The sequence below is a fragment of the Cohnella sp. 56 genome (assembly GCF_037963805.1).
In the GTDB taxonomy this organism is placed as follows: Bacteria; Bacillota; Bacilli; order Paenibacillales; family Paenibacillaceae; genus Cohnella.
This window is the reverse complement of record NZ_JAZDQE010000030.1, coordinates 1-46,347: the sequence shown is the minus strand read 5'-3', so window position 1 is coordinate 46,347 and position 46,347 is coordinate 1. Positions and strand designations below refer to the sequence as shown.

At 59.9% G+C, this 46,347-nt stretch carries 47 protein-coding genes and 1 riboswitch; of the genes, 3 read left to right on the top strand and 44 right to left on the bottom strand.

The features are described 5' to 3' along the window. The 17 genes from VQ071_RS28985 to pth form a co-directional block, all read right to left on the bottom strand. On the bottom strand, positions 1–2,722 hold a 2,722-nt coding region (locus tag VQ071_RS28985; protein ID WP_340518446.1), incomplete at its 3' end, for an Ig-like domain-containing protein. Between the two features lie 280 nt (positions 2,723–3,002). Further along, positions 3,003–3,866: an urease accessory protein UreD gene (locus VQ071_RS28980; protein WP_340518440.1), complete on the bottom strand. Its 864-nt coding sequence runs from the start codon at positions 3,864–3,866 to the stop codon at positions 3,003–3,005. After that, positions 3,841–4,527, bottom strand: coding sequence for an urease accessory protein UreG (ureG, locus tag VQ071_RS28975; RefSeq protein WP_340518438.1), 687 nt, complete (start codon positions 4,525–4,527; stop codon positions 3,841–3,843). The genes VQ071_RS28980 and ureG overlap by 26 nt, the downstream gene beginning before the upstream one ends. A gap of 33 nt (positions 4,528–4,560) precedes the next feature. After that, complete coding sequence (locus tag VQ071_RS28970; RefSeq protein ID WP_340518436.1) at positions 4,561–5,244, bottom strand: urease accessory protein UreF; 684 nt, start codon at positions 5,242–5,244, stop codon at positions 4,561–4,563. Positions 5,245–5,266: 22 nt separating this feature from the next. After that, a complete protein-coding gene (ureC, locus tag VQ071_RS28965) occupies positions 5,267–6,979 on the bottom strand; it encodes an urease subunit alpha (RefSeq protein ID WP_340518434.1) in 1,713 nt (570 codons plus the stop codon). Continuing rightward, complete coding sequence (locus VQ071_RS28960) at positions 6,972–7,340, bottom strand: urease subunit beta (protein ID WP_340518444.1); 369 nt, start codon at positions 7,338–7,340, stop codon at positions 6,972–6,974. The genes ureC and VQ071_RS28960 overlap by 8 nt, the downstream gene beginning before the upstream one ends. 46 nt (positions 7,341–7,386) lie before the next feature. Then, positions 7,387–7,689, bottom strand: coding sequence for an urease subunit gamma (locus tag VQ071_RS28955; RefSeq protein WP_340518432.1), 303 nt, complete (start codon positions 7,687–7,689; stop codon positions 7,387–7,389). Beyond that, positions 7,670–8,653 (bottom strand): HoxN/HupN/NixA family nickel/cobalt transporter, encoded by a 984-nt coding sequence (locus tag VQ071_RS28950; RefSeq protein WP_340518430.1) that lies wholly within the window; start codon positions 8,651–8,653, stop codon positions 7,670–7,672. The genes VQ071_RS28955 and VQ071_RS28950 overlap by 20 nt, the downstream gene beginning before the upstream one ends. A 20-nt stretch (positions 8,654–8,673) precedes the next feature. Further along, entirely contained in the window at positions 8,674–9,381 is a 708-nt protein-coding gene (gene urtE, locus VQ071_RS28945) for an urea ABC transporter ATP-binding subunit UrtE (RefSeq protein WP_340518428.1), read from the bottom strand. Further along, positions 9,368–10,144, bottom strand: coding sequence for an urea ABC transporter ATP-binding protein UrtD (urtD, locus tag VQ071_RS28940; RefSeq protein ID WP_340518425.1), 777 nt, complete (start codon positions 10,142–10,144; stop codon positions 9,368–9,370). The genes urtE and urtD overlap by 14 nt, the downstream gene beginning before the upstream one ends. Further along, complete coding sequence (gene urtC / locus VQ071_RS28935; RefSeq protein ID WP_340518423.1) at positions 10,095–11,216, bottom strand: urea ABC transporter permease subunit UrtC; 1,122 nt, start codon at positions 11,214–11,216, stop codon at positions 10,095–10,097. The genes urtD and urtC overlap by 50 nt, the downstream gene beginning before the upstream one ends. 51 nt (positions 11,217–11,267) lie before the next feature. Next, positions 11,268–12,173, bottom strand: a complete 906-nt coding sequence (urtB, locus tag VQ071_RS28930; protein ID WP_340518421.1) for an urea ABC transporter permease subunit UrtB — start codon at positions 12,171–12,173, stop codon at positions 11,268–11,270. Positions 12,174–12,285: 112 nt separating this feature from the next. Continuing rightward, positions 12,286–13,557, bottom strand: coding sequence for an urea ABC transporter substrate-binding protein (gene urtA, locus VQ071_RS28925; RefSeq protein WP_340518419.1), 1,272 nt, complete (start codon positions 13,555–13,557; stop codon positions 12,286–12,288). A gap of 372 nt (positions 13,558–13,929) precedes the next feature. After that, positions 13,930–15,066, bottom strand: a complete 1,137-nt coding sequence (locus VQ071_RS28920; protein WP_340518417.1) for a peptidylprolyl isomerase — start codon at positions 15,064–15,066, stop codon at positions 13,930–13,932. Then, on the bottom strand, positions 15,053–18,577 hold the full coding sequence (gene mfd, locus VQ071_RS28915; protein ID WP_340518415.1) for a transcription-repair coupling factor: 3,525 nt from the start codon (positions 18,575–18,577) through the stop codon (positions 15,053–15,055). Before mfd ends, VQ071_RS28920 begins: the two co-directional genes overlap by 14 nt. A gap of 108 nt (positions 18,578–18,685) precedes the next feature. Continuing rightward, positions 18,686–18,916 (bottom strand): anti-sigma-F factor Fin family protein, encoded by a 231-nt coding sequence (locus VQ071_RS28910; protein ID WP_340518413.1) that lies wholly within the window; start codon positions 18,914–18,916, stop codon positions 18,686–18,688. A 391-nt stretch (positions 18,917–19,307) separates the two neighbouring features. Beyond that, positions 19,308–19,871, bottom strand: coding sequence for an aminoacyl-tRNA hydrolase (gene pth / locus VQ071_RS28905; RefSeq protein ID WP_340518411.1), 564 nt, complete (start codon positions 19,869–19,871; stop codon positions 19,308–19,310). Between the two features lie 106 nt (positions 19,872–19,977). Here pth and VQ071_RS28900 point away from each other — a divergent pair, with 106 nt between their 5' ends. Further along, on the top strand, positions 19,978–20,181 hold the full coding sequence (locus VQ071_RS28900) for a hypothetical protein (protein ID WP_340518409.1): 204 nt from the start codon (positions 19,978–19,980) through the stop codon (positions 20,179–20,181). Positions 20,182–20,334: 153 nt separating this feature from the next. On the opposite strand, the gene VQ071_RS28895 is transcribed toward VQ071_RS28900, so the two are convergent. The 16 genes from VQ071_RS28895 to VQ071_RS28820 form a co-directional block, all read right to left on the bottom strand. Continuing rightward, positions 20,335–20,982: a 50S ribosomal protein L25 gene (locus tag VQ071_RS28895; RefSeq protein WP_340518407.1), complete on the bottom strand. Its 648-nt coding sequence runs from the start codon at positions 20,980–20,982 to the stop codon at positions 20,335–20,337. Positions 20,983–21,173: 191 nt separating this feature from the next. Continuing rightward, positions 21,174–22,130, bottom strand: a complete 957-nt coding sequence (locus VQ071_RS28890) for a ribose-phosphate diphosphokinase (protein ID WP_340518405.1) — start codon at positions 22,128–22,130, stop codon at positions 21,174–21,176. A gap of 104 nt (positions 22,131–22,234) precedes the next feature. Beyond that, on the bottom strand, positions 22,235–23,659 hold the full coding sequence (gene glmU, locus VQ071_RS28885; RefSeq protein ID WP_340518403.1) for a bifunctional UDP-N-acetylglucosamine diphosphorylase/glucosamine-1-phosphate N-acetyltransferase GlmU: 1,425 nt from the start codon (positions 23,657–23,659) through the stop codon (positions 22,235–22,237). A gap of 157 nt (positions 23,660–23,816) precedes the next feature. Then, on the bottom strand, positions 23,817–24,104 hold the full coding sequence (spoVG, locus tag VQ071_RS28880; protein ID WP_067781204.1) for a septation regulator SpoVG: 288 nt from the start codon (positions 24,102–24,104) through the stop codon (positions 23,817–23,819). Between the two features lie 227 nt (positions 24,105–24,331). Then, on the bottom strand, positions 24,332–24,505 hold the full coding sequence (locus VQ071_RS28875; RefSeq protein WP_340518401.1) for a hypothetical protein: 174 nt from the start codon (positions 24,503–24,505) through the stop codon (positions 24,332–24,334). 67 nt (positions 24,506–24,572) lie between these two features. Further along, positions 24,573–25,484, bottom strand: a complete 912-nt coding sequence (locus tag VQ071_RS28870; protein ID WP_340518399.1) for a helix-turn-helix transcriptional regulator — start codon at positions 25,482–25,484, stop codon at positions 24,573–24,575. Between the two features lie 201 nt (positions 25,485–25,685). After that, positions 25,686–26,513, bottom strand: a complete 828-nt coding sequence (purR, locus tag VQ071_RS28865) for a pur operon repressor (protein WP_340518396.1) — start codon at positions 26,511–26,513, stop codon at positions 25,686–25,688. A gap of 126 nt (positions 26,514–26,639) precedes the next feature. Continuing rightward, the gene (gene ispE / locus VQ071_RS28860) at positions 26,640–27,497 is read right to left on the bottom strand and encodes a 4-(cytidine 5'-diphospho)-2-C-methyl-D-erythritol kinase (protein ID WP_340518394.1); all 858 of its coding nucleotides are present in this window, start codon (positions 27,495–27,497) and stop codon (positions 26,640–26,642) included. 157 nt (positions 27,498–27,654) lie between these two features. Next, the gene (locus VQ071_RS28855) at positions 27,655–27,837 is read right to left on the bottom strand and encodes a small, acid-soluble spore protein, alpha/beta type (protein WP_340518392.1); all 183 of its coding nucleotides are present in this window, start codon (positions 27,835–27,837) and stop codon (positions 27,655–27,657) included. 143 nt (positions 27,838–27,980) lie between these two features. Beyond that, the gene (veg, locus tag VQ071_RS28850) at positions 27,981–28,256 is read right to left on the bottom strand and encodes a biofilm formation stimulator Veg (protein WP_271753864.1); all 276 of its coding nucleotides are present in this window, start codon (positions 28,254–28,256) and stop codon (positions 27,981–27,983) included. Between the two features lie 152 nt (positions 28,257–28,408). Continuing rightward, entirely contained in the window at positions 28,409–29,302 is an 894-nt protein-coding gene (gene yabG, locus VQ071_RS28845; protein WP_340518387.1) for a sporulation peptidase YabG, read from the bottom strand. 98 nt (positions 29,303–29,400) lie between these two features. Then, positions 29,401–30,288, bottom strand: a complete 888-nt coding sequence (rsmA, locus tag VQ071_RS28840) for a 16S rRNA (adenine(1518)-N(6)/adenine(1519)-N(6))-dimethyltransferase RsmA (RefSeq protein WP_340518442.1) — start codon at positions 30,286–30,288, stop codon at positions 29,401–29,403. A 95-nt stretch (positions 30,289–30,383) separates the two neighbouring features. Further along, positions 30,384–31,058 carry a toprim domain-containing protein gene (locus VQ071_RS28835; RefSeq protein WP_340518386.1) on the bottom strand — a complete coding sequence of 225 codons (675 nt, stop codon included), beginning with the start codon at positions 31,056–31,058 and terminating at the stop codon, positions 30,384–30,386. A 330-nt stretch (positions 31,059–31,388) separates the two neighbouring features. Continuing rightward, entirely contained in the window at positions 31,389–32,429 is a 1,041-nt protein-coding gene (locus VQ071_RS28830) for a ubiquitin-like domain-containing protein (protein WP_340518383.1), read from the bottom strand. Positions 32,430–32,849: 420 nt separating this feature from the next. Continuing rightward, positions 32,850–33,032, bottom strand: a riboswitch (cyclic di-AMP (ydaO/yuaA leader). Between the two features lie 154 nt (positions 33,033–33,186). Continuing rightward, positions 33,187–33,984, bottom strand: coding sequence for a TatD family hydrolase (locus VQ071_RS28825; protein ID WP_340518381.1), 798 nt, complete (start codon positions 33,982–33,984; stop codon positions 33,187–33,189). A gap of 22 nt (positions 33,985–34,006) precedes the next feature. Further along, a complete protein-coding gene (locus VQ071_RS28820; RefSeq protein WP_340518379.1) occupies positions 34,007–35,302 on the bottom strand; it encodes an HD domain-containing protein in 1,296 nt (431 codons plus the stop codon). Positions 35,303–35,630: 328 nt separating this feature from the next. Here VQ071_RS28820 and VQ071_RS28815 point away from each other — a divergent pair, with 328 nt between their 5' ends. Further along, positions 35,631–35,879, top strand: coding sequence for an AbrB/MazE/SpoVT family DNA-binding domain-containing protein (locus tag VQ071_RS28815; RefSeq protein ID WP_067781230.1), 249 nt, complete (start codon positions 35,631–35,633; stop codon positions 35,877–35,879). A gap of 90 nt (positions 35,880–35,969) precedes the next feature. Here VQ071_RS28815 and rsmI read toward each other — a convergent pair whose 3' ends face one another. The 11 genes from rsmI to VQ071_RS28760 all read right to left on the bottom strand — a co-directional run bounded on the left by rsmI (position 35,970) and on the right by VQ071_RS28760 (position 45,090). Continuing rightward, complete coding sequence (gene rsmI, locus VQ071_RS28810) at positions 35,970–36,875, bottom strand: 16S rRNA (cytidine(1402)-2'-O)-methyltransferase (protein ID WP_340518376.1); 906 nt, start codon at positions 36,873–36,875, stop codon at positions 35,970–35,972. Further along, a complete protein-coding gene (locus VQ071_RS28805) occupies positions 36,872–37,696 on the bottom strand; it encodes a tRNA1(Val) (adenine(37)-N6)-methyltransferase (protein ID WP_340518373.1) in 825 nt (274 codons plus the stop codon). The genes rsmI and VQ071_RS28805 overlap by 4 nt, the downstream gene beginning before the upstream one ends. Positions 37,697–37,886: 190 nt before the next feature. Then, complete coding sequence (locus tag VQ071_RS28800) at positions 37,887–38,270, bottom strand: initiation-control protein YabA (RefSeq protein ID WP_445293354.1); 384 nt, start codon at positions 38,268–38,270, stop codon at positions 37,887–37,889. A 22-nt stretch (positions 38,271–38,292) separates the two neighbouring features. Next, on the bottom strand, positions 38,293–39,093 hold the full coding sequence (locus VQ071_RS28795; protein ID WP_340518369.1) for a PSP1 domain-containing protein: 801 nt from the start codon (positions 39,091–39,093) through the stop codon (positions 38,293–38,295). A gap of 44 nt (positions 39,094–39,137) precedes the next feature. Further along, the gene (gene holB, locus VQ071_RS28790) at positions 39,138–40,121 is read right to left on the bottom strand and encodes a DNA polymerase III subunit delta' (RefSeq protein ID WP_340518367.1); all 984 of its coding nucleotides are present in this window, start codon (positions 40,119–40,121) and stop codon (positions 39,138–39,140) included. 23 nt (positions 40,122–40,144) lie between these two features. Beyond that, positions 40,145–40,588 (bottom strand): YaaR family protein, encoded by a 444-nt coding sequence (locus VQ071_RS28785; RefSeq protein WP_340518365.1) that lies wholly within the window; start codon positions 40,586–40,588, stop codon positions 40,145–40,147. Positions 40,589–40,611: 23 nt separating this feature from the next. Next, entirely contained in the window at positions 40,612–40,941 is a 330-nt protein-coding gene (locus VQ071_RS28780) for a cyclic-di-AMP receptor (protein WP_067781248.1), read from the bottom strand. 95 nt (positions 40,942–41,036) lie between these two features. After that, positions 41,037–41,690 (bottom strand): dTMP kinase, encoded by a 654-nt coding sequence (gene tmk / locus VQ071_RS28775; RefSeq protein WP_340518362.1) that lies wholly within the window; start codon positions 41,688–41,690, stop codon positions 41,037–41,039. Between the two features lie 45 nt (positions 41,691–41,735). Further along, positions 41,736–43,292, bottom strand: coding sequence for a glycan biosynthesis hexose transferase WsfD (gene wsfD, locus VQ071_RS28770; protein ID WP_340518359.1), 1,557 nt, complete (start codon positions 43,290–43,292; stop codon positions 41,736–41,738). Beyond that, positions 43,293–44,771, bottom strand: a complete 1,479-nt coding sequence (locus tag VQ071_RS28765) for an aminotransferase class I/II-fold pyridoxal phosphate-dependent enzyme (protein ID WP_340518357.1) — start codon at positions 44,769–44,771, stop codon at positions 43,293–43,295. Positions 44,772–44,904: 133 nt separating this feature from the next. Next, complete coding sequence (locus tag VQ071_RS28760) at positions 44,905–45,090, bottom strand: sigma factor G inhibitor Gin (RefSeq protein WP_340518355.1); 186 nt, start codon at positions 45,088–45,090, stop codon at positions 44,905–44,907. Between the two features lie 159 nt (positions 45,091–45,249). Here VQ071_RS28760 and VQ071_RS28755 point away from each other — a divergent pair, with 159 nt between their 5' ends. Next, complete coding sequence (locus VQ071_RS28755) at positions 45,250–45,783, top strand: transposase (protein ID WP_340518353.1); 534 nt, start codon at positions 45,250–45,252, stop codon at positions 45,781–45,783. Positions 45,784–46,347 lie beyond the last annotated feature (564 nt).

The window sequence follows — 46,347 nt, the reverse complement described above, 5'->3', positions numbered from 1 at the left end:
CCGTGCCGTTCGCCGGATCGGTGACTTTGCTGTACGTCAGCGTGTCCCCGTTCGCATCGCTGGCGCTCAACGTTCCGCTAACTGCGGTATTCATGTTCGTCTGCTTCGTATCACCCGTCGCTACCGGTGCGACGTTCGCTGCTGCGATCGGACCGGCTGCTGCGCTCACGACCGGCGAGCCAATCAGTACGCCCGTCTTCGCCTTCGGCGTCACTTCAAAGAAGATGTACTTGCCTTGGTCTTCGGCCGTTAGCGTATAGCTTGCCGACGTCGCGCCCCCGATCGCGGTCTTCCCCGTGCCGTTCGCGTTATCTCCGCGATACCACTTGTACGCCGGTGTGTCCTCCAGATCGTTGTCTGCGTCGCCATACGTGTAGCTGCCTGTCAGCGTTTCGCCGACCGTCGGCGTACCGCTAACTTGTACATTCGTCGCCACTGGCGGTGCGTTGACTTCAACCGTCACCGTCGCCGTGTTCGAGTAGGCTTTGCCGTCGTACGCTTTGAACGTGAAGCTGTCCGGGCCGGTATAGCCCGCATTCGGTGTGTACGTGTACGTGCCGTTCGCATTCACCGTCACCGTGCCGTTCGCCGGATCGGTGACTTTGCTGTACGTCAACGTGTCCCCGTTCGCATCGCTGGCGCTCAACGTTCCGCTAACTGCGGTATTCATGTTCGTCTGCTTCGTATCACCCGTCGCTACCGGCGCAACGTTCGCTGCCGCGATCGGACCGGCTGCCGCGCTCACGGCCGGCGAGCCAACCAGTACGCCCGTCTTCGCCTTCGGCATCACTTCAAAGAAGATGTACTTGCCTTGGTCTTCGGCCGTCAGCGTATAGCTTGCCGACGTCGCGCCCCCGATCGCGGTCTTCCCCGTGCCGTTTGCGCTGTCTCCGCGATACCACTTGTACGCCGGTGTGTCCTCCAGATCGTTGTCTGCGTCGCCATACGTGTAGCTGCCTGTCAGCGTTTCGCCGACCGTCGGCGTACCGCTAACTTGTACATTCGTCGCCACTGGCGGTGCGTTGACTTCAATCGTGACCGTCGCCATGTTCGAATAGGCTTTGCCGTCGTACGCTTTGAACGTGAAGCTGTCCGGGCCGGTATAGCCCGCATTCGGCGTGTACGTGTACGTGCCGTTACTGTTCACCGTCACTGTGCCGTGCGCCGGATCGGTGACTTTGCTGTACGTCAGCGTGTCCCCGTTCGCATCGCTCGCGCTCAACGTTCCGCTAACTGCGGTATTCATGTTTGTCTGCTTCGTATCACCCGTCGCTACCGGTGCGACGTTCGCTGCCGCGATCGGACCGACTGCTGCGCTCACGACCGGCGAGCCAACCAGTACGCCCGTCTTCGCCTTCGGCGTCACTTCGAAGAAAATGTACTTGCCTTGGTCTTCGGCCGTCAGCGTATAGCTTGCCGACGTCGCGCCTCCGATCTCGGTCTTCCCCGTGCCGTTCGCGTTGTCTCCGCGATACCACTTGTACGCCGGTGTGTCCTCCAGATCGTTGTCTGTGTCACCATACGTGTAGCTGCCCGTCAGCACTTCGCCGACCGTCGACGTCCCGCTGACTTGCACATTCGTCGCCACCGGCGGTGCGTTTGTGATCTCGGACGTATCCGTAGCCGGAGCCGACGGATTGCCGTTTGCATTGACGACACTCGCCGTCACCGTGATGGCGCCAGTCGCCAGCGAGGACAGATCGACAGTTTTTGTGTAGCTGCCTCCACTTTGGATATTCGTCGTAAAAGTAAGAACTTTTCCCGATGTATCCTCGATTGTGAGCGTGACCACATCATTTACGGCAGCCTTCGTTGTCGTGCCCGAGATAACGACTGCAGACTTTTCAGCAGCGGACAGCTTCCCGTCCCCTCCGTCATTGACTGTCACATTAATTGTAGGAGAATCTGCATTGTTAATAATTTGCGGATCTCCAAAAACGCCGCCAGGAGCGCCAAAATTAAGCGAGAATTGCCTGCCCAAGCCATTGCCATTGTTCAGTGTGCCGGTGTTGCCGATGACGACGGTGATTTTCTGAACCGGCGCCTCATAGTGAGCGATGAACGACGCCGAATTGTCGAAGTTCACATCCGGGAGCGAAGAGAGAATACCTTTAAATCTCGTTCTCCCGTCGCTCGGACGATCGCTGGTCGGCGTAGTGTTGGCATCATAGATGGTCAGTTTGGATCTGTAGTTCGAATTGCTTGAATTTTTATTGCCGATCTCATAGCTTGAGAATCCGCCGACTTCGGCATACTCCTGATACGAGTTGTTGCCGTCCAGGTCGATGGCGGTCAAGTAGAATCCTTTCAAATATACTGGATCGCTCGTTCCGCTTTTAACGAAGCTGATCTGGAACAAGATGCCGCCCGCGCCGCCGCTGGTCGATACAGTAGGATTGAATCTGCGGAGGATATCGGCTGACTTGCCGGCCGGATCGTCGTCCAGTAGATTAAGTGTCGCCGTAGAATCCTTGCTTACGATCTTGACCAGCGCATCGACTGTGTTGCCATTTTTGGATAACACACTTTTATATCGATACACGTTGCCGACTGCATAACCTGAAGAACTGCCCGACTCCAGCGCAGGGTTGTTCGTGGCAGTGTTGGTCGTAAAGTCCAAATAGTCGGTGCTGCTGAGCTGCACCAGCAACGGCTCGGGAGGAGCGGCGCTCGCAGCCGGAATAATGCCTGAATAAGAGAATTGCGACACGAGCATTGCCATTGCCAAGAACGGAATGGCCAACCATTTTTTTAACTTTGAATTGCCATAGGGACTAATCGTCATGATGTACAATTCCTCTCTACAAGTATTTATATGGATTCGATCTTGCGCCGTCTTGATCGCTTGTCTATTCGTTCTCTGCAGCTCGGCTACAGACCCATTTATTATGACGAATAGAACTAAACAATTACTGAACAACCGCAATTCCGACAAAAACAGAAAAAACCGCTTCACGAAGAAGCGGAATGTACGAGCGGACTGTTCGCGGTGCTATATGACTCTATTCTGTGCCGCCCAACCGGCTTGGTCCGATGCCCAGCAGAGAGGCCCGAATGGCGATGCGTATATCGGAAAATGCCCGCTGCAGCACCCAGGCCGAGTCGGCAGCCGCCAGCACGATCAGCCCGTGCCGCCAGGTCATCGCTGCGCCGGCGTATAGTTGTTCCTGCGGGATCCCGGACGTCTCCAGCTTCGTCCGTACAGCCTCCAGCAACGCGGTTGTGACACGGTCCGAGAATACGGCGAAGGTGCCGACATGACTGAACGCGCGCCAGGCGCCAGGCTGACCGATCCGATGCTCGCCGGGCCGGATGAGCTGCCGCTGATGGTGGATCAGCTCGCCCTCGTAGCGGACGGAGAGCCGGTTGTCCCATGCTTCGTATTGAAAAGCTTCACCCCGCAGCGTTCGGCCAGGGCAAAGGATATCGGCCTGCATCCATATGGCGCCGCGAGCCAGATCCACGCTGACGCCGCTCTCGTAGGAAGCGCCGCGGTACAGCATCGTCGGCTTCATCATCGTCTCGATGCAGGCATCCGTACCTGCACGGTAGCTAGCGATAGATGACGCCCCTTGTCCGGGCTTGCTCGGATGCACCTTGGTGAAGCCCTGGTTCGTCAGCGACAGGTGCGCGCCGGCCTGCGCCTCCCAGTCCAGCTCGTAGCGATCGCCCGCCAGCATGCCGGGGGAGGCATCCATCAGCATGACGCACAGCTCACTTCCCTGCTGAAACGTCTTGGCGATCTTGATCGGGGAAGTGCTGTAGCGATGAACCAGCGCTGTAGCGTCCTCGCGGCGCGCCGCGACAGCCTCCAGCACGGCGGTGCGGCGGCGCCCTGCGTCAGCCGTGGCTGTGCGCGATGCCATGTGCATGCTCGAACTCATGCGCTAGCCAGGCGACGATCTCGTCCACGCCCTCGCCGCCGCGCAGATTGGAAAAGACGTAGGGCCGATCGCCCCGCATGCGCTTCGTATCGGCCTCCATCACCTGCAAGCTTGCGCCGACATGCGGCGCCAGATCGGTCTTGTTGATGATGAGCAGGTCGGACCGCATGATGCCGGGGCCGCCTTTGCGCGGGATCTTCTCCCCCTGGGCGACGTCGATAATATAGATGAAGCGATCGGCCAGCTCCGGGCTGAACGCGGCGGCCAGATTGTCCCCGCCGCTCTCGATCAGGACGAGCTGCAGATCGGGAAACCGATGCTCCAGTTCATGCACGGCCTCGAAGTTCATCGAGGCGTCCTCGCGCACGGCGGTATGCGGACAGCCGCCCGTCTCCACACCGATGACGCGTTCCTCCGGCAGGACGCCCGTCGCGAGCAGGATGCGGGCGTCCTCCTTCGTGTAGATGTCGTTCGTGATGATGCCGAGGCTGAAGCGCGACTTCAGCTCACGCGCGATATTTTCCAATAGCGCCGTCTTGCCGGAGCCGACGGGCCCGCCGATGCCGATTCGCATCGGCCTCGAACCGTCGAATTCGGGCTTGGACCATTCGGGGTGGTGATGATGTCCTTTGCCTTGGCACATCGCGCATTCCTCCAATATAAGATAAGGTTGGTCTCAAGACATGAACAACCGCGAATACAGCGTCTCGTGCCGAATCGCGCCAATCTCGGACAGCGGCGCATTCGTGTACGCCTCCTCCGGAACCAGCTCCCTGGCGATGCGCCAGCCCTCGTCAATCGCCGTGCCCAGCCGGGCGATGAGCGCCTGGCATTCGGTCTGTCCGACGGGCAGCAGCCGGAGTGCGCTGCTCGTCGCAGTGACGACGCAGGCGTACAGGTAACCCTGCACCGCCTCCTCCAGACTGAGGCCCATCCGCCAGCAGACGAAGCCGTGCACGAGAGGATGCGTGGCCAGACAATCGCCCGCTTCGCATGCCGCGAGCAGCGGCGACCAGTCCAGCTGCGGATGGATCGATACGACCAGCTGGAGCAGCCGCCGGCCCATCTTCTCGACGCCCGCACGGGACTCCGCGCCCGCCCGCTGCAGATGAACGAGCCGCTCCACGCGCCACAGCCGCGGCCAATCTCCGCTGCCGGCCGTCTCGTACACCGCCTTGACGGCCATCGCATCGGCCGTCGACCAGCTCTGCGCGATCATCGTGCGCATATACTGCTCGAGCTCGCGCATATCGGCGACCATGCCGTCCTGTACGGCGGCCTCGAGGCCGAACGAATGCGCGAACCCGCCGATCGGCAGCGCGGAGTCGAGCAGCTGCTGCGCCGCGAGCCATCGGATCATAGGCGCCAGTCTCCTCCCGCCGCTAGAATAAAAAGTACCGCTGCGCCATCGGCAGCGACTCGGCCGGCTCACAGACGGCGGGCTCGCCGTCCACTGTCACCGCGTACGTCTCCGGGTCCACCCGGATGTCGGGCGTCGCATCGTTCAGCACCATGTCCGCCTTGGAGATGCCGCGGCAATGGCGCACCGGTTCGATTCGCTTGCGCAGGCCGAGCCGCTCGGCGATGCCGCTCTCGTATGCGGCCTGCGACACGAACGTGATCGCGCTCTGCTCCACCGCCTTGCCGCAGGCGGCGAACATCGGCCGCCCCATCACCGGCTGAGGCGTCGGGATCGATGCGCCCGGATCGCCCATCTGCGCATATGCGATGCTCCCGCCCTTCAGCACGAGATCCGGCTTGACGCCGAAGAACGCCGGCGACCAGATCGCCAGATCCGCGAGCTTGCCCGGCTCGATCGAGCCGACGAGATGCGAGATGCCGTGCGTAATCGCGGGATTGATCGTGTACTTGGCGATATAGCGCCTGATCCGGAAGTTGTCGCTGTCCGCATCCGGCCCGAGCGGGCCGCGCTGCCGCTTCATCTTGTCCGCGGTCTGCCATGTGCGCAGGATGACCTCACCGACGCGGCCCATCGCCTGCGAGTCCGAGCTGATCATGCTGAACACGCCCTGATCGTGCAGGATATCCTCGGCGGCGATCGTCTCGGGGCGGATGCGCGAGTCGGCGAAGGCGACGTCCTCGGGAATGCGGCTGTCGAGATGATGGCAGACCATCAGCATATCCAGATGCTCCTCGATCGTGTTGACGGTAAAAGGCCGGGTCGGATTGGTCGAGGAGGGCAGCACATTCGAGAACGATGCCGCACGGATAATATCCGGCGCATGGCCGCCGCCTGCGCCCTCCGTATGGTACGTATGGATCGTCCGGCCGCCGATGGCGTCAAGCGTGTCCTCGAGAAAGCCCGCCTCGTTCAAAGTATCGGTATGGATGGCGACCTGCACGTCGTATTCGTCGGCCACGCGCAGGCAGGTGTCGATCGCTCTGGGCGTCGTCCCCCAATCCTCATGGAGCTTGAGCCCGATCGCGCCCGCTTCGATCTGTTCGATGAGCGGCGCGGAGAACGACGCATTTCCTTTGCCCGTGAAGCCCAGATTCATCGGAAAAGCCTCCGCCGCCTCCAGCATCCGCCGCATATGCCAGGCACCGGGCGTACAGGTCGTGGCATTGGTGCCCGTGGCGGGCCCCGTGCCGCCGCCGATCATCGTCGTGACGCCGGACGCCAGCGCCGTCTCGATCTGCTGCGGACAGATGAAGTGGATATGCGCATCGATGCCGCCCGCCGTCACGATCCGGCCTTCGCCCGCGATTACCTCGGTGCTCGCGCCGACGACCATAGCGGCATCCACCCCGTCCATAACATCCGGATTGCCGCCTTTGCCGATGCCGACGATCATCCCGTCCTTGATGCCGATATCCGCCTTGACGATGCCCCAGTGATCGATGACGACGGCATTCGTGATGATCGTATCGAGCACGCCCTCGTCCCGCACGGCATGGGCAGACTGTCCCATCCCGTCGCGGATGACCTTGCCGCCGCCGAACTTGCATTCGTCGCCATAGACGGTGTAATCCCGCTCGATCTGCGCCCACAGCTCCGTATCCGCCAGCCGGACCGCATCGCCCGTCGTCGGGCCGAACATACCGGCATAATCTTCGCGACTCATCCTAGCCATGGTCCGCCTCCCAACCTGCGAGCCGCCCGGCCGCCGCTTCCGGCAGCGGCCCGGCCGGCGCCGGGCCCTCGGTCAGCCCGTTCAACCCGTACGCCAGCCTCGCGCCGCCCAGCGCAGTCAGCTGCACCGGCTTCTCCTCGCCGGGCTCGAAGCGCACGGCCGTTCCGGCCGGAATGTCGAGCCGCATGCCGAACGCCTGCTCGCGGGAGAATCGCAACTGCTTGTTGACTTCAAAAAAATGAAAATGCGAGCCGACCTGAACGGGGCGATCTCCCAGGTTGGCCACCAGCACCTCGGCCTTCCTGCGGCCCTCGTTCAGCTCGATCTCTCCGGCCCGCACGCGATATTCGCCCGGTATCATCCTGTTCACCCCGTTTTTCCGACAATCTGTTGGTCAATGCCTTGTATCAGCCGATGGGCTGGTGTACGGTCACGAGCTTCGTCCCGTCCGGGAACGTCGCCTCGACCTGCACCTCGTGAATCATCTGCGGGATTCCCTCCATCACTTGATCGGCGGACAGAATCTGCCGCCCGTAGGCCATGAGCTCGGCCACACTTCGCCCGTCCCGCGCGCCCTCCATGATCTCCGACGTAATCAGGGCGACGCTCTCCGGATAGTTGAGCTTCACGCCCCGCTTCATCCGGTCTCTCGCGAGATTGGCCGCCACCGTAATCAGCAGCTTTTCTTTCTCACGCTCCGTCCACTGCATGGCTGTGCCTCACTCCTCTCCTGATCGTCGCGAATCCGATCCAGGTCAATGCGAACAATCCGACCAGGCCGCAGCCGAGATAGACGAAGTCGATACGATCCGTCCAGGCCAGCCATGCATGCGGCAGCCGGTCCTCGAGCAAATGCGACAGCTGGAGGAGACCGACGAACAAGGCGGAGACGACGGAGACGCCCGTCACCGTGAGGTTGTAGGCGAGCTTCTTGCCCGGAGAGACGGACGACCAGCGGTAGGCGCGGCTCATGAGCATGCCGTCGAGCGTGTCCAGCAGCGTCATGCCCGAAGCGAACAGCAGCGGCAGCGACAAGATGCCGATGAGGGAGGCCGACTGGCTGGCGGCCCCCGCCGACAATGCCAGCAGGCCGATCTCGGTGGCGGTGTCGAAGCCGAGGCCGAACAAGAAGCCGAGCGGGTACATATGCCAGCTGCGGCTGACGAGGCGCAGCACCGGACGCAGCAGTGCGGCGAGCGGTCCCGCCGGACGGGCCGCATGGTCGGCATCGCGCCAGCCGGACCGGCGGGCGCCGGACAGCGCACGGAGCAGGACGACGAGATTGACGCAGCCGATGACAACCAGGAACAGGCCGGAGACCGACGTCCCGATCAGGGCGCCCGCCTCGCGCAGCGCGGCATTGTCGAAAATGTAAGTATCCGCCGTGAGGCCGATGGCCAGCACCATCAGCAGCACGACAGAGGAATGTCCGAGGGAAAAGTAAAGACCGACGCCTCTCGAATCGGAGCGTCCCGATACAAGCTTGCGGACGGCGTTGTCGATGGCGGCGATATGATCCGCGTCGAAGGCGTGCCGCAGTCCGAATGAATAAGCCAGCAGGCCGAGTCCCCAGAAGGCGGGCTCGCCCAGCGCCGCATACACGAAGCCGGTCAATCCCAGCACATGCAGCAGGCCCACGATCCACCAATGTGATTGTCTGCGTTGTCGTTCCATGGGATCAGCTTCCTCTCTCTCTAAATCGTCAGATAACGCATGACGGCAGGATCGTCCAGCTCCGCCTTGCCGCCGGTCCATACGATCGCGCCTTTTTCCATAATGTAGAACACGTCTCCGACGCTGCGCACGAAGTCGAGGCTCTGCTCGATGAGCAGGATCGACGTCCTGCCTTCGTCCGCTATACCGCGGATGACGTCCTGGATCGCCTGCACGATAGATGGCTGGATGCCCTCCGCCGGCTCGTCGAGCACGAGCAGCTCCGGCTCCGCGACGAGCGCGCGGGCGAAGGCAAGCTGCTGCTGCTGCCCGCCGCTGAGATCGCCGCCCCGGCGACCGTACATCGACGGCAGCACGGGGAACTTGGCGATCGCCTCATCGGGAATCTCGCTCGATCTGCGCCGCTTCGGATCGCGGCTCGCCTCCAGCCCGATGCGCAGATTGTCCAGCACGCTGAGCTGTCCGAAAATCTCGCGGCCCTGCGGCACGTAACCGATGCCCGCTCTGGCCCGTTCGCCCGACGCCGCACGCGTGATGTTCCTGCCTTTGAACGAGATGCTGCCCTGCCTCGCCTTCAGCACGCCCATGACGCTCTTGGCGAGCGTCGACTTGCCCACCCCGTTGCGGCCCATCAGACAGACCACCTGGCCGGGCTCCACCCGGAGGCTGACATCGCGCAGGATGACACTCTCTCCGTAGCCCGCTTCAAGCGCCTCAACCGACAGCATGCGCATCCCGCCTTTTGCCCAGATATACTTCCGCCACCCGGTCGTCGCTCTGAATCTCGTCCATCGTGCCGTCCTTGAGCAGCTTGCCCTCGTGCATCACCGTCACCTTGCTGGCGAAGTTGCGCACGAACTCCATATCGTGCTCGACGACGACGACCGTGCGCCGCTTGACGATCTCCTGCAGCAGCTCGCCCGTCTTGTCGGTCTCCCGGTCCGTCATGCCGGCCACCGGCTCGTCGAGCAGCAGAATCTCGGGCTCCTGCAGGAGCATCATGCCGATCTCGAGCCACTGCTTCTGCCCGTGCGACAGCAAGCCGGCCCGCGCATGGCGGTGATCGCCCAGACCGATGAGCGCCAGCTCCTCGTCGATGCGCTCGGACTCCCGGCGGGTCAAGGAGGCGCGCAGTGTCGCCCAGACGCCGCGGTTCTGCGACATCGCGATCTCCAGATTCTCCATGACGGTCAAGCCTGCGAAGATCGACGGCGTCTGGAACTTGCGGCCGATGCCGAGCTCCGCGATTTTGTGCTCTTTGCGCTTCGTAATATCGACGACGCCGGCCCGGCTGCGGAACGATACGGAGCCCGACACGGGCTTCACCTTGCCGCAGATGACATCCAGCATCGTTGTCTTGCCTGCGCCGTTGGGCCCGATCAGGAAGCGCAGCTCGCCCGGCTCCAGCGACAGGCTCATGCCCTGAACAGCCTTGAACCCGTCAAACGCTACGGTTACTTCCTCGCAGGACAGGATGGACGCCTGACTCATGTTCGTTCCTCCTCCCGGTCTTGTTACGCAAGCTCTCGGCTCCCTTGCGGATCAGGCCGGCGATGCCGCCGGGCAGAAATACCGTGACGACGATAAACAGCAGGCCCAGGAAGATCGTCCAGATCTCCGGATACGCCTCCGACAAGCCGCTCTTGGCATAATTGAGCGCCAATGCGCCGATCAGCGCGCCGACGAGCGTGCCCCGGCCTCCGATCGCGACCCACAGTATCATCTCGATCGACGGCACGATGCCCATCATCGAAGGCGAGATGATGCCGACATGAAGTACGAACAGCATGCCTGCGAGGCCCGCCAGCGCGCCGGATACGGCGAATGTGGCCATCTGGTACGTCGCGGGGTTGTAGCCGAGGAAGCGCACGCGGTTCTCTCCGTCCCGGATCGCGCGCAGCACCTTGCCCATCCGGCTCTTGGTCAGGTAGCGACAGAGCGCATAGGCCGCGATGAGCGCGATGACCGTGGCGAGATAGAGCGCGGTCTTCATGCTATCCGAGCGCAGCGGGCTGCCCAGCAGCTTCGTGAAGCCGGTCAGGCCGTTCGTCCCGCCGGTATAGGCCTGCTGGCCGACGAACAGCGTCGTGACGATGATGACCAGCGCCTGCGTCAGAATCGTGAAGTAGACGCCTTTGATCCGGTTGCGGAATGTGAAAAATCCGAGGAACAGCGCGAGCAGCGACGGGATGAGAATGCCGAGCAGCACCGCCACGGGGAAGTACTTGAACGGCTGCCAGAACCAGGGCAGCTTCGCGAGTCCGCTCCAATCCATAAAGTCGGGAAGCCTGCCGCCGCTTGCCGTGAGCTTCAAGTGCATGCCCATGGCATAGGCGCCGAGACCGAAAAATACGCCGTGGCCGAGACTCAGTACGCCGGTATAGCCCCACAGCAGGTCCAGGCCGAGCGCCACGATCGCGAATGCCAGAAACTTGGCAAGCAGGTTCAGACGAAAATCGCTTAAATAGAGCGGTGCGGCGAACAGCGCCGCAGCGGCGGCGGCATACCCGAGCAGCAGCCACACACGCCTGCGGTCCGACCATAACCCCGTCCAACCTGTCATAACAGCCTCACCTTCTTTTCGAGGAAAGTGGTTGTCGAAGCTCTCTCGATGTCAGTCAAGCTGTCGCGTGCGAACGGCGAACAGCCCCTTGGGCTTCCACTGGAGAAAGGCGACGATGCAAATAAATACGAACACTTTGCCGAGCGATGCGGTCGACCACCATTCGAACATCGTGTTGAAGACGCCGATGCCGAGCGCGCCGAGCACCGTCCCAACGAGCTTGCCTACGCCGCCCAGCACGACGACCATGAAGGCGTCGACGATGTAGTACGTGCCGATGTTCGGACCGATCGGACCGATCAGCGTCAGGGCGCAGCCGGCGATGCCGGCGATGCCCGAGCCGATCGCGAACGTCATCCCGTCGACGCGCCGCGTCGAGATGCCGAGGCATGCGGCCATCTCCCGGTTCTGCATGACCGCCCGCATCCGTCTGCCGGAGTGGCTCCGGTTGATATACACGTACATGGCGGCCAGACAGATCGCGACGAGCGCGATGATGAACAGCCGCTTGTAGGGCAGATCGATGCCGTCCATCACATGGAGGCCTCCGTTCAGCCAGGAAGGACTGTTCACCGCGACGTTGGGCGCGCCGAAGATGGAGCGGGCGATCTGCTGCAGGACGAGTCCGACGCCCCATGTCGCGAGCAGACTGTCCAGCGGCCGCCCGTACAGATGGCGAATGAGCAGTATCTCAAGCAAATAGCCGATCGCGAACGCGACGAGGAAGCTCGCCAGCAGCGCGACGAGAAAATAAGAATCGAACGCGCTCTTGGGCAGCAGCTCCTTGAACAAGTTCTGTGTCAGATAGGCCGCATAGCTGCCGATCATGATGAACTCGCCGTGCGCCATATTGATGACGCCCATCAGTCCGAAGGTAATCGAGAGTCCGAGCGCGATCAGCAAGAGAATGGAGCTCACGCTTAACCCGTTGAACAGCTGGGTGATCCACATCTCCAAGGAAAATCGCCTCCTCGTTGTACTGAAGGCAACGCGGGGCGCTCACCCGGAGACTTGGGGTATCTCCGGGCGGCGCTCCCGCCGCTGCATGCTCCCTTGATTCAAGCAGCCGTCATGAACCGGCGCTCAAGCTTTTGGCCCAATCGTAGCCTTTGAGATACGGGTCCGGCTTCACCGGACTGCCGGAGTTCCACAGCTCCTTGATCATGCCGTCCGGCTGGATCTCGCCGATGCGCACCGTCTTGTAGATGTGCTGATTGTCGCCGTCGATGGTGACCTTGCCTTCCGGCGCGTTCCATTCGATGCCCTTGGCGGCTTCCTTGACCTTGTCGACGTCGAAGGAACCTGCCTTTTCAACAGCTGCCGCCCACAGGTAGACGGCCGTATAGCCCGCCTCCATCGGATCGCTCGTCACGCTGCCCGCGCCGTACTTCGCCTTGAAGTTCTCGACGAACGTCTTGTTCTCCGGCGTGTCCGTCGTCTGATAGTAGTTCCAGGCGACGAGGTGGCCGGCCAGGAAGTCCGGACCGATGCCCTTGACCTCTTCCTCCGCAATGCTGACGGACAGCGTGGTCAGATCCTTGGCGGAGATATTCGCGTCCTTCAGCTGCTTGAAGAAAGCGACGTTGCTGTCTCCGTTCAGCGTGTTGTATACGACGTCCGGCTTCGCCTCCTTGATCTTGGCGATGATCGTCGTGTAGTCGGTGTGGCCGAGCGGCGTGTATTCTTCGGCGACGGTCTCTCCGCCCTTGGCAGCCAGCTGCGCCTTGATGATCTTGTTGGCCGTGCGGGGGAATACGTAATCCGAACCGAGGAGGAAAAATTTCTTCTTGCCCTGCTCCAGCAAGTAATCGACCGAAGGCACGATCTGCTGGTTCGTCGTGGCGCCGGTGTAGAAGATGTTGGGGGACGACTCAAGCCCTTCGTACTGAACCGGATACCACAGCAGTCCGTTCAATTCCTCGAAAACCGGCAGCATCGCCTTGCGGCTCGCGGAGGTCCAGCCGCCGAATACCGTCGCGACTTTGTCCTCGGACAGCAGCTTGCGCGCTTTCTCCGCGAACGTCGGCCAGTCCGAGGCGCCGTCTTCGATGACGGGCACGATTTTTTTCCCTAATACGCCCCCTTTTGCGTTGATCTCTTCGATCGCCATCGACTCCGAGTTTTTAACCGTTACTTCGCTGATGGACATCGTACCGCTGAGGGAGTGCAAAATGCCGACCTTGACGGTGTCTCCGCCGCTCGATGCGGCAGAAGAAGCAGGGGCCGAAGATGACGAGCCCGACGACGCGGCGCCGTTCTCGTTTTTGCCGCCGCAGCTCGCCAGGATCAGACTCAACGATACGGCCAGCCCTGCGCTTTTGAACCAATTGCTCTTCCTCATGGCTCCACTCCCTATTCATATCTCTTTAGATTCCGAACGTTTGACCCGGTTTTTGGATTGTGCGTTCGTGAATCATATTATAAAGTCGGTCGAATTTATATGTCAACATACATAACATAAAAATTAAATTTATTATTTTTTTACGAACATCAGATTGATTTATGGAATATAACATGCATAAAATGAAGAGGGACTGGATCTTTTTTGTATCCTTTCTTGAGACGTATTTGGATTCATGTAATGTTTATTCACAAACCCTTAATATAAGTCCGTGGATCGGCGCCGAGGCGCCAATGCACGCAAAAACCCCCGGCTGCAAGAGCCGGGGGCTGCGATTAAAACTTATTTATGTGCGAGTCTCAGCTTCTTCTATTACTTGCTCGATGCCGATGAGCTGGCAGGCGCGCTGGACGAAGCCGATGGCGCTGCCGAACCCGATGCGGAAGGAGACGGCGAAGGCTCTGCGGGCAGCGTCACCTTGATGCCGAGCTTGTCCGTTTCTTCCTGCATGAATGTCTCCATCTTCGGCGACACGAGCGCGGAGACGATCGCATCCTTGTCGGTCTGGGACAGCTTGTCGTAGCTCGCTTCCTCGCGGGCTTCGACCTTGATGACGTGGTAGCCGTAATCGGTCTTCACCGGATCGCCGATGACGCCGATCGCCTGCGTGTTGGCGGCTTTCTTGAATTCTTCGACCCAGGTCTTGGCCTGCGTCTTTTCGTACAGACCGCCGTTTTCCTTGGAGCCGGTGTCGTCGGAATATTCCTTCGCCAGCGCAGTCCAATCGCCGCCGTCATCGAGCTTCTTCTTCACATCCTGCGCGCGCTTCAGGGCGTCCGCGTCGGCACGCTCCTTGTTCGTCGCGGGATCGGTGAAGGCGACGAGGATATGACGCACCGTATCGACGTTGTAGTCGGCAGGCTCCTTGTCGAACTCGGCCTTGATGTCGGCGTCCTTGATCGTCGCCTTGATCTCGGTCTCCTTGGCGGTGGTGATCTCGCCGCCGGTGGCCAGGGTGACCACGAGCGCGACCATCTCGTCCTCGGTAATGTTGTTGGTTTTCATCGATTCCTTGATTTGCGGACCGTTGGTTGCATCCTTGAGCGCGTCGTCGAGCTGCTTCTTGAACGCGTCTGCCTGGTCCTTGCCGGCTTTCTTCTGCGCATCCGTCGCACGAGCCGCGAATGCCTTTTGCAGCAGATATTGCTTGACGATCTCTTCCTTGTATTGCGGGATCGACAGATACATCGCGTACTGCGGATTGGTAACGTTCATGAACGCTTCGTACTTGGCGAACTCGGCTTGCTTCAGCTCTCCGCCGTCGTAGGTGGCGAGGACGGTATCCGGATCTATGCTAGCGGTCGCGCTGGCCGAAGCCGAGGCAGTGGGCGAACCGCTTGACTCCTCATTTTTTTTCTTGCCGCAAGCCGTAGCCGTGGCGGCGAGCAGAACGACAGCCAGCAGCAGGAAAGCGAACCGGCGATACGCTCCGCGTTTATTGTACAGCATTTTGCAATTCCTCCTTGGATTTTGTCGCTTCTTTGTATTGTAACAGAAACTCTTCGATGAGCGCCAACATTGCGTCGTCGTCCAGACCTTTGACGCGAATCCGCACGAGCAGATGCGGCGTCTGCTGCACGAGCTGTACGCGGCCCTGATAGCGGGCCTCGAGCGCCTTGAACTTCTTGGCGTCGAGGTCGGCGCTGCGGCGCTCCTCGAACTTCATCGCGATGTCGTCGTTGCGGTTGACGATCGACTCGATGCCGTAGGTCCGCGCGAGCGCCTTGATCCGCGCGACGCTGAGCAGGCTCAACACCGGCTTCGGCGGATCGCCGAAGCGGTCGACCAGCTCCTCGAGCAGGTCGCTGACATCCTCGCCCGAAGCCGCGGCGGCCACCTTCTTGTAGATCTCGATCTTCTGAATGCTGTCGTAAATGTATTCCGGCGGCACGTAGGCGTCCACGCCCAGGTCCAGCTGCGTATTGACCGGCGGCGGAGGCGGCGCCTGCTCGCCATGCCACTCGGCCTTGCGGGCGTTGACCTCCTCGGCCAGCATCTGCGAGTACAGGTCGAAGCCGACCGAGGCGATGAACCCGTGCTGCTCCGCCCCGAGCAGATTGCCCGCGCCGCGGATCGACAGGTCGCGCATCGCGATCTTGAAGCCCGAGCCGAGCTCGGTGAACTCCTTGATCGACTGCAGCCGCTTTTCCGCCACCTCGTTCAGCACCTTGTCCCGCTGATAGCCGAAGTAGGCGTAGGCGATCCGGTTGGAGCGCCCGACGCGGCCGCGGAGCTGGTAGAGCTGGGACAGGCCCATCTTGTCCGCATCGTGCACGATAAGCGTGTTGACGTTGGGGATGTCCACGCCCGTCTCGATGATGCTCGTGCTGACGAGCACGTCGTATTCGCCGTCGAGGAAGTCGAGGATCGTGCGTTCAAGCTCCTGCTCGGACATCTGGCCATGCGCGACGGCGATCTTGGCGTCCGGCACGAGCGCCGAGATCTGCTCGGCCATCTGGTAGATGCCCTGCACGCGATTGAACAGGAAGTACACCTGCCCGTCCCGCGCCAGCTCCCGCTCGATCGCCTCCCGGACGAGCGTCGGGCTGTACTCGACCACATACGTCTGCACGGGGAACCGGTTCTCCGGCGGCGTCTCGATGACCGACAGGTCGCGCACGCCGAGCATCGACATATGCAGCGTCCGCGGGATCGGCGTCGCGGTCAGCGTCAGCACGTCGACGCTCGTCTTGAGCCGCTTGAGCTTCTCCTTGTGCGAGACGCCGAACCGCTGCTCCTCGTCGACGATGAGGAGGCCGAGATCCTTGAACACGACGTCCTGCGACAGCAGCCGGTGCGTGCCGATCAATACGTCGACGGTGCCGGCCTTGACGCCCTTGATCGTCTCGGTCTGCTCCTTGCGCGTGCGGAAGCGGCTCAGCACCTTGATATTGAACGGATAGCCGGAGAATCGCTCGCGGAACGTCTCGTAGTGCTGCTGCGCGAGGATCGTCGTCGGCACGAGCACCGCCACCTGCTTGCCCTCGATGGCCGCCTTGAACGCCGCCCGGATCGCCACCTCCGTCTTGCCGTAGCCGACGTCGCCGCAGAGCAGCCGGTCCATCGGCCGGGGCTTGCGCATGTCGGTCTTGATCTCCTCGATCGCGCGCAGCTGGTCCGTCGTCTCGTCGTAGGGGAACATCGCCTCGAACTCTTGCTGATACGGCGTATCCTCGCCGAAGCCGTAGCCCGGCGTCGCCTGGCGGTCCGCGTACAGCTTGATCAGATCGTCGGCGATGTCCTTGACCGAGGAGCGGACCTTCGACTTGACCCGGTTCCACTCCGCGCCCCCGAGCTTGCTGACCTTCGGTTCCTTTTCGTCCGAACCGACGTACTTCTGGATCAGGTCGAACTGCTCGACGGGGATGGACAGCTTGTCGCCGCCCGCGTAGATGACATGCAAATAATCCTTGTGGATGCCGTTAATCTCCAGCGTCCCGATACCCATGTACTTGCCGATGCCGTGATTCTGGTGGACGACATAATCGCCGACCTTCAGCTCCGTATAGCTCTTGATCCGCTCGGCATTGTCCATGCGACGGTCGACGCGGCGCGCCTTGCGCTGCTTCTGTGTGAACATCTCGCCCTCGGTGATGACGACGAGCTTGACGGACGGCAGCTCGAAGCCGCTCTGCAGGTTGCCGGTGACGATGTCGGGCGTCTCGATCTGATAGTCGTCGAGCACCCGGCGCATCCGCTCGGCACGCTCTGCGCTGCCTGCGAGCATGACGATGTGCGCGCCGCCCTTGCGCCAGCGCTCCATCTCCGCCTTGAGCACATTCATCTGCCCGTGGAAGCTCTGCATCGAGCGGCAGACGAAGTTGACGATGTTCTGCGGCTGCGTATGCGGGATCTGACGGACGAACAGGGACAGGTACACGGTCTGGAAAGTCCGCGGATACAGCGCCTGCTCCGCCGGCACCGTCAGCGTGAATCCGGGGAGCGACTTGCCCTGCTGCAGCAGGTGGGTGGACCATTCGGTCTCGTCGCGCTCCAGCTGCCTGGCCGTCTCCGCGAGACGATTGGGCTCGTCCATGATGAGCAGCGTGTCCTTGGGCATGTAGTCGAACAGCGTTTGCCGTTCGGGATAGAGGAGAGAGATATATTTATAGATTTCGGCAAAATACATGCTCTGGCGCAGATCGTCGATTTCCCTGGAAATCTCGGACTTGAGACGCTCCTTGGCCTGACGGTCCGCCATCTTCTCCAGCTGGCGTTCGAGCAGCTCGAAGGCATGCTGCGCCGCATTCGCGAAGCGCCGCTCGTCGGCGATAATCTCGCGGCAGGGGCGCACGGTATAGCTGTCCAGCTTGTCTATCGAACGCTGATCCGCCGGATCGAACGTGCGGATCGAGTCGATCTCGTCGTCGAACCACTCGACGCGGACCGCGCTCGCGCTCGTCAGCGGGAAGAAGTCCGCGATGCCGCCCCGCACGCTCAGATGCCCCTTCTGCTCCACGCGGTCTACGCGCTCGTAGCCGAGGCCGATCATGCGCTTCAGGAATTCGTCCATCGGCAGCGTGTCGCCGGCCTTGAGCGTGACGAAGGCGCCGGCCATCGTATCCATGCTCGGCTGGAAGCGGCGGACGCCGGAAAAGGGCACGACAATAACCCCGCGGAAGCCCTCCGCGAGTTGCAGCAACACATCCATGCGTCTGGCCGACGTCTCGGGACTCGAGATTGCCGTCTCCGCCGCGATCAGCTCGTTGGCGGGATAGAGCAGCACTTCCTCGGCGGACAGGCACTCCTGCAGGTCCTCCGCCATCTTCTGGGCGGCGAACATATTGTGCGTCACGACGAGCACGGGCCTCTCCAGCTCCCGCACGGTCGCGGCGATCATCACTTGCCTGGCCGAGCCGGACAGCCCCGCCACCAGTTGCTCGCGCATGCTGCCTCGAAGGCCCGCGAGCACGGACTGGAAGTCGGGATCGGTAGCCAGCGTATTCATTAGCGGCTTCATCGCTTTTCCCCTTATAGGTCGAATCTGAATTCGGCACTCATTCAAAAAGAAGCCTGGGCGTAAAGCCGAGGCCTCTTCTATCGGTCGATATTGCAGCGGACGGCGGCGCTATTGGAGCGGATTGCTCAGCAGCGCCAGCTCGGGGTTGTTGTCCAGCGCCTGGCTGCAGTAGTCGCAGACCACTGACACCGTGACGTCCCCATTTGAATTATAGGCTATTATACGCCTTCGCTCATCGGGGGTCAAGGAATGGAGACCGAGTCTGTATTCGGATACGTCGGCGCCCTCGAACCGCCCGAGCGGCGTACGGCAATGTCGGCAAACGTAGTTCACAGCCATAAGTATGCCTCCTGAAGGCAGATTATGCGGCCTAATGCCGCGCTGCTCTCAGTATGCCCTGCGGGAGGCGTTTTTAAGCGCGATTGGATGGGACTGGTACCGCTGCATGCTGCCTTCCGCTGCTTTTCGGGGCTCATCCCCTTCGCTCAGCAAATTTGTGGATTACCTTCCCGCTGCTCCTTTTCGGGGCTCATCCCCTTCGCTCAGCAGCGGGTCAGCGGTATTGAACGAAAGGGATAAGCCCCGAAAAGGCGCAAAAGGCCCTATACAGCGGCATCGGGCCCCCCCTATGGTCGCCCTCCACCAAGCCGCACCAGCCCAGTCTGTCGCGCCCATCCTATCAGATCCAAGCCAGATCCAAGCCAGAATCAAACCAAGCATATTTGCCTGCTTATTTGCCGTTGAACTTCGCCATCGTCTCCTCAAACGGATGCGAGAGCGCATATTCGATCGCATCGCACGCATCCGCGATCATCGTCCGCAGCGCCTCCTGCTCGCTTTTCGGAAAGTTGCCGAGGACGTAATCCACGACCTTCATGCCGCCCACAGGACGCGAGATGCCCATGCGTACGCGATTGAACACCTGTGTGCCCGTATGCTGAATGATGGACTTGATGCCGTTATGCCCGCCCGCGCTGCCCTGATAGCGCAGCCGGATCTTCCCCGTCTCCGTGTCCAGGTCGTCGTAGACGATGATGCCGTCCTCCAACGGCGCCTTGTAGTAGTCCATCAGCGCCCGCACGGATTCACCGGACAGATTCATATATGTCATCGGCTTCAGCAGCGCCACCTTCTCGCCTCCGACACGCGCCTCGCCGTACAGGCCCTTTAGTTTTTTCTGATCAACTTGGGTATTCCATCGCCTGGCCAGCTCGTCAATGACCATGAACCCGGCATTGTGCCGCGTCGCGGCGTATTCCGGTCCCGGATTGCCGAGCCCTACGATCCATCTCATGCGGAATTCAACTCCGTTTAATAAAATTTTACTGGCACGATGCAACGAATCTGTCCACTGCCGTGTCATCTAGATTACAAAGCTCAAACTTTAGGGGGTCGGGATCATGATGTACATTAATGGCCAGACATTGTCTCACGACAGACACTTCGCTGATCATATCGTAGCAGAGGTGCCCGTCCAGATCTACAAAGACCGACAGCACAGCGATATCGGGTTCATCGAATATTATGGCAAAGAATTCGTGAAGGTCAACAACCATGTCTATTGCCGCAAGGAGTTCACCTTCGTATCAAGGCCTGGCTATTAACCAATATAGTTATCCACAACAAATCCACAATCGTGCATAAATTTTATGTAGATCAACAGCTCAACAACCCTTTAAACACAAGAAGCGCCGAGGCTATCCACAGCCCGGCGCTTCTTGTTCACATATGTGGATAAAACAATGCGACGCGTACCGTTAGACGTCCGTTTCTACAGCATTGGCTGCATCCGATTGCTTCGCGTTCTCCTCGGAAGCGTCGGCCGAAGCATCCGCTTCGTCGGCGGAGATATCCTTCTGCGGCGCGAGCACGGCGATGACGACAGTCTCTTCGTCCTGGACGGGCTTGACGCCGGCCGGGAACGACAGCTGGCCGATCGTCAGGTTCTCGCCGAATGCGAGCGAGCTGATATCCGCCGTGACGGATTCCGGCAGGTCGCGGGCGACGCACTCCACTTCGATCTCGTGGAGGACGACGGTCAGCAGGCCGCCTTCCTTCTCGCCGGGGCTCGTGCCCGTCACTTCGACGCGAATCGGCGCCTTGATTTTCTCATTCAGGTTGATCTGGTGGAAATCGACATGAAGCACCTGGCCGCTCAGCTTGTCCCGCTGAACGTCCGTCAGCAACACCGACTGGCTCCCGCTACCCGGTACTTCGAGCTGGAGAACCGCATGCGCATGTCCGCGCATCAGGCTGGAGAGCTCCTTGCCGTCAAGCGCGATAGGGCTTGGAGCCTGCAGGCCTTTGCCGTACACAACGCCGGGCACCCGCCCTTGTATCCGAAGCTGCCTAAGCGCGCCCTTCGTGGACCGCTGGCGTGTTTCCGCACGCAATGTCGTCGTCATACCGATTCCTCCCGATTGCAGCAAGATTTAAAGACATACATGTATTTTACCCGACGGGTAGACGGGCTAAACAAATCAGGAAAATGGAGGCGTCCGGAGCATCGATCGCAGCGATGGAGGACGAGGGAGATGGTTCGAAAACGGATGATTAAAGGCCGCCCCTCTCAGGAGAGAAGGGCGGCCTCGCGTTGTCAGGCATGCGGTTCAAAAAGCTTGCTGATGGATTGCTGCTCGTGGATGCGCACGATCGCTTCGCCTAGCAGCGGCGCTACGGACAGCACGCGCATCTTGGTCGAAGCGCCGGGCGTCCGCAGCGGAATCGTATCCGTCACCGTGACCTCGGTAATCGGAGAAGACTCCAGCCGCTCCATGGCTTGTCCGGACAATACGGCATGCGTACAGCAGGCGTAAATCTCACGCGCGCCCGCTTCCTTGAGCGCCTGGGCGGCCAGGGAGATCGTCCCGGCCGTATCGATGATGTCGTCGATCAGGATGGCTGTACGGCCGGAGACGTCGCCGATAATATTCATGACCTCGACGACATTGGGCTCCGGACGGCGCTTGTCGATGATGGCGAGCGGCGCCTGGAGCTCGTCCGCCAGCCGGCGCGCTCTGACGACGCCGCCATGGTCCGGAGAGACGACGACTGGCGCGATCAGGCCCTTGCCCTGGAAGTAGTCGCCGAGAATCGGGACGCCGAGCAGGTGATCGACCGGGATGTCGAAGAAGCCCTGGATCTGCATGGCATGCAGGTCCATCGCGATCACCCGGTGCGCGCCGGCCGTCTCGATCAGGTTGGCGACCAGCTTCGCCGTGATCGGATCGCGGGACCGCGCCTTGCGGTCTTGACGACCATAGCCGTAGTAAGGGATGACGACGTTAATCGTCTTGGCGGATGCGCGCTTGAGCGCGTCGACCATGACGAGCAGCTCCATCAGATGCTCGTTGACCGGCCAGGAGGTCGACTGGACAACGTATACGTCCGCGCCGCGCACGCTCTCGTTCAGACGGATATGGATCTCGCCGTCGCTGAACCGGGTGACCTTCACATCGCCGAGCGGCACGCTGATATGTCTGGCGATGGCTTCGGCCAGACGCGGATTGGAGCTGCAGGAGAATAGCTTCAAGGTATTGTCAGGGTAACTCATAAGCGCCTCGCTTTCTATGAATGACGCGGGTCTGGCGGACCGCATCGTCCGCTCGGAGCAGTCGATGCAGTCCGTCCGCTGCCGCGCCGGATGGATTCCTGTTGCTATTCGCGGGCGCCGCCCTTTGTCTTGTCCTTGGCTGCGGCTTCCTTTTTGGTCCGGGCTCTGCCGCGAAGCTTATCCGCGTAGCCTTCCTTGGTTACCTGGCGTGCGCGGGCAATCGCGACGGCGCCGTCCGCGACGTCGTGCGTCACGGTCGAGCCGGCTACGACATAGGCGCCGTGGCCGATGGTCACCGGCGCGATCAGATTCGAATTGCTGCCGATGAAGGCATCGTCGCCGATGACAGTCTTCGATTTATTATACCCGTCGTAGTTGGCAGTAATCGTGCCGCAGCCGATATTGGTCCCGGTGCCCACGATCGCGTCGCCCACATAGCTCAGATGCGGGACCTTGCTCCCTGCGCCGATCTCGGCATTCTTGATCTCGACGAAGTCTCCGATCTTGACGTGGTCGGCGAGCCTGGTACCGGGTCTGAGATATGCGAACGGGCCTACCGCACAGTCGCTGCCCAGCTGCGCCGATTCGGCGACCGACTGGCGAATGGCGGTGCCGCTGCCGACGGTCGTGTCGGTCAGGTCCGCCGCAGGCCCGATCACGCAGTCTTCTCCGATGACTGTGGCGCCGCGCAGCATCGTGCCGGGATAGAGCACGGTATCCGGGCCGATCTGAACATCGGCTTCAATATAAGTGCTGGCGGGATCGATGATCGTCACGCCGTCGGTCTGGTGGCGGCGCGCGATGCGCAGGCGCATGAGCCGCTCGGCCTCGGACAGCGCGATGCGGTCGTTGACGCCGATCGACTCGGCCGGGTCCGACGCGACCGAAGCCGAGATGCGCTCGCCACGGCCCTGGAGGATGCCGATCACGTCGGTCAGGTAGTACTCGCCCTGCGCGTTCTGGTTGGTGACCGCGCCGAGCGCCTCGAACAGCTTGCGGTTGTCGAAGCAGTAGGTGCCGGTATTGATCTCGCGGATGGCCGCCTGCTCCGGCGTGCAGTCCTTCTGCTCGACGATGCGATGCACGCTGCCGTCTTCGCCGCGGACGATACGGCCGTATCCCGCGGGCTGCTCCAGTTCGGCGGTCAGGATCGTCGCAGCCGCGCCCTCGGCCTCATGCAGGGCGATGAGCGCCTCCAGCGTCTCCGAGCTGACGAGCGGCGTGTCGCCGCAGACGACGATCGTCACGCCCTCTGCGCCCCCGATCACAGGCGCCGCCTGCAGCACCGCGTGACCGGTGCCCAGCTGCTGCTCCTGCAGCGCATAGACGGCTGCATCTCCCAGCGTCTGCTGCACGGCTTCGGCGCCGTGGCCGACGATGACGACAGGCCGCTCGCAGCCGATCCCCTTCACGGCCTCCAGCACGTGGCCCACCATCGGCTTGCCGCATACGGGGTGCAGCACTTTATATAATTTGGACTTCATGCGCTTGCCTTGGCCGGCAGCCAGAATCACAGCCATTCTCGTCATCTTGCGCATATGCCTCCTTCTTCCCGACGCACACGGTCTTTTGTCACTTGTGATCATAGCTTATTACATGAAAAATGAAAAGAGAGCCGTCCCCGGCTCCCCGTGAAGCTGCCTCATATTCTTGGATGCGCATAGCGTCTAAGCGCGAACACAAGCACTACGCACCTTCGACCAGCACCTCTTCTTCTTCAACGGCAGCGCGCTCATACTCTGCGAGTACGGCGGACTGAATCTTCTCCCGCGTTCCCGAAGAGATGGGATGCGCGATATCTCGGAACTCTCCGTCGGGCGTACGCTTGCTCGGCATTGCGACGAACATGCCGTTGTTGCCGTCAATCACGCGAATGTCATGAACGACGAACTCGTTGTCGATCGTGATAGACGCGATGGCTTTCATTCGCCCCTCGGAATTAACGCGGCGGAGTCTGACATCTGTAATTTGCACTTGTGTTCACCACCTTTGCCCCATCAGAAGACTTGGTGTAATATTCCACAAAATCGTGCGGATTCCTTCTTGAAACTGGTAAAACTAGTCCATTATTTTAAATATTTTTTTAATACCGGATATTATCGACAGCGGGCGCCGCAATCGGCTTTTATTCGACAAAATTCTATCGCCATGGCCTCTGCAATCGTCGGCCGGCGATCCGCGCGGCGGCCCGTATCAAGGCGTCAGCGCCATCTTCCGAGCAAGCCGAGCATCAGCGTCAATCCGCTCAAGACCGTCCGCGGCTTGTTCGTGTGCATCGTCCTCAGCTTCCACGCTTCGCGATTGAGCGCTTCAAGCTCGCGCGTATGCTGGCGGACCTGCTCCTCAAGCATATGATGGTGAAGTATCATCGTCATGGTCATCTCCCTTTCCCAACAGGAACATATGTACTTATTATAAAAAAAGAAGTATGACAGCTGTCTGTCATACTTCCTCATATCGCGCGAGTAAATTTGCAATTCTGTTCCGGACTTCCTCTCTCAGCCATGCCGGCTCCTCGATATAGGCGCTCCCTCCGTAGCCGAGCACCTTGGAGATCAGCCACTCGGCATCCGTCGGATTCACGACCCGCACCGTCAGCCCGCCGTCCCTGCCGAATTCCTTGTGCTCCGCGTAAAAAAGGTCCAACGCCGTCGCGACGGCGCTCGCATCGAATATGATCACGACGTCTTGAATGTCTCGCCGGCTCCAACGGCCCGCGCCGACATTCAGCCCATCCGGGCTGTGCTCGCGAACCGCCGGCTCCTCCGTCACCGTCGCCTCCATCATCCGGGACAGCTTAAACACGCGGTAGTCGCTGCGCGATCTGCAATAGCCGTGCAAATACCAATCGTAATACTTAAATTGAAGGGTGACCGGCTCTACCGCGCGCTCCATGCGGTCATTGTTGCCGTTGATATAGACGAATCTCACGACCCGCTTCTCCTTGATCGCGGAGCGAAGCGCATGCAGCAGCCCGTTGTTCATCCGCCAGCTGCCCAGATCCAGCGTCAGACTCGGTATCCGTTCGCCGGATTGAACGGTGCGCAGCCGATGCAGCGTCCGCTCGGCCAGCTCATCCTTGAACACGGTAGCCGTGCTGCTCAGCAATGTGATGAGACTGCCCAGGTCATCCTCTCCCAGCAGGCTGCGATCCATCTTGTACTCCTCGATAATGCCGAATCCGCCGCTCGCTCCCTGGTAGGATACGACGGGAATGCCGGCCGCGCAGATCGCTTCGATGTCCCTGTAGATCGTCCGCGGAGATACTTGGTACCGCTCGGCGAGCTCGGTTGCGGAGACGACATCCTGGTTCAGAAGGGCGTATGTAATCGAGATTAACCGTTCGAGCTTCATCGGAGCTTCACCGCCAGGGGAACATTTGATCCCTTTTATTATAAAGAGGGATATGTCCCCGGTCGAGAGTGTCGACGATAATTGATCGGATGGTCCCGGCTTGCCCCGCATCCGATCGAGCGGCTGCACGGACAAAAGACCGCCGGCCGGTTGCCTGCGGTCTCTTCATACGCGATAGATGCCCCGTTCACGATCAACGGATCAAGACTGAAAAAAATTGCCCGGCTGTACTGCAATATGGCGCGTCTTCATGTCGACCTCGGTCAGACGGGCCAATGAAGTGTAATCGTGCAGCAGCCGCTCCTCGTTGTCCACCTCGCCGGATTCGACCAAGACGCCGACGCCCGCGACGATCGCCCGGAATTCGCTCAGCAGGTCGACCATGCCCTGGATCGTGCCGCCGGCCTTCATGAAGTCGTCGATGATGAGGACGCGGGATTGCTCCTTGAGCGCGCGGCGGGCGAGCGACATCGTCTGAATCCGCTTGGTGGAACCGGAGACGTAGTTGATGCTCACGACGGAGCCCTCCGTGACCTTGTGATCGCGCCGCACGATGACGACGGGCACATTCAGGTATTGGGAGGCGGCATGCGCCAGCGGGATTCCCTTCGTCTCTACGGTCATGATGACATCGATATCCCGATCCGCGAAGGCGGTCGCGAACATGCGGCCGAGCTCCTGCAGCAGCCGGGGCTGTCCCAGCAGGTCGGTCATATATAGATAGCCGCCCGGCAGCAGCCGGTCCGGCTGCTCGAGCATGCTGCATACTTCTTCGATCTTGTGAAGCGCTTGCTCTTTGCGGCACTTCGGGATGAAGCGCACGCCGCCGGCCGCACCCGCCAGCGTATGCAGCTCGCCGATGCCCTCGTCCTCGAACACTTCCTTGATGATGGCGAGATCTTCGCTGATCGAAGACTTCGCGGACTGGTATCGTTCGGCGAATGCTGTCAATGATATTAACGTGTGAGGTCGATCCAGCAAATATTGGGTCATTTCCACGAGCCGCGCGCTGCGCTTTAATTTCTTCACGAGACCAACTCCGTCCAAAACCGAATATTATAAGGCTATGATAACATCTTCATCCGGTTTTGGGCAAGAAGCCGAAAATTCGATGGCAACCTATCTCACACCTTATGGTATAACCGGGTCAATTGCTTACGTTAGCATGCGTACGACGTACACTTCCTTGCAAAATCCGCGCAATCCGTTGTAAATCCGCGGGAGCTTGGATGCCTTGGATACGAGACCGAACACGGTCGGACCGCTCCCTGACATGAGAACGCCGTCCGCTCCGAGGCGCGTCATCACATCCTTGATCTGCCGAACCTCCGGATAGTGCGCCAGCGTGACCTTCTCCAGCACATTGCCCAGCGAATCGCACATCCGCTCGAACGAGCCTTCCCGCAGCGCGGCCAGCATGTCCGGTACGGACGGATGATGCTCGACCTCGCTCGCGCGGAACCGTCCGTACACGTCCGCGGTGGAGACGTTGATCGGCGGCTTGGCCAGCACGACCCAGCATTGCGGCGGACTCGCGACGCTCTCCAGCCGCTCTCCCCGCCCCGTGGCCAGCGCCGTGCCGCCCCGTACGCAGAACGGCACGTCGGAGCCGAGTTCGGCTCCGAGCGCCTCCAGCTCCGGCACGCCAAGATTCAGCCCCCACAGCCGATTCAGTCCCCGAAGCGCCGCAGCCGCATCGCTGCTGCCGCCGGCGAGGCCGGCCGCGACGGGAATCTGCTTGTCGAGATAAATATATACGCCCTTCTTGACGCCGTATCGCTGCTTGAGCAGCCGTGCCGCCTGAAAGGCCAGATTCTTCTCGTCGAGCGGGATAAATCCGGCTTGGCTGGCCAATACGATCTGGTCGCGCTGCAGCTCCTCCAGTTCGAGCCGATCGGCGAGATCCACCATCGTCATGACCATTTCCACTTCGTGATAGCCGTCTTCCCGCTTGCGCAGCACATCCAGCACCAGATTGATTTTCGCCGGCGCCTTCTCATATATTTTCGTCATTATGTCCCACCTGCCAGACCTTCTGCTTGCCTGCATCCTGACTGTTCCAAAGCTTAACATATTATAACAAACGGGCGGCCTAATTGCGATTTTGGCAGCACACATCCTCTATATGGAAAAGCCGGGGATATCCCCGGCCGCATCTTGCCACTGTGCGTCAGTCCTGCTGGCGCGCCAGCGATTGCTCGGCGAGCTGGATCGCGCGCTTCACCATATTGCCAGCGTCCTTGGTGCTGATGGCGCCCCATCCCTCGCGCTCGACCTTCCCGTAGAATCCCAGGTCCTTGGCGAGCTCCGTCTTGAGCGACTCGGTCATCGTACCTCTGCGTCTACGGCTCATCTGGCTCCCTCCCCGCGAATGACGACGCCGCAGCCGGCTGGCGCGTGCGTCTGCCTATAGCCTCTCCCGGAGAGGTCCCGCGAATGCAAAACAGGCAGCCGAGCCGATGACGGCGCGACTGCCTATGGCGATTCCCGAAAGCGTTAGTGCTGCAAATAGTCGATGCGGACCTGCCCCTGTTCATTGCACAGCATGACTTCGACGGACTCGGTGAGAATGTCGGCATAGCTGTATGAAACACGCTTGAACGCATTCTGCTCCTGGTCCAGCTTGACGATGAACACCGACGGGTAAATTTCTTCGAGAACTCCCGTGCGTTCGATGGTTTTACGGCGGCCACCGTTGGCGCGGAGCATGATCTTGGATCCGATGTGCGGCTCCAAGCTTCGTTTGATATCCAGAAGCGTGTTCTTGGACATGTCCACTACCACCTCTTTCCCTGTAAATTATACCTAAAAACAGGGGAGGTGTCAAACGGTTAAATATTATAGCAGCGGACAAGAAATATTGTCAATAATGTTTTGGAGATATCGCTTTATTTTTAAATAAATTGAGTCTTGAGAAATAAAAATCAGCCAAAATCTGCAGCAGCGAGCGTCGGGACGATCAGGGTCGGCTTGATGTTCGGGAGTCCGATCCGGTACTTGCCGAGCGACTCCACGCCGCCGACGCCGCGCATGCCGCTGATCGTGTTGGAGATGACGTCCGGCAGGTCGATCGTCTCCCTGAACGGGGTGAAGGCGGCGCGCACGGCCACGTACACCGGATCGAGCGCGTGGATCATGATGCGGGCCGGAGAGCTGGCGAAGTTCGCGCCGGCGGACATGAGCGCTTCAAAGTGCGACTGGCAGGCGCCGGCAACGACGATCAGGGAATCCCGGCTCTTGTCGTAGCGTCTGGCATTGCGGACAGCCTGGATGAAGTTGCTCGAATTTTTGTAGCTCGTGAGCAGCTCGTAGTTGCTCCTGTTCTTGAAGACGCCGTCATGGCCGGTGATGACGACGATATCGGGGCGTACCTTGGGCAGCAGGTCGGCGACCGCGTCCGCCATCTGCGACTCATGGCAGTGGATGCCTTCAGCCGGCATGCGGAGCTGACCGTACACCGCCATGCTCTTGCGCAAATAGTTGGCATCCCCGTCCAAGTGCAGCACCTTGCCCGGCAGCTCGAAGTATGGCTTGCCTGTACCGCCAGTAGCCGCCGCGCCGGGATCGCCCTTGTCCTCCCTCGCGTGCATCCGCTCCTCCTGCATCCGCTTCATCGATTCGCTGGCCTGCACACGCGCCGTTCGGGGGCCGCGCAGCTCGTCCGGATTCTCCACCTGCGCGAGGTCCTTGACGGGCGCGTCCGCGAGCAGCCGATAATCCGTGCCCCGCAGCACCGCCGTATTTTGCAGCAGCGCTGCGATTCGGAACAATACATCGCCGCCGTATGATTTTCGGACGACCAAGTCCCCTAGCTTCATGGGCGAATCACCTCTTCGTCTATCGTATGGAGAGGCGGGCCCGATGGTGCAAAATAAGACGCGCCGAGGGCTCCTTCATAGTCGAAGGAGCCCTCGTTCTATTCGATGAGTCCCGCGTCCGCGAGCCCGTCGGCGAGCGTCGCGAACTCCTGCAGCGACAGCGTCTCGCCGCGCCGCTCGGGCTTCACGCCGCAGGCCTCGAGCACGCCGGCCAGCTCGCCCTTGCGCTCCTTGCCGATGAGCGCGGCGAGGTTGTTGTGCAGCGTCTTGCGCCGCTGCACGAAGGCGGCATGCACGACGCGGAAGAAGCGGTCCTCGTCGGACACGTCGACCGGCGGCGCCTCGCGCCTCGTCAGGCGGATGACGGCGGAGTCGACGTTCGGCGCCGGGATGAAGGCGCCGGAAGGCACGATACAGACGATGTCCGGCACGCAATAGTACTGGACGGCAATGCTGAGCGTGCCGTAGTCCTTGCCGCCGGGCTTCGCCGCCATGCGCTCGGCCACTTCCTTCTGCACCATGACGACGATCCGGTCGAGCGGCAGCCGCTGCTCGAGCAGCGTCATGACGATCGGCGTCGTCACGTAGTAGGGCAGGTTGGCCACGACGCTGACACCGCTGCAGTCTGCGAACCGCTCCGCCCACAGCTTCGCCAGGTCCGTCTTGAGCACGTCGCCGTGCACGACCGACACATGCGGGTAGGGGGAGAGGACGTCGCTGAGGATCGGGATGAGACGGTTGTCGATCTCCACCGCGGCGACCGTGCCAGCTTCCTGCGCGAGCCGCTCCGTCAGCGCACCGATGCCCGGTCCGATCTCGAGCGCGCCTTTGTCCTTGGAGAGCGCGGCGGCGTCGACGATCTTGTCCAATATATTTTTATCGATCAGGAAGTTCTGACCGAGACTCTTTTTGAAGGTAAAGCCGTGCTTGCGGATGATATCCTTCGTCCGCGTCGGCGTCGCGATATCCATAGCGCTTCCGGCCATGCTGCCGGCGCTTCGGGCGCTCCCGGCCGGACGGCCGGTGCTGCCGCTCTGCCGCCGCCCTGCGCTTCCCGCCCGGTTGTCCGCTCCCTGCTTCGTCATTCGCCTACTCCCTCTCTCGTCAATTGCCTGAGCGCTTCGGCGAATTCGGTCCGCGTGATCCTGAACATCCCCAGGCGCTTGTAGAACTGCTTGCCGTTGGCATAGCCGATGCCAAGCAGCTCGCCCATCCGCTCCCTGCGGCTCGCCGCCGCAGGATGAACGATCAGGCCGGCGTCGATCAGATCCGGCCACGAGATCTCCGGCTCCGCGTGCGCAGCCCCGCCCGCGACGGCCTCCGCCCGGACCGTCGCTGCTGCCTCGTCGGCCCCCGCATCCGCCGCCGCCCTGCCCGCCTGCACCTGCGCCGCACTCGCCGCGCGCGCCTCCATCGCGGCCGCGCCACTCGACGCCCGCACCCGGGCGAGCGCGCCGCGGATCGCGTCCGGGCTCGCGTGCTCGACGCCGATGCCGTCCTTGCCCCGGGCGTCGGCCTTCGCGAGGAACGCGTGCTTGCAACCCGGCACGCGCGCCTCGATGATCTTGCGGATCTTCTCCCCGGGCACGTCGGGATCCGTGAATACGATGACGCCTCGCCGCTCGCGCGCCAGCTCGATGCGCCGGAGCACGGCTTCGTCGATCGCCGAGCCGCCGGTCTCGATCGTATCCGCGTCGACCGCCCTGCGCACCGCCACCGTATCCTCCTTGCCCTCGACCACGATGATCTCCGCCACTTTTATTTTTTCATCGCCTGACTTACCGATGATCCTTCACTCCGTTCGCCTGCATTCCAATCGCTTGTATGCACTCGCCTGCATTCCGCATCGCCTGCATTCCGCATCGCCTGCATTCCGCATCGCCTGCATCCCATTCGCCTGCATCCCGTTCGCTTGCTTGCCTATGCCTTATTATAGCCCACATTCCGCCAATGACAAAGGGAAGGAGCATATGCCCCTTCCCTGAACGCGGCAGCCCGACCAGGCCGCCGCCAAAAAAATTTCAGCCGCTCCGCCATAATAAAGACACAAATGCCATATTTGCGGGTAAAAAATAACTAAGAAAACTTAATCGGCGGATGGTTTGACCGGGCCGATCACATACACGGTATGACCGCGCTTGGTGCCGAACTTGTTCGCATACTTCTCACTGTCGTAGTATACGTCGATCTTTTTGCCTTTGATCGCGCTGCCGGTATCCTCGGCGCGGCGCAATCCGATGCCTTCGATATACACCCACCAGCCCAGCGGCACGAGCTTCGGATCGACCGCAACCGTGCGGCCCTCCACGACTTGGGTGCCGGATGCGGTGATGCCGTATCCCGGATCGCCTACATCCTTGCCGGTCGATGCCGGACCCGCCGAATAGGCGGTCAGCGTCACACCCGACATGACGCGTTTGACGTTGACGGTTTTGCCGTTCAACTGGAGCGTCTTGGCGCCTGCTTCTTCGCTGTAAGCGAGCGTTGCGACGGCGGCTTTTTTCTTGGCGCCGACCGCCACGACCTGCTGCACCGCCGGCTGTGCCAGCGACTTGTAGACCAATTGCTCGTCGACGAGCTTGCCGTCCTCGTAGACGCGCTCGAACTTTTTCACCAGCAAGCCTCTTTGTCCGGTCTGTACGACCTTCTGCTTGCCCTCAAGCATCGTCTTATCTTGTGTCTTGACGACCTTGTATTCAAGCGGATGCTCTGTCGTGACGACCTCGCGCTTGACGCGGACGATCTTGATCTGTGTGCCCTCGTCAATGCGGGCCGACACGGCCGGCGTTACTTTGTCTTCGGGGGAGAGCGCGATGCCCTCCGCCTTAAGCAGATCCCCTACCGTATCGACTGTTGTATATTTGGTCTCTATCTTCCCGTCCGCGACAAGCTGAATGCCTATTGCGCGATCGATGACGACGCGCGTGCCGTCCTCTACGGAAGACGTCAGCGCTGCCGACAGCTGATCGTTTGGACCGACCGTGATGCTCTGCTCCTTCAGCAGGGCCGAGACATCGGTAGTGCGGGTTTGGATGACGGTAGATTTCCCGCCGTCCACGACGGTCACGCTCTTGGCGGACGCGCCGTGCAGCAGCATGATGAGACAGATGGTAAGAGCAAAGGACAAGATTGCGCTCAAGAGAATCAAACGCAGATGCTCATGCAACCATCGCGCTGCGGTAAGCTTGCCGGTCGGTCGTGGATCATGGGTCCCTTGGATGGGGATTGCACCCATTTCTCTCGTTCCTCCTTCATAGCCTCGCCGTCGACTGTTCTACATGATTTCGTCTGACGCGACTATCCATTTGTGATAACGGCGCTGGAGGCACGGTGTGGAGCGGCTTGCACACCGGCTTAATGCGCCGCCTTGCCCAGCTGTCGAGGTCTGTTCATGCGCCTCCGTAGTCCCGGGATTGCTTCAGCGAGAGCGGTCCGCGCCGGCCTTGAGCACCGAATACGTGAATTCGGGCACAAAAAAAGCCTGCGACAGAGGACCTGGTCGTGGCTTCCGCTCAACTGGACGAGGGACGATAGGGCAGCACGAGGTTACCTCTCTCTACTACGCTTGCGAGGTTAGCTGTCGGGTTCGGACGTGGAGAGTCGCCCTTCGCATCCGATCGATGCGATTCACCCCTAGATTGCTCAGCCGCATGGATGACGCACCAAGCCGGTCATCGTCCGCGTCGGGTCCCCCGCTCCCCTGTTCAGGGAGATTAAGCGTACTGGAAAAGGAATGTCATATTCGGACTTCTGGATAAGATAATAACCCGCCTGCCCTAAACGTGTAAAGAACGTGCAAAGAGCGAATTTCAGCGTTTTTAGGCAAATTTAAGCCGAATTTTTTCAATTTGATGTTCAAATACTAGTTTTATCTTAGAAAATATTTATTTTTCATCGATTGTTAGCGGTTTTTCTTCGAGTCGGAAACAGGCGTAAGCATTTCGGCTCGTAATTTCTTCTATTTTTTTCCTAGAAAGGCCTGTGATTTCCGCAGCTGCGTCGGCGACAAATCGGACGTAGGACGACTCGTTGCGCTTCCCGCGGAAGGGGTGCGGAGTGAGATATGGGGCATCCGTTTCGATGAGCAGACGGTCCAGCGGTATACGCGATAATACCTCTTTTGGCACCCTCGCATTTTTAAAAGTGACCGGTCCTCCGAAGGATATATAGAAGTTCATATCGAGGCATTGCTTGGCCGTCTCCCAGCTGCCCGAGAAGCAGTGCATGATGCCGCCAACCTCTGCGGCGCCCTCCTCGCGCAAAATGCGGACAATATCCTCGTGCGCATCCCGGTTATGGATGACGATCGGCTTGTTCACACGCTTGGCCAGCCGAATCTGCTCGCGGAATACCGTATGCTGGACGTCCTTGGGCGAAGTATCCCAATAGTAGTCGAGCCCGATCTCGCCGATCGCCACCACCTTCGGGTGCGCGCACAGCGACGCGATCCAGGCCAGATCCTCTTCGAGCCGCATGTCGACGGCATCGGTGGGGTGCCAGCCGACAGCCGCGTAGATGAAGTCGTATCGCTCGGCGAGCGCGATCGTCGTCGGGATCGTCTCCCGGTTGAAGCCGATGTTCACGAGCGCACCCACGCCCGCTTCCTTGGCGCGTGTTATCATTTCTTCCCTATCGTTGTCGAACTTGGGCGAGTCCAGATGAGCGTGCGTATCGAACAGCATGTCGGGACAGGTCTCCTTTTGGTTATAGATTCAGCAGTTCCCGGATCTCGGGCTTCAGCCGTTCCTTGTGCGGGAGGATGAGATCCTCGGGATAATAGATATAATACTTGCCCGTCTGGAGGCCCGCGATCGATCGGATGATGTCGCTCTTCAAGGAAATCTCCGTCAGGCGATCCTTGTCGTCCAATACGAGGATGGGCGTCTTTTCCTTCGGGTCCTGGTCCGGCGAGATGCCGGGCTTGTATACGTCGTAGGACAGATTCGAGGGCGTGTCCATCTGCAGATGATAATCCGGATGAAGCCCGATCAGCTCCCATTGCGCGCGCAGCTCGGACGCCAATGTTTCGTGCGGACTGTCGAGGGGTACATACTTGTACAATCTGCGGTTTAAGAAGCGGCTACATAGGTCTGCCAATATCTCGTCGTCCTCGTCTGCCCATTGGCCGAATGCAGTCTGCACCATGGCTTCATCCAGCGCCAGATAATCCTCGAGCCCGATCGATCCGTTCAGCAACTGCGTTAGCGGCGGCAGCAGGAACTTGAACGCATGTCCGTGTCGGTACAGCTCGCGGGCCCTCATGAAGATCTGCCTCAATACGATATCCGAGCTCCGTGTCACCGGGTGGAAGTATATTTGCCAATACATCTGATAGCGTGACATCAGATAGTCTTCCACGGCGTGCATCCCGCTCTCCTTCACGACAATTCTGCCCTTGTAAGGACGAAGTACGCGCAAAATGCGGTCCAGGTCGAACGTTCCGTAGTTCACGCCCGTGAAGTATGCGTCGCGCAGCAGATAATCCATCCGATCCGCATCCATCTGGCTGGAGACCAGGCTGATGACAATCGGCTTGTCGTAGGATTTGCAGATGACATTGGCGACCTTCTGCGGGAAGTCCTCGCTCACCTCGCGCAGCACCCGGTTGATCTCCGTCTGTCCCAGAATAATCGCGCACGACCATTCCTCGTGATCGGTCTCGAATACCTGCTCGATCGCGTGAGAAAAAGGGCCGTGTCCGACATCATGCAACAAAGAAGCGCATAAACAGACCATCTTCTCCTCTTGCGGCCAATCCTGATATCCGTTACGCTCAAATTGACTGATAATTCTGCGCGTTATATCGTACACGCCCAGGGAATGAGAGAACCGGCTATGCTCTGCCCCATGGAACGTCAGATACGACGTGCCCAACTGACGGATGCGCCTCAGTCTCTGGAACTCGCACGTATTGATGAGCTTCCAGATCGACGCTTCCTGTACATAGATGGACTGATGAACAGGATCCTTGAATACTTTTTCCTCTAGCAGACGATACATGTTCGAATCACCTCGTAAGTTCGTCTTCGTATTCTATCTTCATTCGACAAGCATATTAGAAATTTGTCGAATTGTGTCCTCACCTTAAGTTTGTTAAAATACCGATGATTACCTTATATATGTCTTAATTAGGGCAAAACTATAGCTTTTTTTATATTTTCAGTTAAAATTAAGCTAAAGTGACCCTAAAATCTGGTTGACTTATTTGGGAATCGTTGGTACGATAGTGTACGGAAAACAAAGAATTTTGTCGAATGATGACGAATGCGCAAATCATTTCCCGGCATTCGTTTAATCTTATTTTACGCGAATGAGGGAGGATTTCCAAATGTTGAAGTCAACGGGTATTGTACGTAAAGTGGATGAACTGGGTCGTGTGGTTATTCCGATCGAGCTGCGCAGGACGCTCGGCATCGGGGAGAAGGATGCGCTGGAAATCTATGTGGACGGCGAGCGCATCATGCTGAAGAAGTACGAGCCGGCATGCATCTTCTGCGGCAATGCGGACAATGTCATTTATTTCAAGGGCAAGATTGTCTGCAGAGAATGCTTGAAGGATTTACCTGCAACTGTGTGACAAATTAGAGAACTTCGTTTATAATGGAAGAAGCACTTACCAACAACGTTATTTCTAACCTTTTTATATCTCCTTGCAACCCCTCCCGGATTAATCCGCGGAGGGGTCTTTTTGTTCAGCTAGCAGCATCTGGTAGATATCTCTGCGCGATATGCCTCGGTCGCGGGCGGCCAATCTCATCGCTTCTTTGCGGTCGCCGCCGTTGTCCTGCTCGTATCGGGCGACTTGATCGGCGACGGGCAGCCCCGTCCACCATGCCGCTCCGTCTTCATTGGGTACGGCCGTCCGCTCGCCGGCTCCCTCGATGACGAGACAGCATTCACCGAGCGGCGGATGCGCTTCGATATGATGAAGGCATGCCTCCGCGGTGCCGCGCACGATCTCCTCGTGCCGCTTGGTCAGCTCGCGCACGATCGCGAGGCGGCGGCCGCTCCAGCGCTCGGCGATCGCCTGCACGGTTTTCTTGAGCCGGTGCGGGGATTCGTACAGCAGGAGCGTGGCCGTCTCCCGATCCAGGCGGGTGAGGAAGCCATCCATGCCCTTGCGATCCCTGGGCGGGAAGCCCGTGAACAGGAAGCTGTCCGTCGGCAGGCCCGAGACGATGAGCGCCGAGAGCGCGGCATTCGCGCCGGGAATCGGGACGACCGGGATGCCTTGGGCCGCGGCCTCGGCTGCGAGGTCTGCGCCGGGGTCCGAGATGGCGGGCATGCCAGCATCGCTCACGAGCTCGGGACCGCTCGCCCGCTTGTTGTGCTCATGGTAGCTGACCAGCCGTGTCGATATCTCGAAGTGTGTCAGCAGCTTGCGCGTCTGGCGCGTATCCTCGGCCGCGATCATGTCCGCTTCCTTCAGCGTACGGATCGCCCGGAAGGTCATATCCTCCAGATTGCCGATCGGCGTCGCGACGAGATAGAGCGTACCCGGTCCCTTGCCTTCACGAACAGCGAAGCTCTTCTGCACTTGCGCCTGCGGCTTGTCCTCGCGTTGCTCCGTCATGCTCCATCGCCCCCTTGCCGCCGCCCCGCATCTTCGGAACCGAGCAGCTCTTTTTTCCGACCGTAGAATACATCCAGCAGCTCAGCCGTGTATGTGCGCCCCTGCCCCTCGTACACCACGAGAGGCGGCAGCAGCCGCAGCTCCGGCCGGCCGCCCAGGCTGGCCTCGATCAGCACCATGTTCGCTTCGGCATCCGCGCGCGAATGTACGAACCGCATCCGCTTGGGCTCCAGCCTGTGCCTGCGCATCGCGTCGATGATCTCCACGAGCCGCGCCGGACGGTGCACCATGGACACGCGCCCGCCTTCGCGGACGCTCCTCGCCGCAGCCGAGACGACATCCTCGAGCGTGCATCCAATCTCGTGCCGGGCCAGCGCCTGGTGGATGTTGCCCTTGTGCTCGCCCGAGCCGACCGGCTTGTACGGCGGATTCACCGTCACCGCATCATAAGCGTCCGCCCCCTGCAGCGCCGGGAGCGTCTTGAGGTCCGCCTCCCGCACGGAGATCCGCGCCTGCAGACCGTTGCAGTCGACGCTTCGGCGCGCCATATCCGCCAGCCTCGGCTGCAGCTCGACCCCTTCGATATGCGCCTCGGTCCGCGTCGCCAGCAGCAGCGGGATGACCCCGTTGCCCGTGCACAGGTCGAGGATCTTCCCTCGGGGCGGCACGCCCGCGAACCGGGCCAGCAGCACGGCATCGAGCGAGAAGCTGAATACTTCCCTGCTCTGTATGATTTTGTAGTCATGCGTCAGCAAGTCGTCCAGCCGCTCTCCTTCCAGCAGCGAAGGCTTTTTTTGCGCGATGTTATCGTTTTCATCCACTGACCCGAGCACCGTCCCGATTTTTTTCTTCTATTATATATGCGTCATTTCGTACCGCTTTTGCAGCCTGCGATTTACGTCTTTAAGCTTACTTGATTTGCCTCTTGGATGCCAGTCGCTCGTCCGACAGAGGGGGTCCGGACTTCGTAAAAAAGCCGGCTCTCCCGGATTGGAGAGTCGGCGGTTCGTACTAGGGCTTGCTGAGGAAGGAGAGGCAGAACAAGCAATCTCCCTCCATACGCAGATGCCCGTAATATACGTTGCAGATGTGAAAGCCTTCGTGGTACAGACGGGCGAGATTGTCATAGCCTTCGCCGGTCGGCGATGATGCTGCAGTCTCCGCGCGCTCCTGGCTGCGGGCATCGGCCGGTTCCTCCGAAGCCTCCGGCTCAGTATCGACGGCGACTTCAATGGTCTCTCGCTTGAAAATCTTGCGCAGCTGCTGATTCTCGATGCGCAGACGCTGATTCTCTTCGACCAATTCCTTAATCTTGAGCTTGAGCGAGCCAAATTCCGTATGAAGACCACCCAGCTTCGCCTCAAGTTCATCCACGCCTAAGTAAATATCCTTCATGGGCAAGCTCCACCTTAAAGAATTACTTAACGACGACCTCTTCAAACGGAAGCTCCTTGACCTTGCCGATCTCGAACAGCTGTACGTGGACGGTTCTGCTGCCTGCATTGAGGCCGACAACCTTGCCGTCGCCGAACGAGGTGACGACCATCTTGCCGACGGCGGGCATCTCTTCCTTGGCGCTCTCGTAGTTGTCGTGCTCGAACTTCAGACAGCACATGAGGCGTCCGCACAGACCTGAGATCTTGGTCGGATTCAGCGACAGGTTCTGGTCCTTGGCCATCTTGATCGATACGGGCTCGAAGTCTCCCAGCCAGGAGGAGCAGCAGAGCACACGGCCGCAGGGACCGATGCCGCCCAGCATCTTGGCTTCGTCCCGCACGCCGATCTGCCTCAGCTCGATCCGGGTGCGGAATACGCCGGCCAGATCCTTCACCAGCTCGCGGAAGTCTACGCGCCCCTCCGCGGTAAAGTAAAAAATAATTTTGTTGCGGTCAAACGTGTATTCGACATCCACCAGCTTCATACGGAGCTGATGATCCTTGATTTTTTGCAGACCAATGGCAAAAGCGTTTTTCGCCGCATTCCGGTTTTCCTCGACTGCATGTGCATCGCTGTCCGCAGCGACGCGTATAACCCTCTTCAGCGGGAGGACGACATCGGCTTCGCCGACGGTCTTCGGCCCGATGACGACCGTGCCGTATTCGACGCCCCGCGCCGTCTCGACGATGACATGCTGATCCTTGGCTACCGGATGCTCGGCGGGGTCAAAATAATAGACCTTGCCCGCCTTCTTGAAGCGGACGCCGACAACCTCGTACAATACTACCCCTCCCGTACGTCCGCGAACAGACGCTCCGGCGCGGGTCAACCCGCCGTCTGCGCGGACGCCACTAGAAATTGCTCGAAGGCGAGCTGCGGCTGTACGTTCGCCTTGATGCGGCGAACGGCAGCGAGCGCCGCCTCCATGGACCGGGTCCAATCGTGAACGCCCCGGGTCCAGGCCTGCTTGGAGAGCCACTCCGCCTGATCGGGGAATACGAGCCTCTCCTCGCGGCCGGTCATGACGTAAATCATATCTCTATACCATAAAGCAAACAGTTGCAGCAAAATATCGGTATGCTCGGCGAGCTCCGTCTTAAACACCTGTTGCTGCGCGGTAAGCAGCACGCCAGGGAACCGGGACGGTATCTCCCTGCCTAATTGTATCACTACGTTCCGAACTTCTGCAAACCAATTCTCGGCCGCCAATGCCCGGCAGGCTTCGAGCCCTGCGGACAGATGCACGACCGACTTGGCGATGAGGGACGACGTTCCCTCGGAGACGAGCTGCCGCTCCATCGCCACCGGATCGCCCGGCGTGAACGGCACGAGCTGCGTCCGCGAGACGATCGTCGGCAGCATCGCCTGATCGCTGGGCGCGAGCAGGATCGCCACGACGGGCGACGGCGGCTCCTCGAGGAACTTGAGCAGGCTGTTGGCCGCCTGGACCGTCATCGTCTCCGCCGCCTCGATAATATAAATCTTGCGCTGCGCGCCCGCGCTACGATAAGAGAGCTCCCGCTGGAGCTCTCTTATCTGATCGATCTTCACGGTCTGCCCGTCGGGCACGATCCGATGCAGATCCGGATGATTGCCGTGCTGAACCTTGCGGCAGGTCAGACATTCGCCGCAGGCGTCGTCGCCGCCGCGCTCGCAGAGCAGCGCCATCGCGAACGCCTGCGCCATCGCGCTTCTGCCGGTGCCGGACGGCCCGGCGAACAGATACGCATGCGCGACCTTGCCGCTGCGCAGCATGCCCTGCAGCAGCCGCTTGGCCCGCTCCTGGCCCGGGACTTGTCCAATTGCCATTTTCGTGCCGCCTTCTCTCTTGCTTAGAATACCAGGTTAATCAGAAGTCCGCGGATCTCGCCGACCTTCTGCAGGAGCTCCAGCCGGCCTTCCTCGCTGCCGAGCAGCTCCTCGCCCATGGCGATGAGCATCGAATCGACTTCCTCCAATATTTTGTACCGCTTGCCGCGTCCGCGACGGTCCCAGCCCTTGGTCTCCTTCAGGGCGACCCCGCGCTTGAGCGTATCCTCGAGGAAGCCCTTGACCATCGACCGGTACAGCTTCAGCTCCCGCACCGTCATCGACCGCATGAGACGGTCGCCCTGCAGGCGGATATCCTCCAGCTTGCGCTGGAGCTCCTCCTGGGTGCGGCCTTCGTCGCTCTGCTGCATGAAGTCGCCGAAGTTCGGCATCTCCCTCGGACGTGCGTTCGCATCGCTGCGCTGAATCTTATTGTTCGGGGGAAAATAACCCGGCTGGATCTTCATCCCGCTTCACATCCCACTAATAGTTAGAAGTGCTCGAACCGTTCGACCGGTACGACGAAGACGGCTGCACCGCCCACCTGTACCTCTACGGGGAATGGAATATAGGAGTCGGCTGCGCCGCTGACAGGGGATACAGGCGTTACCAGTTGATCTCGCACCTTGCAGTTGGCGCGGATGACGTCGAGCACCTGCTGCACGCGTTCGTCCTCGATCCCGATCAGGAACGTCGTATTCCCCGCCTTGAGGAACCCTCCGGTACTGGCGAGCTTCGTCGCCCGGAACCCTTCCTTGATGAGCGCGTTGGAGAGCCTGTTGCTGTCCTTATCCTGTGCTACGGCAATGACCAGCTTCATCCATCATTCCTCCCAATTCAATATAATAATAGCCCTCTTTATAAAATTAGACGCGGTGACGGCAAATCCTGCCCGTCGGGTTAATTTAGCAACCGCTATCTTCCCGCCGCATCCTCCGTCTTGCCGAGAAAATCATCCAATACCGACCTGATCTGCGCCATAACCGCCTCGATGTCCGGATTCGCATCCACGCGCTTGATACGGTCCGGGAACTGCGAGAGCACGCTCAGGTATCCTTCCCGAACCCGCGTGTGGAAGGTCAGCGATTCCAGATCCAGCCGGTTGATCTCTCTGCCGCCATGCGCATGAATCCGCTCGATGCCGACCTCGGGATCCACGTCCAGATAGATCGTCAGATCGGGCATATGGCCGCCGATCGCGAACGCGTTGATCGACCATACCTCCTCGATGCCCAGTCCCCGCGCATAGCCCTGGTATGCCAGACTGCTGTCGATGAAGCGATCGCACAATATGGTCTTACCCGATTCGAGCGCCGGCACAATCTTCTCGACATAATGCTGTCTGCGGGCGGCGGCGTACAGCAGCGCCTCCGTGCGGCCGTCCATCGTCGTATTCTTGTTGTCCAGCACGATGGCGCGGATCTGCTCCGCGATCGATATGCCGCCCGGCTCGCGTGTGGCTACGACCTCCAGACCCCGGTCCCGCAGATCGGCTTCGATCATCGTCGCTACCGTCGATTTGCCGGCACCCTCATTGCCTTCTATCGTTATAAAATAGCCTTTGCTCATATTCGTATGCTGCTCCGATTCATGTGATAGATGGCTCGCCTGCGGTCACTCTTCTTTATTATAGCCTGAAAGCTCCGCCCTGTGCATGACAATCGTGCCTCGCCGAGCTCTCCCGCTCCTCTCCGTCAAAGCGCGGGCCGCATACAGCAGACCATAGGAAGCGGCAGCCAGCACGCCGGCAAACATCATATCGAAGGAAACGTTAAACATAAACAGATGCTTCGCCATGTCCGCCTCTCCGTCTCCCATGAGCGATACGATCACCGCCACGATGCCGGTCAGCCCGATGACCGCCAGCATCTCCGCGAGCAGCCGCCGATGCCTGCGCCCCCCGCTTCTCCACCACCAGACGCCCAGCAGCGCATAATAAACGAGATACCAGACGGTGAACCATGACAATGTGTTGGGCATATGCTTATGCTTCCACTCGCTCCATGTACTGAAGGCATAGGACAGCGCGCTTCGCTTCCGGCCCTCCGCCTCGGCATAATTTCCCAGGTAATAGGGACGGATGGCCGTTCCGTACGCTGCGGCCTTCTTCAGCTTGCTCACGAACCGATCCGGATGCCTCACATAGTACAAGGCAATGTCGCGGTGTGAGAGCCGGTCGAGGACTTCGTGCTTCAGCACGGGGTCGTTCTGCGGCACGATCGTATCCTTCTGAAAATAGTTCGTGCCTGCCAGTCCCGCATACTTGTCCGGAATGCCGAGCTCGCGCATGTCCCGGCTCACATCGGGCGAATCCTTGAGCACACCGAAAAAAATCGATTGGTACAGATTGATATGCCGCAGCTCTACCGGAGCGGCGACCATCATGAGCACCGCGGACAGCGCCAGCACGCCGGCGCCGATCCTCGTCCGCCGGCGCCAGGCGGCATCTGCGCGAAGACCGGCCATACGCCACGCCAGACAGGCGAAGAGAAAGCCGAGCGGCGCGTTCTGTATCTTGGAGGTCGCCAGCGCTACGCCGGCCGCCACGAACAATCCCAGCAGCCAGGCGGACGGCGGACGGGCGGTACCGGCCGATCTGGCTGCCATGGCGATGGCGGCGCCGGCCGCCAGCATGATGGCGACCAATGCATACGGCTCTCCAAAAAAGGATTGATAATAGGCCGTATAGGCGACATCGCAAAATATAACGATCAGGATGATCGAGAGCAGCGCCCCGGCGATGGCGGTCATGCGCTTGCCCCGTATCTCAGGCGCATGACGAACGATCAGCCAGATCGCCGACAGCATCAACGCCATGTAGACGAAGCCTAATACGCGAATATCAAACGTGTGCAGATCGATTAATCTGCCGATTCCTCCGGCCAGCGCGACCAGCAGCACATGCGTGGATACATACCCGCCCGTGGTGAAGCCGCCATAATGGAAAAAGGAATGCGCGTATCCGAAGTATCGGGAGGCATAGGACTCCTGCGGATCGGCATAAGCGATGCCCGCGGCACCCATGACGCGATGGAAGTCGCCGTTGTCCGCCACCCCGATGACGGGAGGGACAAACAAGAGATAAGCCACGATGCCGGCCGCCAGAGCAACCGTGAACCAGGCGATGACCACACGCGGCTCCGTCCAGCTTGTTTGCATGTCTCTTTTCATCTAAAGCCGATCTCCTTCCGATAGAACCTGAATCTCGTTCAGTGAGACGTCGGTCGCGCCTTGGAACCTGGCTCCGGCATCCCTTAGCCGCTCTAGCTTGGCCAGGACTTCCTCTCCGATCGGCTCGCCCGGATAGAGGAGCGGGATACCCGGCGGGTAGGGAATGACCCATTCGCCGCATACGCGTCCTGCCGCCGCCTTTAACGGTACCGGTGTCGTCGCTGCGATTCTTCTTTTGATGGTGACCGGCTCGGAGATTAGCGCCTGTCTGCTCCATTCTTCCACTCGCTCTATATTTGCATTCGCTGCGCTCGCTTCGTCCGGCTTCTCCTCCAATTCCTTGGCGATATCCGTCAACGCTGCGATCAGCGCTACCCCGTCCTGCTGCCTCGTACCCGGACCGAGCGCCAATACGACGTAGGATGCGTCCGCCATCTCGGCGAGACAGCCGCGGCGCTCCAGCATGTCCTGCAGAGCTACGCCCGACAGTCGGCCGCTGGCATCCTTGAGCGACAGCTTCAGCGGGTCGTCTGCGTGTAGCAGCTCGAAGGGCAGACCGGCTGTCGCCCTTCTTATGGAGCGGGCTACGTCCAGCGCCGGTTCAAACAGGGCGGCACCCTGTGTATGCAGTTGCCGACGGGCGAGGTCGAGCGAGGCCATGAGCGGATAGGACGGGCTGGAGCTCTGCACCATGCGCAGAGCCTGCCGAATCGCGGGCCTGGGGGCGAGCTGGCCCTGCATATGCAGCATCGCGGTCATCGTCAGCGAGGACAGCATCTTGTGCGTCGATTGCACGACGACATCGGCCCCCATCTGCAGCGCGCTCTGCGGAAGCTCGGGATGATGGCCGAAGTGCGCGCCATGCGCCTCGTCCACGAGGACCGGCATATCGGCGGCATGCGCCAGCTCGACGATAGTCCTCACATCCGCCGTCATGCCGTAGTAATTCGGACTGCATAGAATTATAGCCTTGGCTTCAGGGTACTGGGCGATTGCAGCCGATATCGTTGCCGCGGTCGGTGCTATCGCAATCCCGGATCTTGTGTCTACTGACGGCTCCAGGAATACGCATCTGGCGCCGGAGAGCGCAAGACCATGAATAATCGATTTATGTACATTGCGCTGCGCCAATACGAGCTCGCCCGGCTCGCATATGCCGAGAATCATCGCCAGATTTCCCGACGTGCTGCCCCCGACGAGGAAACGAGTCTCATCTGCGCCATAGCAGTCTGCCGCAAGCTCCTGCGCCCTGGCGATCGCCCCGGATGGATCGTGAAGATCGTCCGTGCCCGATAGTTCCGTAATATCGATAGACATCAGCGTATCGAGGGCTGCTTGTTCTTCATGGAGTCCGTTGTAAAACGGCTGGCTACGCTGCTTATGACCTGGGACGTGGAAAGGGGTTGTCCGCTTAAGAGCATGCGCGATGAGCATCTCGTAGATCGGCGCCTTCTCCTGTTCCTTTTCTGACTCGTTCATTTGTGTTCCCCATTTCATAAGCTCAATTTACATAATTTTCATTATACCAGAGGGCGTACAGCGCAAAAAAGCGCCGGAAGGGCTGCCGACACTTTTCTGCGCTTATTCGAACTTCATCATCACAGCTCGCCTGTTATCCTTCTGTGGAGACCCAAATTTGCTTGAGTTGCTGCACAAAAAACGGATACCGGACGTCCTCGACCGGTGTCTTTACCATTTCCGACTCGCATAAATGACAAATGAATGCGTCCATAATCCGAATGCCCAACCGATCGTTGTGTCCGCATACGATGCAGGCTTTGCTCTCCGTTTCATTCATGGCATTCCCGCCTTTAGTTGGCTTTATACGGTTAGTATGCCTTAAACTCTATGAAAATATACATACTGATAGCCGCCCATTCAATATTTTTAACATTTACGACGGCTTGCGCCGATAGTAATATCAGGTACGAGCCAGCTTTGACAGAGGAGATACCCTATGAAATCAGCGCTTACCTCGCCGTCGACTGAGGCGACGGTCTATCATTACAAGCTCGTCCGCAAAATTCCGATGCGACCAGAAACCAAATATAGCTATATGACGACCGCATTGCTGGGCGCCGGCTTCGTGACAGGCTTCTATACCTGGACCGGGCTGCAATATGTGGCTCTCGGCCTGCTCGTCATGATATTTATCCATGCCGTCGTCCTGCGCATCACGCTGCGCCGGGTAGACGCCGCTGCAGGCAAGCGCTGGAGCTTCCGCATCGATTGGCCGTGGATCGGTCCACTGCCGGTGATGGATACGAGCCTCAGGCTGTTCAGGCGGCTGCACTATCACCTTATACTCGTCGGCTGCTGCGCGACCGCATTGCTGTATCCTTGGGCGCATCCCGCATTTCTTGTCTCGCTCTTCTACTGGCACTTCTGGCTGCTCTCCCCCCGTCTCACGCTGCTGCTGCGCATGCGCAAGGAACGCGGAGACGGCGTGCTACGCCTGTCCGAGACTGAAGTGTCCTACTATCATATTTAAACGCGTTTCAGCACCGATGACAATTACATACGCCAAAGGGTTGATCCCCCCCCCCACCAATGACATTTCGTCCATCAAGCGGTATCAACCCAGCATTTTGGCGCGGTACCCTCGTTCATACACCAGCCACTTCCCGTTTTTTTGCATACCGCCCATCACCGTCAAAAAAAATCATCCTCCGAAGAAGGTGTCACCTTCCAATGCTTCACCTCCAGGCGCCGAAGCTGACCGGCCTAGCCCCAGACAAATAACCGTAAAGCCTGCAACAGTGCAGGCTTTAACTGGACGCAATGAACCCCCACCCTCAGGCGCCGGAGCTGAGCGGCCTAGTTCTAGACAAACAACCGGAAAAACCTGCAAATATGCAGGCTTTAGAAGCGCCGGTGGACATCGCATCCCAAAACCTGCAAATATACAGGCTTTAGCCACGCCGCCGGTCCATACACCCCAAAACCTGCAAATATGCAGGCTTTGGGGCCGAAAGGCTACTGCTATTCGCGCCGCGCGCCTAAAAGGATGCATAATTGCAGGCATTTGCTCCAAAACCGTGCATTTCGGCCGAAA

Coding starts and splice junctions, on each gene's coding strand:
- VQ071_RS28980 (WP_340518440.1), bottom strand. CDS start 3,866: ATGGCATCGCGCACAGCCACGGCTGACGCAGGGCGCCGCCGCACCGCC.
- ureG (WP_340518438.1), bottom strand. CDS start 4,527: ATGTGCCAAGGCAAAGGACATCATCACCACCCCGAATGGTCCAAGCCC.
- VQ071_RS28970 (WP_340518436.1), bottom strand. CDS start 5,244: ATGATCCGATGGCTCGCGGCGCAGCAGCTGCTCGACTCCGCGCTGCCG.
- ureC (WP_340518434.1), bottom strand. CDS start 6,979: ATGGCTAGGATGAGTCGCGAAGATTATGCCGGTATGTTCGGCCCGACG.
- VQ071_RS28960 (WP_340518444.1), bottom strand. CDS start 7,340: ATGATACCGGGCGAATATCGCGTGCGGGCCGGAGAGATCGAGCTGAAC.
- VQ071_RS28955 (WP_340518432.1), bottom strand. CDS start 7,689: ATGCAGTGGACGGAGCGTGAGAAAGAAAAGCTGCTGATTACGGTGGCG.
- VQ071_RS28950 (WP_340518430.1), bottom strand. CDS start 8,653: ATGGAACGACAACGCAGACAATCACATTGGTGGATCGTGGGCCTGCTG.
- urtE (WP_340518428.1), bottom strand. CDS start 9,381: ATGCTGTCGGTTGAGGCGCTTGAAGCGGGCTACGGAGAGAGTGTCATC.
- urtD (WP_340518425.1), bottom strand. CDS start 10,144: ATGAGTCAGGCGTCCATCCTGTCCTGCGAGGAAGTAACCGTAGCGTTT.
- urtC (WP_340518423.1), bottom strand. CDS start 11,216: ATGACAGGTTGGACGGGGTTATGGTCGGACCGCAGGCGTGTGTGGCTG.
- urtA (WP_340518419.1), bottom strand. CDS start 13,557: ATGAGGAAGAGCAATTGGTTCAAAAGCGCAGGGCTGGCCGTATCGTTG.
- VQ071_RS28920 (WP_340518417.1), bottom strand. CDS start 15,066: ATGCTGTACAATAAACGCGGAGCGTATCGCCGGTTCGCTTTCCTGCTG.
- mfd (WP_340518415.1), bottom strand. CDS start 18,577: ATGAAGCCGCTAATGAATACGCTGGCTACCGATCCCGACTTCCAGTCC.
- VQ071_RS28910 (WP_340518413.1), bottom strand. CDS start 18,916: ATGGCTGTGAACTACGTTTGCCGACATTGCCGTACGCCGCTCGGGCGG.
- pth (WP_340518411.1), bottom strand. CDS start 19,871: ATGAGATGGATCGTAGGGCTCGGCAATCCGGGACCGGAATACGCCGCG.
- VQ071_RS28900 (WP_340518409.1), top strand. CDS start 19,978: ATGATGTACATTAATGGCCAGACATTGTCTCACGACAGACACTTCGCT.
- VQ071_RS28895 (WP_340518407.1), bottom strand. CDS start 20,982: ATGACGACGACATTGCGTGCGGAAACACGCCAGCGGTCCACGAAGGGC.
- VQ071_RS28890 (WP_340518405.1), bottom strand. CDS start 22,130: ATGAGTTACCCTGACAATACCTTGAAGCTATTCTCCTGCAGCTCCAAT.
- glmU (WP_340518403.1), bottom strand. CDS start 23,659: ATGACGAGAATGGCTGTGATTCTGGCTGCCGGCCAAGGCAAGCGCATG.
- VQ071_RS28875 (WP_340518401.1), bottom strand. CDS start 24,505: ATGACGATGATACTTCACCATCATATGCTTGAGGAGCAGGTCCGCCAG.
- VQ071_RS28870 (WP_340518399.1), bottom strand. CDS start 25,484: ATGAAGCTCGAACGGTTAATCTCGATTACATACGCCCTTCTGAACCAG.
- ispE (WP_340518394.1), bottom strand. CDS start 27,497: ATGACGAAAATATATGAGAAGGCGCCGGCGAAAATCAATCTGGTGCTG.
- VQ071_RS28855 (WP_340518392.1), bottom strand. CDS start 27,837: ATGAGCCGTAGACGCAGAGGTACGATGACCGAGTCGCTCAAGACGGAG.
- veg (WP_271753864.1), bottom strand. CDS start 28,256: ATGTCCAAGAACACGCTTCTGGATATCAAACGAAGCTTGGAGCCGCAC.
- yabG (WP_340518387.1), bottom strand. CDS start 29,302: ATGAAGCTAGGGGACTTGGTCGTCCGAAAATCATACGGCGGCGATGTA.
- rsmA (WP_340518442.1), bottom strand. CDS start 30,288: ATGGCCGGAAGCGCTATGGATATCGCGACGCCGACGCGGACGAAGGAT.
- VQ071_RS28825 (WP_340518381.1), bottom strand. CDS start 33,984: ATGCTGTTCGATACGCACGCTCATCTGGACTCGCCCAAGTTCGACAAC.
- VQ071_RS28820 (WP_340518379.1), bottom strand. CDS start 35,302: ATGTATCGTCTGCTAGAGGAAAAAGTATTCAAGGATCCTGTTCATCAG.
- VQ071_RS28815 (WP_067781230.1), top strand. CDS start 35,631: ATGTTGAAGTCAACGGGTATTGTACGTAAAGTGGATGAACTGGGTCGT.
- rsmI (WP_340518376.1), bottom strand. CDS start 36,875: ATGACGGAGCAACGCGAGGACAAGCCGCAGGCGCAAGTGCAGAAGAGC.
- VQ071_RS28800 (WP_445293354.1), bottom strand. CDS start 38,270: ATGAAGGATATTTACTTAGGCGTGGATGAACTTGAGGCGAAGCTGGGT.
- holB (WP_340518367.1), bottom strand. CDS start 40,121: ATGGCAATTGGACAAGTCCCGGGCCAGGAGCGGGCCAAGCGGCTGCTG.
- VQ071_RS28785 (WP_340518365.1), bottom strand. CDS start 40,588: ATGAAGATCCAGCCGGGTTATTTTCCCCCGAACAATAAGATTCAGCGC.
- VQ071_RS28780 (WP_067781248.1), bottom strand. CDS start 40,941: ATGAAGCTGGTCATTGCCGTAGCACAGGATAAGGACAGCAACAGGCTC.
- tmk (WP_340518362.1), bottom strand. CDS start 41,690: ATGAGCAAAGGCTATTTTATAACGATAGAAGGCAATGAGGGTGCCGGC.
- wsfD (WP_340518359.1), bottom strand. CDS start 43,292: ATGAAAAGAGACATGCAAACAAGCTGGACGGAGCCGCGTGTGGTCATC.
- VQ071_RS28765 (WP_340518357.1), bottom strand. CDS start 44,771: ATGAACGAGTCAGAAAAGGAACAGGAGAAGGCGCCGATCTACGAGATG.
- VQ071_RS28760 (WP_340518355.1), bottom strand. CDS start 45,090: ATGAATGAAACGGAGAGCAAAGCCTGCATCGTATGCGGACACAACGAT.
- VQ071_RS28755 (WP_340518353.1), top strand. CDS start 45,250: ATGAAATCAGCGCTTACCTCGCCGTCGACTGAGGCGACGGTCTATCAT.